This window comes from Stenotrophomonas sp. YJH_SMC_123 (assembly GCF_059368215.1).
Genome location: NZ_JCAFRM010000002.1, coordinates 56,816 through 114,486, shown reverse-complemented (window position 1 = coordinate 114,486; position 57,671 = coordinate 56,816). Strand labels below are relative to the sequence as shown.

General features: G+C 66.6%; 46 protein-coding genes and 1 riboswitch (2 of these 47 running past the window's edge). Of the genes, 20 read left to right on the top strand and 26 right to left on the bottom strand.

Features of this window, described 5'->3' with window-relative positions:
- Together AC5P5W_RS05380 and AC5P5W_RS05375 are read left to right on the top strand one after the other, a co-directional pair.
- Positions 1 to 136: the end of a carbon starvation CstA family protein gene (locus tag AC5P5W_RS05380; protein WP_014648006.1), read on the top strand. 1,946 nt of this gene lie to the left of the window's left edge; the window shows 136 of its 2,082 coding nt (coding positions 1,947-2,082); the start codon falls outside the window, past its left edge; the stop codon is at positions 134 to 136.
- Positions 136 to 360, top strand: a complete 225-nt coding sequence (locus AC5P5W_RS05375) for a YbdD/YjiX family protein (protein WP_032958992.1) — start codon at positions 136 to 138, stop codon at positions 358 to 360. The genes AC5P5W_RS05380 and AC5P5W_RS05375 overlap by 1 nt, the downstream gene beginning before the upstream one ends.
- A gap of 117 nt (positions 361 to 477) precedes the next feature.
- Here the strand turns inward: AC5P5W_RS05375 and AC5P5W_RS05370 are convergent, their stop codons facing one another.
- A complete protein-coding gene (locus AC5P5W_RS05370; protein WP_053496043.1) occupies positions 478 to 1,728 on the bottom strand; it encodes a DUF819 family protein in 1,251 nt (416 codons plus the stop codon).
- A gap of 158 nt (positions 1,729 to 1,886) precedes the next feature.
- On the opposite strand from AC5P5W_RS05370, the gene AC5P5W_RS05365 reads away from it, so the two are divergent.
- Positions 1,887 to 2,276, top strand: a complete 390-nt coding sequence (locus tag AC5P5W_RS05365) for a VOC family protein (protein WP_197575492.1) — start codon at positions 1,887 to 1,889, stop codon at positions 2,274 to 2,276.
- Between the two features lie 86 nt (positions 2,277 to 2,362).
- On the opposite strand, the gene AC5P5W_RS05360 is transcribed toward AC5P5W_RS05365, so the two are convergent.
- Both AC5P5W_RS05360 and AC5P5W_RS05355 read right to left on the bottom strand, forming a co-directional pair.
- Positions 2,363 to 3,649, bottom strand: coding sequence for a sensor histidine kinase (locus AC5P5W_RS05360; RefSeq protein WP_032958989.1), 1,287 nt, complete (start codon positions 3,647 to 3,649; stop codon positions 2,363 to 2,365).
- Positions 3,636 to 4,349: a response regulator transcription factor gene (locus AC5P5W_RS05355; protein ID WP_014648011.1), complete on the bottom strand. Its 714-nt coding sequence runs from the start codon at positions 4,347 to 4,349 to the stop codon at positions 3,636 to 3,638. The genes AC5P5W_RS05360 and AC5P5W_RS05355 overlap by 14 nt, the downstream gene beginning before the upstream one ends.
- Positions 4,350 to 4,480: 131 nt before the next feature.
- On the opposite strand from AC5P5W_RS05355, the gene AC5P5W_RS05350 reads away from it, so the two are divergent.
- From AC5P5W_RS05350 to AC5P5W_RS05335, 4 genes are all read left to right on the top strand, one after another.
- Positions 4,481 to 6,184 carry an ArnT family glycosyltransferase gene (locus AC5P5W_RS05350; protein ID WP_197575494.1) on the top strand — a complete coding sequence of 568 codons (1,704 nt, stop codon included), beginning with the start codon at positions 4,481 to 4,483 and terminating at the stop codon, positions 6,182 to 6,184.
- A gap of 111 nt (positions 6,185 to 6,295) precedes the next feature.
- Positions 6,296 to 7,063 (top strand): phosphatase PAP2 family protein, encoded by a 768-nt coding sequence (locus AC5P5W_RS05345; RefSeq protein WP_197575496.1) that lies wholly within the window; start codon positions 6,296 to 6,298, stop codon positions 7,061 to 7,063.
- Positions 7,060 to 8,709 (top strand): phosphoethanolamine transferase, encoded by a 1,650-nt coding sequence (locus tag AC5P5W_RS05340; protein ID WP_075075619.1) that lies wholly within the window; start codon positions 7,060 to 7,062, stop codon positions 8,707 to 8,709. The genes AC5P5W_RS05345 and AC5P5W_RS05340 overlap by 4 nt, the downstream gene beginning before the upstream one ends.
- A 591-nt stretch (positions 8,710 to 9,300) precedes the next feature.
- Complete coding sequence (locus AC5P5W_RS05335) at positions 9,301 to 11,265, top strand: M2 family metallopeptidase (protein WP_075077156.1); 1,965 nt, start codon at positions 9,301 to 9,303, stop codon at positions 11,263 to 11,265.
- Between the two features lie 120 nt (positions 11,266 to 11,385).
- Here AC5P5W_RS05335 and AC5P5W_RS05330 read toward each other — a convergent pair whose 3' ends face one another.
- From AC5P5W_RS05330 to AC5P5W_RS05320, 3 genes are all read right to left on the bottom strand, one after another.
- Complete coding sequence (locus AC5P5W_RS05330; protein ID WP_197574708.1) at positions 11,386 to 11,778, bottom strand: hypothetical protein; 393 nt, start codon at positions 11,776 to 11,778, stop codon at positions 11,386 to 11,388.
- Positions 11,779 to 11,846: 68 nt separating this feature from the next.
- On the bottom strand, positions 11,847 to 12,740 hold the full coding sequence (locus AC5P5W_RS05325; RefSeq protein WP_032960029.1) for a siderophore-interacting protein: 894 nt from the start codon (positions 12,738 to 12,740) through the stop codon (positions 11,847 to 11,849).
- A 140-nt stretch (positions 12,741 to 12,880) separates the two neighbouring features.
- Complete coding sequence (locus tag AC5P5W_RS05320) at positions 12,881 to 14,107, bottom strand: multidrug effflux MFS transporter (RefSeq protein WP_032960036.1); 1,227 nt, start codon at positions 14,105 to 14,107, stop codon at positions 12,881 to 12,883.
- A gap of 298 nt (positions 14,108 to 14,405) precedes the next feature.
- Positions 14,406 to 14,508: riboswitch (glycine riboswitch) on the top strand.
- A 62-nt stretch (positions 14,509 to 14,570) separates the two neighbouring features.
- Here AC5P5W_RS05320 and gcvP point away from each other — a divergent pair.
- Positions 14,571 to 17,438: an aminomethyl-transferring glycine dehydrogenase gene (gene gcvP / locus AC5P5W_RS05315; protein ID WP_032960028.1), complete on the top strand. Its 2,868-nt coding sequence runs from the start codon at positions 14,571 to 14,573 to the stop codon at positions 17,436 to 17,438.
- Between the two features lie 91 nt (positions 17,439 to 17,529).
- Here the strand turns inward: gcvP and AC5P5W_RS05310 are convergent, their stop codons facing one another.
- The 3 genes from AC5P5W_RS05310 to AC5P5W_RS05300 all read right to left on the bottom strand — a co-directional run bounded on the left by AC5P5W_RS05310 (position 17,530) and on the right by AC5P5W_RS05300 (position 20,251).
- Entirely contained in the window at positions 17,530 to 17,940 is a 411-nt protein-coding gene (locus AC5P5W_RS05310) for a VOC family protein (protein ID WP_197574709.1), read from the bottom strand.
- 138 nt (positions 17,941 to 18,078) lie between these two features.
- Positions 18,079 to 19,446 carry an amino acid permease gene (locus AC5P5W_RS05305; protein WP_423179848.1) on the bottom strand — a complete coding sequence of 456 codons (1,368 nt, stop codon included), beginning with the start codon at positions 19,444 to 19,446 and terminating at the stop codon, positions 18,079 to 18,081.
- Between the two features lie 82 nt (positions 19,447 to 19,528).
- Positions 19,529 to 20,251 carry an AraC family transcriptional regulator gene (locus AC5P5W_RS05300; protein ID WP_014038112.1) on the bottom strand — a complete coding sequence of 241 codons (723 nt, stop codon included), beginning with the start codon at positions 20,249 to 20,251 and terminating at the stop codon, positions 19,529 to 19,531.
- A 114-nt stretch (positions 20,252 to 20,365) separates the two neighbouring features.
- Between AC5P5W_RS05300 and AC5P5W_RS05295 the strand changes: the two genes are divergently transcribed.
- Together AC5P5W_RS05295 and AC5P5W_RS05290 are read left to right on the top strand one after the other, a co-directional pair.
- Positions 20,366 to 22,456 carry a catalase gene (locus AC5P5W_RS05295; RefSeq protein WP_049441934.1) on the top strand — a complete coding sequence of 697 codons (2,091 nt, stop codon included), beginning with the start codon at positions 20,366 to 20,368 and terminating at the stop codon, positions 22,454 to 22,456.
- A gap of 22 nt (positions 22,457 to 22,478) precedes the next feature.
- A complete protein-coding gene (locus AC5P5W_RS05290) occupies positions 22,479 to 22,967 on the top strand; it encodes a hypothetical protein (protein ID WP_014648023.1) in 489 nt (162 codons plus the stop codon).
- A gap of 8 nt (positions 22,968 to 22,975) precedes the next feature.
- Here AC5P5W_RS05290 and AC5P5W_RS05285 read toward each other — a convergent pair whose 3' ends face one another.
- Positions 22,976 to 23,677: an alpha/beta fold hydrolase gene (locus AC5P5W_RS05285; protein WP_032960035.1), complete on the bottom strand. Its 702-nt coding sequence runs from the start codon at positions 23,675 to 23,677 to the stop codon at positions 22,976 to 22,978.
- A 133-nt stretch (positions 23,678 to 23,810) separates the two neighbouring features.
- On the opposite strand from AC5P5W_RS05285, the gene AC5P5W_RS05280 reads away from it, so the two are divergent.
- A complete protein-coding gene (locus AC5P5W_RS05280; protein ID WP_032960023.1) occupies positions 23,811 to 24,098 on the top strand; it encodes a hypothetical protein in 288 nt (95 codons plus the stop codon).
- Positions 24,099 to 24,184: 86 nt separating this feature from the next.
- Here the strand turns inward: AC5P5W_RS05280 and AC5P5W_RS05275 are convergent, their stop codons facing one another.
- Positions 24,185 to 26,308, bottom strand: coding sequence for a methyl-accepting chemotaxis protein (locus AC5P5W_RS05275; protein ID WP_014648026.1), 2,124 nt, complete (start codon positions 26,306 to 26,308; stop codon positions 24,185 to 24,187).
- A gap of 233 nt (positions 26,309 to 26,541) precedes the next feature.
- On the opposite strand from AC5P5W_RS05275, the gene AC5P5W_RS05270 reads away from it, so the two are divergent.
- From AC5P5W_RS05270 to AC5P5W_RS05260, 3 genes are all read left to right on the top strand, one after another.
- Complete coding sequence (locus AC5P5W_RS05270) at positions 26,542 to 28,545, top strand: CARDB domain-containing protein (protein ID WP_049441936.1); 2,004 nt, start codon at positions 26,542 to 26,544, stop codon at positions 28,543 to 28,545.
- A 170-nt stretch (positions 28,546 to 28,715) separates the two neighbouring features.
- Positions 28,716 to 29,678 (top strand): L,D-transpeptidase family protein, encoded by a 963-nt coding sequence (locus tag AC5P5W_RS05265; protein WP_414612112.1) that lies wholly within the window; start codon positions 28,716 to 28,718, stop codon positions 29,676 to 29,678.
- A gap of 4 nt (positions 29,679 to 29,682) precedes the next feature.
- Entirely contained in the window at positions 29,683 to 30,360 is a 678-nt protein-coding gene (locus AC5P5W_RS05260; RefSeq protein WP_049441937.1) for a M23 family metallopeptidase, read from the top strand.
- On the opposite strand, the gene AC5P5W_RS05255 is transcribed toward AC5P5W_RS05260, so the two are convergent.
- From AC5P5W_RS05255 to hflK, 5 genes are all read right to left on the bottom strand, one after another.
- A complete protein-coding gene (locus tag AC5P5W_RS05255; protein ID WP_049407584.1) occupies positions 30,290 to 30,952 on the bottom strand; it encodes a hypothetical protein in 663 nt (220 codons plus the stop codon). The two genes, AC5P5W_RS05260 and AC5P5W_RS05255, sit on opposite strands and share 71 nt — an antisense overlap.
- A gap of 116 nt (positions 30,953 to 31,068) precedes the next feature.
- Positions 31,069 to 32,361, bottom strand: a complete 1,293-nt coding sequence (locus AC5P5W_RS05250) for an adenylosuccinate synthase (protein ID WP_049441939.1) — start codon at positions 32,359 to 32,361, stop codon at positions 31,069 to 31,071.
- A gap of 695 nt (positions 32,362 to 33,056) precedes the next feature.
- Positions 33,057 to 33,242 (bottom strand): DUF2065 domain-containing protein, encoded by a 186-nt coding sequence (locus tag AC5P5W_RS05245; protein WP_005414170.1) that lies wholly within the window; start codon positions 33,240 to 33,242, stop codon positions 33,057 to 33,059.
- Positions 33,243 to 33,307: 65 nt separating this feature from the next.
- Entirely contained in the window at positions 33,308 to 34,171 is an 864-nt protein-coding gene (gene hflC / locus AC5P5W_RS05240) for a protease modulator HflC (RefSeq protein ID WP_014648031.1), read from the bottom strand.
- Positions 34,168 to 35,301 carry an FtsH protease activity modulator HflK gene (gene hflK, locus AC5P5W_RS05235; protein ID WP_005418335.1) on the bottom strand — a complete coding sequence of 378 codons (1,134 nt, stop codon included), beginning with the start codon at positions 35,299 to 35,301 and terminating at the stop codon, positions 34,168 to 34,170. Before hflK ends, hflC begins: the two co-directional genes overlap by 4 nt.
- A gap of 153 nt (positions 35,302 to 35,454) precedes the next feature.
- On the opposite strand from hflK, the gene AC5P5W_RS05230 reads away from it, so the two are divergent.
- Both AC5P5W_RS05230 and pilH read left to right on the top strand, forming a co-directional pair.
- Positions 35,455 to 36,450 (top strand): YhdH/YhfP family quinone oxidoreductase, encoded by a 996-nt coding sequence (locus AC5P5W_RS05230; RefSeq protein WP_049441256.1) that lies wholly within the window; start codon positions 35,455 to 35,457, stop codon positions 36,448 to 36,450.
- A gap of 88 nt (positions 36,451 to 36,538) precedes the next feature.
- Entirely contained in the window at positions 36,539 to 36,910 is a 372-nt protein-coding gene (pilH, locus tag AC5P5W_RS05225; protein ID WP_014648033.1) for a twitching motility response regulator PilH, read from the top strand.
- Between the two features lie 98 nt (positions 36,911 to 37,008).
- Here pilH and AC5P5W_RS05220 read toward each other — a convergent pair whose 3' ends face one another.
- Positions 37,009 to 37,896, bottom strand: a complete 888-nt coding sequence (locus tag AC5P5W_RS05220; RefSeq protein ID WP_012511838.1) for a DnaJ C-terminal domain-containing protein — start codon at positions 37,894 to 37,896, stop codon at positions 37,009 to 37,011.
- Positions 37,897 to 38,157: 261 nt separating this feature from the next.
- Here AC5P5W_RS05220 and AC5P5W_RS05215 point away from each other — a divergent pair, with 261 nt between their 5' ends.
- Together AC5P5W_RS05215 and AC5P5W_RS05210 are read left to right on the top strand one after the other, a co-directional pair.
- Positions 38,158 to 38,640, top strand: a complete 483-nt coding sequence (locus AC5P5W_RS05215; protein ID WP_053495212.1) for a peroxiredoxin — start codon at positions 38,158 to 38,160, stop codon at positions 38,638 to 38,640.
- A gap of 29 nt (positions 38,641 to 38,669) precedes the next feature.
- Positions 38,670 to 39,245: a ferritin-like domain-containing protein gene (locus AC5P5W_RS05210; RefSeq protein ID WP_014648036.1), complete on the top strand. Its 576-nt coding sequence runs from the start codon at positions 38,670 to 38,672 to the stop codon at positions 39,243 to 39,245.
- A 117-nt stretch (positions 39,246 to 39,362) separates the two neighbouring features.
- Here the strand turns inward: AC5P5W_RS05210 and pbpC are convergent, their stop codons facing one another.
- Together pbpC and AC5P5W_RS05200 are read right to left on the bottom strand one after the other, a co-directional pair.
- On the bottom strand, positions 39,363 to 41,744 hold the full coding sequence (gene pbpC / locus AC5P5W_RS05205; RefSeq protein WP_197574712.1) for a penicillin-binding protein 1C: 2,382 nt from the start codon (positions 41,742 to 41,744) through the stop codon (positions 39,363 to 39,365).
- A gap of 49 nt (positions 41,745 to 41,793) precedes the next feature.
- A complete protein-coding gene (locus tag AC5P5W_RS05200; protein ID WP_197574713.1) occupies positions 41,794 to 46,701 on the bottom strand; it encodes an alpha-2-macroglobulin family protein in 4,908 nt (1,635 codons plus the stop codon).
- 504 nt (positions 46,702 to 47,205) lie between these two features.
- Here AC5P5W_RS05200 and AC5P5W_RS05195 point away from each other — a divergent pair.
- Positions 47,206 to 48,228, top strand: coding sequence for a WD40 repeat domain-containing protein (locus AC5P5W_RS05195; RefSeq protein WP_180834798.1), 1,023 nt, complete (start codon positions 47,206 to 47,208; stop codon positions 48,226 to 48,228).
- Between the two features lie 186 nt (positions 48,229 to 48,414).
- Here the strand turns inward: AC5P5W_RS05195 and AC5P5W_RS05190 are convergent, their stop codons facing one another.
- The 7 genes from AC5P5W_RS05190 to prpB all read right to left on the bottom strand — a co-directional run bounded on the left by AC5P5W_RS05190 (position 48,415) and on the right by prpB (position 56,697).
- Positions 48,415 to 49,875, bottom strand: coding sequence for a bifunctional 2-methylcitrate dehydratase/aconitate hydratase (locus AC5P5W_RS05190; RefSeq protein ID WP_197575388.1), 1,461 nt, complete (start codon positions 49,873 to 49,875; stop codon positions 48,415 to 48,417).
- Positions 49,876 to 50,021: 146 nt separating this feature from the next.
- Complete coding sequence (gene prpF / locus AC5P5W_RS05185; RefSeq protein ID WP_032957093.1) at positions 50,022 to 51,200, bottom strand: 2-methylaconitate cis-trans isomerase PrpF; 1,179 nt, start codon at positions 51,198 to 51,200, stop codon at positions 50,022 to 50,024.
- 23 nt (positions 51,201 to 51,223) lie between these two features.
- The gene (locus AC5P5W_RS05180; RefSeq protein ID WP_197575390.1) at positions 51,224 to 51,550 is read right to left on the bottom strand and encodes a type II toxin-antitoxin system RelE/ParE family toxin; all 327 of its coding nucleotides are present in this window, start codon (positions 51,548 to 51,550) and stop codon (positions 51,224 to 51,226) included.
- A complete protein-coding gene (locus tag AC5P5W_RS05175) occupies positions 51,537 to 51,794 on the bottom strand; it encodes a type II toxin-antitoxin system ParD family antitoxin (protein WP_032957090.1) in 258 nt (85 codons plus the stop codon). The genes AC5P5W_RS05180 and AC5P5W_RS05175 overlap by 14 nt, the downstream gene beginning before the upstream one ends.
- A 100-nt stretch (positions 51,795 to 51,894) precedes the next feature.
- Positions 51,895 to 54,513: a Fe/S-dependent 2-methylisocitrate dehydratase AcnD gene (gene acnD / locus AC5P5W_RS05170; RefSeq protein ID WP_111206439.1), complete on the bottom strand. Its 2,619-nt coding sequence runs from the start codon at positions 54,511 to 54,513 to the stop codon at positions 51,895 to 51,897.
- Between the two features lie 97 nt (positions 54,514 to 54,610).
- Entirely contained in the window at positions 54,611 to 55,768 is a 1,158-nt protein-coding gene (prpC, locus tag AC5P5W_RS05165) for a bifunctional 2-methylcitrate synthase/citrate synthase (RefSeq protein ID WP_005418357.1), read from the bottom strand.
- A 35-nt stretch (positions 55,769 to 55,803) separates the two neighbouring features.
- A complete protein-coding gene (gene prpB, locus AC5P5W_RS05160) occupies positions 55,804 to 56,697 on the bottom strand; it encodes a methylisocitrate lyase (protein ID WP_005418360.1) in 894 nt (297 codons plus the stop codon).
- A gap of 153 nt (positions 56,698 to 56,850) precedes the next feature.
- On the opposite strand from prpB, the gene prpR reads away from it, so the two are divergent.
- Positions 56,851 to 57,671, top strand: partial view of a propionate catabolism operon regulatory protein PrpR gene (gene prpR, locus AC5P5W_RS05155; RefSeq protein WP_134967273.1) — the 5' portion only. The gene runs 763 nt beyond the window's last position; 821 of the gene's 1,584 nt are visible here — the first part of the coding sequence; it begins with the start codon at positions 56,851 to 56,853; its stop codon lies off the right edge, out of view.

Sequence of the window (57,671 nt, the reverse complement as noted above, 5' to 3'; positions counted from 1 at the left end):
GCTGTTCCTGCTGGTGGTCGGCGCGGTGCTGGTGTATTCGATCAAGACCATCCTGGCGGCACGCCGCAACCCGCAGCGCAGCGACCGCGAGACCCCGTACGTGGCGCTGAAGCCGCATGAAATGGTGGATCTGTGATGAGCACGCAACTGGTTCCCGCCGGCCAGTACCAGGCGCACCGCCGCATCTGGCGGCGCCTGGTGCAGACCGCACGACTGTGCTGTGGCATTCCTGATTACGACAATTACGTCCGGCACATGCTGGATAAGCACCCGGACCAGGAGCCGATGGACTACAAGACGTTCTTCCGCGAGCGCCAGGAAGCGCGTTACGGCGGGCGCAACGGCGGGCGCTGCTGCTGAGGGCCAGGCCTGCCTTTCAGCAGGCAAAAGAAAGCCGAGCGCGGGCTCGGCTCTACACGGGCAGAGCGGGTTCGCGGCGCACGCCGCGAACCCGCAACAGGATCGTCCGGCCAGGACTCAGGCGCCGGCCATCCACTTCAGAATCAGGCCGGTGACATACGCCAGCCCGGTGCCGGTGGCATAGCCCACCGTACCCAGCAGCACGCCCACCGGCGCCAGCGTCGGATGGAAGGCTGCGGCCACCACGGGGGCCGAGGCGGCCGCGCCGATGTTGCCCTGCGAACCGATCGCGAAGAAGAACAGCGGCGCGCGCAGCAGCTTGGCTACCCCCCACAGCACCAGCACGTGCGTGGCCATCCAGATCGCGCCAAGCAGGAACAGCCACGGCCGATCCAGCAGCGACAGCAGGTTCATCTGCATGCCGATGCAGGCGATCAGGAAGTACAGGAACACCGTGCCCAGCCGCGAAGCGCCTGCGGCTTCCAGCCGGCGCGCACGGGTGAAGCTCAGGCCCAGGCCCATCGCCGTGGACAGCAGGATCACCCAGACGAACTGGCTGTCGAGGCTGAACTGGCTGGCCCAGCTGACATTGGCCTTGAACCAGCCCGACAACGGCGCGGCGATGGCATGGGCCAGGCCGACGCCACCCAATGCCACGCCAACGATCACCATCAGGTCGGTCATGCTGGGAATGCGCGCGTTCTGTGCCTCGTAGGCGCTGATGCGTGCCTTCATCTCGTCGATGGCGCGGGTGTCGGCACCGTTGCGGGTATCGATCTGCTGCGCGCGGTTGGCCAAAAACAGCAGGATCGCCATCCACAGGCTGGCGCAGGCCACGTCGACCACCGCGAACTGGCCAAAGGTGGTGGCATCGGTGCCGAACACCTCGCGCATGGCCACCATGTTGGCGCCGCCACCGATCCAGCTGCCGGCCAGCGCGGCCATGCCGGCCCAGGTATCACCGGCCACCGTTTCCGGATGGATCAGCTTCATCAGCTGGAACGAGACGATGGCGCCGAGCATGATGCCGGCGGTACCGGCGCAGAACACGATCAGCAGCTTTGGGCCGAGCTTGATGACGCCTTTCAGGTCGATCGACAGTGTCAGCAGGACCAGCGCAGCGGGCAGCAGCACGTCGCGCGCGACCGGGTTGTACAGCGAGGTGTTGTGGCCATCGATGACACCGGCGGTGTTGTAGATGGCGGGGATGAAGTAGCACAGCAGCAGTGCCGGCACCCAGGCGAAGATCTTCTTCAACAACGGGGTCGGACCACTGGCGGCCCAGAAGATCAGGGCCAGGGTGGCGGCAATCAGGCCCAGTCCAACGATGTCGTTGCTGATCAGGGCGGTAGCGGGTTCGGTCGGCATGGGATCCTCTGTCGATCGAAAGAGCGGAGAAAAAAAAGCGCCGCATGGAGCGGCGCAGGTCGAGATTAACATTGTCTTCACGCCTGGTCATGCTGCGCTGCTTGTCGCCTTCCCCTGCATTGACGACGATTACGGCATCACCGTTGTGGAGCAGGCCCATGCAGCTTGGTGCGTTCTCTGTCAGCCTGTCCGTGAAGGACCTGGCCGCCTCCCGCGCGTTCCACGAAGCCTTCGGGTTCTCGGTCACCGGTGGCGATCCCACGCAGAACTGGCTGGTAATGCGCAGCAACGGCACGGTCATCGGGCTGTTCCAGGGCATGTTCGAGGGCAACCTGCTGACCTTCAACCCCGGCTGGGACCAGCACAGGCAGGAGCTGCCCCACTTCCAGGATGTGCGTGAACTGCAGGCGGAACTGGATGCCAAGGGCATCGAACTGGCAGTCCGCACTGACCCCGATGGCCAGGGGACCGGCTACCTGCAGCTGGCCGATCCCGACGGCAACGTGATCCTGATCGACCAGCACGTGGCGCGGCCGAACGGGCGGTAATGCGAACAGCCATTGCGTGGGTAGGCGTCGACCTTGGTCGACGGGCCGCATGCCAACCAAGGTTGGCATCTACCAGGACGGCCGGATCAGGCCGGGCGCGAGGCACTGAAATCGAGCGTGACACGCGTTCCGCGCGGTTCGCAGGGCTGCAGCTGCAGGGTCCAGCCCAGGTGTTCGCACAGCCGCGCGATCAGGTCCAGGCCGATGCCGCTGCCACGATCGGCGCGTCCGCCACGGGCCATGCGCGCGTGGATGGCGGCAATCTCCTCCGGGCTCATGCCATGCCCTGGGTCCTGCAGCGTCAGCACCGCCGACGCACTCAGCTGCAGCTCGATATGGCCGCGGCCGCTGTTCTCGATGGCATTGCGCAGCAGGTTGCCGATCGCCGCCTGCACCACTGCCATCGGCGCAACGATATCCACCGGCGCCGCCTGGATGCCGATGCTCAGGTCCTTGTCACCGAGCAGGTGGCGATGGTCGTCGACGATCTCCGGCAGCAGCTGGTCCAGGGCGATGCGCTCGGCACGCGCGGCCAGGCGTGCCGGATCACGCGCCAGCACCAGCAGCAGCTCGATCAGCTGCTCCACGCTCTGCGCTGTGCGCAACACCCGCTGCATCTGCTGGCGGGCGCGCTCGGGCAGGCCCGGTTGCTCCAGCGCGAGCTCGGCAGCACCGGTCATCACCGCGATCGGCGTGCGCAGTTCGTGGCTGGCGGTGCTGATGAAGACCCGCTCGCGCTCGACGAACTGCTCGTTGCGGTCCAGATAGTCGTTCAACGCACCGGCGATGGTATGCAGCTCAGCGCTGCCGCGCGGATCGACTTCGATACGCTGGCCCTGCACGCCCGGCCGCAGCCCGGCAATGTGCTGTGCCAGCAGGCTCAACGGACGCACCATCCGCTCCATGCCGAACGACGCCATCAGCACGGTGACGAAGATCATGATCACCCCGGCCAGCATCACCCAGCGCGTGGCGAACTGTTCCAGGTCATGGAAATCGGAGATGTCCAGCGCCAGCGCCACCCGTCCCATCGACTGCGTTTCACGGACCATCACCGCCGTCTCGCGGCCCTTGACCATCACTCCGTCATGCAACCCAGGATGCAGGGAGCGCAGGCTCTCTGGCAGATTGACTGCGTCAAAGCGGTACAGGCTCAGCGTGTCCGAGTCCTGCCAGCGATAGTGAGGTTCGTGCTCGACATGCTCGACGATGCTGTCCAGTTCGGAATTGAGCAGCGCGCGCCACGCGGCGTGCTCGGCGTGTTCGTGCACGTAGTTGCCGACACTGAACACTGCAATCGACAGCAGTGCCAGGTACCCGAGCAACCACCACACCACCCGCCGGTACAGCGGCCCCGGCTTACGCGCCCTCATCAGCATTCCTGCCTGCGTCGGCAGCGTCCATCAGCGCCAACCGATAGCCCACCCGCGGCAGCGTATGGATCAGCTTGTCGGCAAACGGGCCGTCGACGCTGCGGCGCAGCTCGTAGACATGCGAGCGCAGCAGATCGCCATCCGGTGGCTCGTCGCCCCACAGGGCGAACTCCAGCTGCTGGCGGGTGACCGCACCGGGGCTGGCGCGCATCAGCACTTCCAGCAGCTTGCGGCAGGCCGGGTACAGGTGCAGCACCTGGCCACCACGCTGGGCTTCCAGGGTCGCCAGGTCCAGCACCAGGTCGCCCACCTGCAGGCGCTTGCGCGGATTGCGGCCCTGCGCGCGCAGCAGCAGCGCCTCCAGCCGCACTTCCAGCTCGGGCAGGGCGAACGGCTTGGTCAGGTAGTCGTCGGCACCGGCGCGGAAGCCGGCGATCTTGTCCGGCAGCTCGTCGCGCGCGGTCAGCATGATCACCGGCACCTCCGACGCGTGCTCGGCGCGCAGGCGACGCAGCACCTCCGGCCCCTCCATGCGCGGCAGCATCCAGTCCAGGATCACCGCATCGTAGGGGTGGCTGCCTGCCAGGTGCAGGCCGGTGATGCCATCCGGGGCCACGTCGAGCACGTGCCCGCGCGACTCGAAATAGTCGAACAGGTTGGCCACCAGCTGGCGGTTGTCCTCGATCACCAACAGACGCATGCACGAAAGATCCACGGAAGTTCGTACCATGGTAGCGCCGACCATGTCGGAATGCGGTCGCCCTGCGCCCGCTCCGACGCCTTTCCTACCCCAGCCACGTCAGAGTGGCGGTTTTGCTCCCGGAGCCTGCCGTGCCCGTAGCCCTGCCCCGCCATTGGCGCCTGCCCCTGTTGTGGCTGCTGATCATCGCCGCGTTGGCCGCCGGTATCGGCCTGCGCCAGCCGCAGCCGCCGGACGAGCCGCGCTTCGTGCTGGCGGCCCGTACCATGGTCGAAAGTGGGGAATGGCTGCTGCCGCACCGGGGCGTGGAGCTGTACGCGGAGAAGCCGCCGGTCTTCATGTGGCTGCAGGCGGCCGCTTACGAGGTGGTCGGCAGCTGGCAATGGTCGTTCCTGCTGCCGTCGCTGCTGGGCGCCCTGCTCAGCCTGTGGCTGGTGTCGGACCTGGCACGGCGGCTGTGGTCGCCGCGGCATTCCCTGTACGCCCTCGCGGCGCTGTTCTGCACCCTGCAGTTCGGCCTGATGGCCAAGCGCGCGCAGATCGACATGGTGCTGGTCGGCATGACCACGGTGGCCCTGTGGGGATTGATGCGCCACCTGTGCGAGCGCCGCAACCTGCCCGCGCTGTGGCTGGCCGGTTTCGCCGCTGGCCTCGGCACGGTGACCAAGGGCGTGGGGTTCCTGCCGCTGCTGATGGTGCTGCCGTGGTTCGGCTGGTGGCTGTACCAGCGCCGCCGCGGGCGCAGCGTGGACGGTCCGCACCCGGCAACGCTGCTGTGGCTGATCCCGGCCTTCCTGCTGGGCGTGGCGGTGTGGCTTGCCCCGCTGGGCTGGGCATTGCTGCATGAGCCCAGCGCGTCCCTGCAGTCCTACGCCCACGAACTGCTGTTCAAGCAGACCGGCACCCGCTACGCCAACGCCTGGCACCACCGCCAGCCGGTCTGGTACTACCTGCAGGTGATCCTGACCTTGTGGCTGCCGGGCAGCCTGTTGCTGCCGATGCTGTTCAAACCCTGGTGGCGCCGCATCCGCCGTGGTGACTGCCGGCAATGGCTGCTGTTGGGCTGGGCGCTGCTGGTGCTGGTGTTCTTCAGTGCCAGCCCCGGCAAGCGCGAGGTCTATGTGCTGCCAATGCTGCCGGCGATGGCGCTGGCGGTGGCCCCGCTGTTGCCTGGCCTGCTGCGACGGCTTTGCGTGCGGCGCTACCTGTTCGGCTACACCGTGGTGCTGATGCTGGCCACCGGCGTGCTCGGCGTGATGCTGATGACCGAACATCCGTGGGCCCTGGCGCAGCTGGAACGGCGGGCGATGCCCGATTCGCTGCTGCCGGTGCTGGGAGATGGCCTGCTGACCTTTGCCATTGCCCTGGCCACGTTGATCGTGTGGCTGCGGGTGCGACGTGCCGCAACGCTGGTGTTGCTGACCCACGGCATGCTGTGGATGCTCTACGGCCTGGTGCTGATCTCGGCGCTGGATCCGTACGCATCAGCGTCGGCGGTGATGCGCCGGGTGGGCGCGCGGATCGGCCCGGACGCGGAGCTGGCACTGGTCGCCTGGCGCGAACAGAACCTGCTGCAGGCAGATCGGCCGGTGCGCGAGTTCGGCTTCAAGCGCCCCTGGGCCGAACAATGGCATGACGCCGGCCCGTGGCTGGCCGAGGCGCCGGGCAAGCGCTGGGTGCTGGTGCTGGACGATGCGATGAGCCCCTGCGTGGACCCGGCGAAGGTGATCGACATCGGCATTGCCAACAGGAATCGTTGGCAACTGCTTCCCGGTACGGCCTGGGACCCGAAGTGCCACGCCGAGCGCACCGGATCGACCGCCGAAGAAGACTGAACGGTGACGCGCGCCGGGGACTCATTAACCCGGCGCGAACGGGCGTCCGACCCTTCTCCGACATCGAGGTGACGAGCATGAGCGCGGATTCCCGAACCGCCCCTTCCCAGCATGCCCGTTCGTCCCATTGATGCGGCAGCGCCGCTTGCGACATCACCACTGGCGTCAAGATTCGCCGTAACTCACTTCTGGCTGCCTGTCGCAATCGGTCTGCCCGTGTTTACGCTGCTGATGGGTTTCGGCGGTGATCAATGGGTGGCCGATCACCTGTTCCGCCTCGAAGGTGGCCACTGGGCGTTGCAGGACGCCTGGGTCACCCGCACGGTGGTGCACAAGGCCGGCAAGTGGCTGAGCACGTCGGCGGCGCTGGTCGCGATCCTGTTGTGCGTGCACCACTGGCGCAAGAGGGGCGATCGCACCCTGCGATGGGCGCTGCTTTATGTCGTAATTGGCATGGCGCTGGGTACGGGCGTGATCTCCCTGCTGAAGACCCTGGTGCCGATGGAATGTCCCTGGGACCTGCTGCGCTATGGTGGCCATCAGCCCTATATCGGGCTTTTCACGCAGCGCCCGGCCGGCATGGCCGCACAGGCCTGCTTCCCTGCCGGCCACGCCAGCGCAGGCTATGCGTGGCTGTGCCTGTACTATTTCGCCCTGCTGTGGCGCCCGTCGTGGCGCTGGGCAGGCTTGTGGATCGGCCTCGGCACCGGCCTGGTGTTCGGCATCGGCCAGCAGCTGCGCGGCGCGCATTTCCTTTCGCATGACGTTGCCACCGCGTTGATATGTTGGCTGCTGTCACTCGGCCTGTACCTGATCGTCAAAGGCATCCTGATCCGCCCTCAGCTGGACCGTCCCAACCGCCAGGAGGCAAACGCATGAGTGCATCGGTCCAACGCCCCGCCCGCGCTTCTGCGCTGGCGGGTCTTCGCCACTGGCGGCCACAGCTGTCCACCGAAGCACTGATCGCGTTCACCAGCCTGTTCTTCGCGGTGGCCGGCAACGGCCTGTTCTGGCACAGCGCGATGGCCAGCCATCCGGGCAGCCTGCGCTACGCGCTGTCGCTGCTGCTGTTGCTGCTGGGTGCGCACGGCGTGCTGCTGGGCATCCTGGTCTGGCGCTGGAACGCCAAAGTGGTGATCAGCCTGCTGCTGCTGGTGACCGCATTCGCCGCACACTACATGAGCCGCTACCACATCTACCTGGATGCGGACATGCTGCGCAACGTGCTGGCGACCGACCCCAAGGAAAGCCGCGAGCTGATGACGGTATCGCTGCTGTGGCCGGTACTGCTGCTGGCAGTGCTGCCGATGGTGGTGCTGTGGCGCGTGCAGCTGCGCCGCCGCAGCTGGGGCCGCAGCCTGCTCTGGCGCGTCGGCTTCCTGGTGGTGGCGGCAGTGACGGCTGTCGGCGGCGCGTTGATCTCGTTCCAGGATGTCTCGGCACTGATGCGCAACCAGCGTGAAGTGCGCTATCTCGCGACACCGGCCAATGTCCTGTTGGGCATGCCGCGTGCATTGCGTGGCGACAATCCGGTGCAGCGCGCGCCGAAGCTGCCGATCGGCACCGATGCCAAGGCCACCCCGCGCGCGCCGGCCAGCAAGCCGCGCCTGCTGGTGATCGTCATGGGCGAGACCGTGCGTGCGCAGAACTGGGGGCTCAACGGTGGCCGCAACACCACCCCGGAACTGGCGCAGGCCAGCGTGATCAATTTCCCGGACATGCATTCGTGCGGCACCAGCACCGAGGTTTCGTTGCCGTGCCTGTTCTCGCCGTGGGGCCGCCATGACTACGACGAGAAGAAGATCCGCGCGCACCAGTCGCTGCTGCACGTATTGAACCGTGCCGGCATCGCACCGTTGTGGCGTGACAACCAGTCCGGCTGCAAGGGCGTGTGCGAAGGCCTGGACTTCCAGTCGCTGTCCGATGCCACCACGCCGGGCCTGTGCGCCGATGGCCGCTGCATGGACGAGATCCTGCTGCAGGACCTGGCCACCCAGGTACGCGCCAGGCCCGGCGACCGGGTGGTGGTGCTGCACCAGCTGGGCAACCACGGTCCGGCCTACTTCGAGCGCTATCCGCCCGCATTCCGCCGTTTCACCCCGACCTGCGATACCCGTGACATTGGCCGTTGCTCGCGCGAAGAGATCACCAACAGCTACGACAATGCCGTGCTGTACACCGATCACTTCCTGACAAAGACCATCGGCACGCTGCAGGGCATGCAGGATTACGACACGGCGATGATCTACCTGTCCGACCACGGCGAGTCGCTGGGCGAGAAGGGCCTGTTCCTGCACGGCGTGCCCTACGCCATCGCCCCGGCCGAGCAGACCCGGGTACCGATGACGATGTGGTTCTCGCCAGGCTTCGCCAGCAGCCGTGGGCTGGACCTGCAGTGCGTGCGCAAGCGTTCGGCGGCGTATACCGACCATGACAACCTGTTCCCGTCGGTGCTGGGCCTGATGCAGGTGAAGACCTCGCTGTACGAACGCGACCGCGACGTGTTCGCCAACTGCGAGAGTTGAGGAGTGTTCGGCAGGGCTTGCAGCCCTGCACCTGCAGGGGCAACGGCCGAAGCAACAGCAACAGCGTGCATTCCGTGGGATGGTGGAGTGGGTCCGGTGGCGGGAGACGCCGTAAACCCATCCTTGGGGGCTTGGCCGCGGCATCCATGCCGCGGACACTCCCGCCACCGGACCCACCCCGCCTTCGACAGTTTTCCGCGATCTGTTGGACATGCCGATGGGGTCGGATCCGTTTTCCGTAGGAAAACGGATCCGACCCCATTTTGATTGTCGATATCTGACAGATGTGTCGACCAAGGTCGACACCTACCGACAGCACACGGAATCTGTCAGAGGTGGGGCGGTGTCGGAGTGCGGGGTGTCAGCCGCATGGATGCGGCTGCCAAGCCTACACGGACGTACTTGCGGCGTCCCCGCACTCCGACACCGCCCCGCCAAACCACGGATAGTCCGCTGTTGCTGTTGCTTCGGCTTTGCCGTTTGTTGAAGGCCTCTGCGGGTGCCGGGCGCCGCCCGGCCGACTTCCGCCACTTGCGGAGGCAGCGGCTGCCCACTAGCCTTCGGCCGTCGTTCACCACCCAAGGACCGCCCGTGAAACACCGTCATCTCCTGCTGGCCTCGGCAATCGCCGCCGCCACGCTGGCCCTGGCCGCCTGCAAGAAGGAAGCTGCCCCAGGCACCGATACCGCCAGCAGCAGCGCCCCGGCCGGCGAAACCGCCGACCAGTTCGTGGCCCGCATCAATGCCGAGTTCAAGGCCGCCTACCCGGAGATGACCTCGGCGCAGTGGCTGTCCTCCACCTACATCAATAGTGATTCGGAACGCATCGCGGCCAAGGCCAACGAGCGCTCGCTGACCCAGCTCAACAGCTGGATCGAACAGGCTGCGAAGTTCGACGGCAAGCCGATGAGCGAGGACAGCAAGCGCGCGATCCACCTGCTGAAGCTGATGTCGTCGATGCCGGCACCGCGCGACCCGGCCAAGCTGGCCGAGCTGACCCAGATCGCCACCCGCATGGAAGGCAGCTATGGCGCCGGCAAGTACTGCACCGATGCCAACGATCCGAACTCCTGCCGCCAGCTGGGCGAGCTGGAGCAGGTGCTGGCACGCAGCCGCGACTATGACAAGCAGCTCGACGCCTGGCAGGGCTGGCACAGCACCACCAAGAACATGCGCGGCGACTACCAGAAGTTCGTCGGCCTGGTGAACGAAGGCGCCAAGGGCATGGGCTTCACCGATGCCGGCCAGATGTGGCGCAGCGGCTATGACATGCCGCCGGAGCAGATCGGCCCGGAAACCGACCGCCTGTGGGAACAGGTCAAGCCGATGTACGAGCAGCTGCACTGCTACGCACGCGGCAAGCTGGACAAGACCTACGGCAAGGACAAGGCCGAAGTGGGCAACGGCCTGATCGCCGCGCACCTGCTGGGCAACATGTGGCAGCAGGACTGGTCGAACCTGTGGGACCAGCTGGAACCGTACCCGGGCGCCGGCAGCCTGGACATCACCGCGGCGCTGGAGAAGCAGTACCAGACCAACCTGAGCGCGGCGCTGGCCAAGGCCGGCAAGGACGCCAACGTGGCCGCACAGTACAAGGCGCAGCGCGAGGCCGAACTGCGCACCGCCAAGCAGATGACCGAACGCGCGCAGGACTTCTACGTGTCGCTGGGCATGCCGTCGCTGCCGCAGTCGTACTGGGAACGCACCCAGTTCATCAAGCCCGACGACCGCGACGTGGTCTGCCACGCCAGCGCCTGGGACATGAACATGGAAGGCGACGTGCGCACCAAGATGTGCATCAAGCCGAACGAAGAGAACTTCACCACCATCTACCACGAGCTGGGCCACATCTATTACGACCTGGCCTACAACCCGCTGCCGCCGCTGTTCCAGGGCGGTGCCAACGATGGGTTCCATGAAGCGATCGGCGACACCATCGTGCTGGCGATGACCCCCAAGTACCTCAGCTCGATCGGCCTGGTCGATACGCCGACCGAAAGCCGCGAAGCGGTCATCAACAACCAGATGCGCATGGCGCTGTCGGGCGTGTCGTTCCTGCCGTTCGGGCTGATGATCGACCGCTGGCGCTGGGGTGTGTTCGATGGTTCGATCACCGCCGACAACTACAACAAGGCATGGTGGGACCTGAAGGCCAAGTACCAGGGCGTGGCGCCTGCCAGTACCCGTGGCGAGGAGTTCTTCGATCCGGGCGCGAAGTACCACGTGCCAGGCAACACCCCGTACACCCGCTACTTCCTGGCGCGCATCCTGCAGTTCCAGTTCTACAAGGGCCTGTGCGACGCGGCCGGCTACAAGGGCCCGCTGCATGAGTGCACCTTCTACGGCAACAAGGAAGCCGGCCAGAAATACTGGGCGATGCTGAGCAAGGGTGCCAGCCAGCCGTGGCAGGCCACGCTGAAGGAGCTGACCGGCACCGACAAGCTCGATGCCGGCCCGATGATCGAGTACTTCACGCCGGTCAACGAGTGGCTGAAGCAGCAGAACGAAGGCCAGATGTGCGGCTGGCAGGCCAACGCGGCACCGGCGGCGAAATGAGAAAAGGGGCGGGTCCGCAAGGATCCGCCCCTTCCTGGTAGTGCCAGGCCGCTGGCCGGCAACCACGCGATGAAGACCCCGCGGGCAGCCGGCCAGCGGCCGGCTCTACCGGAATGCCTGTCAGCTGTCCTTCTTCGCCGCCATCGCCGCGGCCAGGTCCGCCTTGAACTCCTCGAAGGTCTGGCCCTTTTCCTTCGCTTCGGCCTGTGCGGCGTCGCGCAGCGCATCGGAGTACATCAGGCGCACCGGCGTGCCGTTGCGCTCGAGCAGTTCACCGGCCTGCATGATCAGCGCCAGTACCTGCGCGGCGGAGTCACTGTGGCCGGCGATACGGCCGTCCATGCCCAGCACCCATTCGCCATCGCGGCGCACGACACCGGCCAGCAGGGTGCGCTGCGCGTCGCGCAGTTCCGCATGCGGCTCCACCGGCGAGGCCTGGGCAGCGGCCTTGTTGGCGGCCTGCTTTTCCTGGCGACGGCGCTGGTCGCGGCGGGTCTTGGAGCTGGTGGACATGGTGCGGTACCGCTGCGAGGGGGGCGCAAGGATAGCGCACCCCGCCCGCCACACCGCTTCACACCCCCTCAGTCCAACACTTTCCCGTGCCGCCAGTAACCCATGAAGGTGATCGTGCGGCGGTCCAGCCCGCACTCGCGGACCAGATGGCGACGGATCGCCATCACCGCTCCCGCCTCGCCTGCCACCCAGGCATACAGCGGCCCGGCCACGCTGGCATCGGCCTGTTCCCAGAGGATCTGCGCGTCGACGTCGATCTCTTCCAGTTCTTCGCCAGCGACCACGCTCGAGGCGGCCAGGCGCGCCTGCACCGCCTGCAACAGAGGCGCCCCGTACGCCGCCTGCCCGCGCGGCAACCAGACCAGCTCGGCCGTGGCCGGCGCCTTCAGGCGAACCGCATCACCGGCCTGCGCCACTTCCAGCAGGGCCAGCGTACGCGGCGGATCCACCCTGGCCGCCAGTTCCTCGAGAATCCCGGCCACTGCCGGCAGCGCGGTCTCGTCAGCCACCAGCAGCACCTGGCCAACGCCGGCCGGCGGCTTCCATTCCCAGCCCTCGCTGCTGTCGGCGCAGTCGGCATCCGGGGCCAGCAGCACCACGCGGTCGCCCGGCCGTGCATGGATGGCCCATCGCGAGGCCGGCCCGGTCTCGCCATGCAGCACGAAATCAACATCGACCTCGCCCTGCTCTGCACGCAGCTGGCGGAGGGTGTAGGTGCGCATCGGCGGGCGCTGATCGTCCGGCAGGGCCCGATAGCGTGGGTACCAGTCCTCGCCGCTGGGGACCTGCGGCGCCTCCTGGCCGGGCAAGGGGAAGAACACCTTGATGCGCTGGTCCGGCCCTCCGGTCGTCATCCGCGCCACGTCGGCACCGGTGAACACCATGCGGTCCAGGGAAGGGGAAAGAACGCGGCGCTCCTTCAGCGCCACCTCGAACAGGCGGTAGGTCTGCTGCGCAGCCATGGGGAACCTCATGCAACGACAGTGGATCGGCTGGCTGTCGTGCACCTGTGCACCGGCTGGCTGGAGTGCCCAGCCTAGTCCGGCGGTTTCCCGCCGCAAGCGTTGCGGGCGCCACGGCCCGCCCTACCCCTGCGCGCTGCTCAGTGACCCGTGCAGGCTGCCTGCGCCGCGCGTTCGCGCCGGTGTTCCCAGTACCAGAACACGAAGCCGGCGCCGAAGAACCCAGCCTGGCCCAACGCCAGGTGCAGCGGGCTGGCGCTGAGCAGCGGCGACACCACGCCGGCCACCACGGTGCTGATCATCAGCTGCACGAAGGCCTGCAGCGACGAGGCCAGGCCGCGCTGGTGCGGGTACATGTCCAGCACCGCCAGCGCCAGGATCGGGAAGATCAGCGCCATGCCCATGCCACCCAGGAAGATCGGCAGCACCGCCCACGGCAGCACGAACTGCGGCGCCAGCGCGACGTAGCCGACGTTCAGCAGCACCGACAGCGCGCACAGGCCGAAACCAATGGATACCTGGCGGGTGGGCGTGGTGTGCCCGGCCATGCGCCCGGACAGGAACGAGCCGGTGGTCATGCCGCCGATGGTGGGGATGAACAGCCAGGCGAAACCACCCTCGCCCAGGTGCAGGTGCTGCATCACGAACACCGGTGCCGAGGAGATGTACAGGAAGATGCCACCGAAACCGATGCTGCCGGCCAGCGCCAGGCGCAGGAAGCGCGGATTGAAACCGATGCGCACGTAATCACGCATCAGCACCCGCGGCGACAACGGAACGCGCGCTTCGAGCGGATGGGTCTCCGGCAGGTAGCGGGCGGTGGCCGCCAGCAGAACCAGTGCGAACACCACCAGGAACCAGAAGATCAGCGGCCAGCCAGCACCGCTGAGCAGGATCCAGCCACCGATGATCGGCGCGATCGCCGGGGCGATGCCGAACAGCATCGACACCTGGCTCATCAGCCGCTGCGCGTCGTGACCGTGGTACAGGTCGCGGATCACCGCGCGGCCGACGATCATGCCGACGCCTGCGGACAGGCCCTGCAGGGCGCGGAACCCCAGCAGCGTGGTCAGATCGGTGGACAGCGCACAGCCGACCGAGGCGCCGACGAACACCACCAGGCCGCCGAGGATCACCCGCTTGCGGCCCCAGGCATCGGACAGCGGGCCGTGTGCCAGGCTCATCAGGCCGTAGAACAGCAGGTACACGCTGATGGTCTGCTGCACCGCCACCTCGTCCACCGCCAGGCGCTGGGCCAGCTGCGGGAACGCGGGGAAGATGGTGTCGATCGAGAACGGACCGAACATGGCCAGGCCGGCGAGCAGCAGGGCCATGCGGCGGGTGGAAGGAGCAACAGCGGCGGTCATGGAGAAGGCGTCCGGCAGGGCCATGCGCGGCACGCACGGCGGCGCCAGTCCCCTGCAGCAGGGACGGCGCCAGATGAATTCGGGTATCCGCCCATCATAGGTGGGGATTGCGCCTGATGCCATGCAGCAGTGCACAAAACGCACGGGCGGGCCATCGGCCATTCAGGCGCCGCGGCCGGGCCCGCAGGCGGCTGGCGCGCCCGCAACGGGCTATAATCGGCGGGCAACACGGTGGGAGAAGCGGAACACCGCTGCCGAAGGCGCAACGCCCGTAATCGCTCAGGCCCGATACCACCCGTAACACAACTCTGGAGAGACCGGTTCGATCCGGCGCCGAAGGGGCACGAAGCCGCGGTTTTCCGCGCTTCCAAACTCTCAGGCAAAAGGACAGAGGGGCGCCCCGCAGACCGCCGACCGGCGGCTTGTGCCCGTGCGTGTGCCCTTTCCTGACGGATCCTTCGCCATGTCCCAGAACACCCCTTCCCTGCGTGAGCTCGAGCACCACAATGCGTTCGTCGAGCGCCACATCGGCCCCAACGATGCCGAGATCGCGCAGATGCTCGACGTCGTCGGCCACGCGTCGCTGGATGCGATGACCGATGCCATCGTACCGGCCAAGATCAAGTCGCCGGCGCCGCTGGCACTGCCGGAATCGATGACCGAAGTGCAGGCACTGGCGAAGATCCGTGCGATCGCCGACAAGAACACCGTGCTGCGCAGCTTCATCGGCCAGGGCTACTACGGTACCCACACGCCGAACGTGATCCTGCGCAACATCCTGGAAAACCCGGCCTGGTACACCGCCTACACCCCGTACCAGGCCGAGATCTCGCAGGGCCGCATGGAAGCGCTGATCAACTTCCAGACCCTGTGCGCCGACCTCACCGGCATGGAAATCGCCAACGCCTCGCTGCTGGACGAAGCCACCGCCGCAGCTGAAGCGATGACCCTGGCCAAGCGTTCGGCCAAGTCGAAGTCGGACACCTTCTTCGTGCACGACGCCGTGCACCCGCAGACCCTGGAACTGCTGCGTACCCGCGCCGAGCCCATGGGCATCGTGCTGCGCGTCGGCACCCCGGCCGAGGCACTGGAAGCAGAAGCCTTCGGCCTGCTGCTGCAGTACCCGGACACCTTCGGCCAGATCGGCGACTACAAGGCGCTGGTCGAGGCCGTGCACGCGCGCGGCGGCCTGGTGGCCGTGGCCACCGACCTGCTGGCGCTGACCCTGCTGGCCGCCCCGGGCGAATGGGGTGCGGACATCGTGGTCGGCAACAGCCAGCGTTTCGGCGTGCCGTTCGGCTTCGGCGGGCCGCACGCCGCATTCATGGCCTGCCGCGACGCCTACAAGCGCTCGATGCCGGGCCGCCTGATCGGCGTCTCGGTCGATGCCCAGGGCAACCCGGCCTACCGCCTGACCCTGCAGACCCGCGAGCAGCACATCCGCCGCGAGAAGGCCACCTCCAACATCTGTACCGCACAGGTGCTGCTGGCGGTGATGGCCTCGATGTATGCCGTGTACCACGGCCCGGAAGGCCTGACCCGCATCGCCCGGCGCACCCACCGCCTGGCCTCGATCCTGGCCGCCGCGCTGCGCGAGGCCGGCGTGCAGGTCGGTGGCGACTTCTTCGACACCCTGCATGTCACCGGCGTGCACGCCGATGAGATTCACGCCAAGGCCCGCGCCGCCGGTTACAACCTGCGTGCGATCGACAGCGACTCGGTCGGCATCAGCCTGGACGAGACCGCCACCCGCGCCGACGTGGTCGCACTGGCCGCCGTGTTCGGTGCGCAGGCCGACGTCGACGCGCTGGATGCCAGCACCGCCGATGCGCTGCCGGCCGGCCTGCTGCGCCAGTCCGCATTCCTGACCCATCCGGTGTTCAACACCCACCACAGCGAGCACGAACTGCTGCGCTACCTGCGCTCGCTGGCCGACAAGGACCTGGCGATGGACCGCACGATGATCCCGCTGGGCTCGTGCACCATGAAGCTCAACGCCACCGCCGAGATGATCCCGGTGACCTGGCCGGAGTTCTCGCAGATCCACCCGCTGGTGCCGGCCGACCAGGCGCTGGGCTACAAGGAACTCATCGACACGCTGGAAGCGATGCTGGTGGAATGCACCGGCTATGACGCGGTCAGCCTGCAGCCGAACTCCGGCGCGCAGGGCGAGTACGCCGGCCTGCTGGCGATCCGCGCCTACCACCGCTCGCGCGGCGAAGGCCACCGCGACATCTGCCTGATCCCGGATTCGGCGCACGGCACCAACCCGGCCTCGGCGCAGATGTGCGGCATGAAGGTGGTGGTGACCAAGACCGATGCCAACGGCAACGTCGACGTCGAGGACATCCGCCTCAACGCCGAGAAGTACAGCGACCGCCTGGCCGCGATCATGATGACCTACCCGTCCACGCACGGCGTGTTCGAGGAAGAGGTGGTGGAGATCTGCGAGATCATCCACAAGCACGGCGGCCAGGTGTACACCGACGGTGCCAACATGAATGCCCTGGTCGGCGTGGCCAAGCCGGGCAAGTGGGGGTCGGACGTTTCGCACCTGAACCTGCACAAGACCTTCTGCATCCCGCACGGCGGTGGCGGCCCGGGCGTCGGCCCGTGCGCGGTCAAGGAGCACCTGGCCCCGTTCCTGCCGGGCAAGCTGGGTGACAACGGCCCGGTCGGCATGGTCAGCGCGGCCAGCTTCGGCAGCGCCTCGATCCTGCCGATCAGCTGGATGTACATCGCGATGATGGGCCGCGACGGCCTGCGCAAGGCCACCCAGGTCGCGCAGCTCAACGCCAACTACATCGCCAAGCGCCTGGCCCCGCACTTCAAGACCCTGTACACCGGCCGCAACGGCCTGGTGGCGCACGAGTGCATCCTGGACGTGCGCCCGCTGGAGAAGACCAGCGGCATCGGTGCCGAGGACGTGGCCAAGCGCCTGATCGACTTCGGCTTCCATGCCCCGACCCTGAGCTTCCCGGTGGCCGGCACGCTGATGGTGGAGCCGACCGAAAGCGAATCGCTGCACGAACTGGATCGCTTCATCAACGCGATGATCCAGATCCGCGAGGAGATCACCGCGATCGAAGACGGCCGCCTCGACCGCGAGGACAACCCGCTGAAGAACGCGCCGCACACTGCCACCGCAGTGACCGCCAGCGAGTGGACCCACGCCTACCCGCGTGAACTGGCCGCCTTCCCGCTGGCCAGCCTGAAGCAGAGCAAATACTGGCCGCCGGTGGCGCGTGTCGACAACGTGTACGGCGACAAGAACGTGATGTGCGCCTGCATCCCGGTCGATGCCTACAAGGATGATGAAGTCGAGGCGTGATTCCTCACTGCATCGGTAAAGAAAACGGCCCGCGCAAGCGGGCCGTTTTCATGGGGCGTGTGGACCAAGGCCCACACCCACAAGCATCCGATCACGGGTCCGGCATCTGCCCCAGGCTCAACTGCCACGACACGCCAAAGCGGTCCTGCACCCAGCCGTAGCGATTGCTGAAGTCATAGTCGCCCACCGGCATCAACCAATGGCCGCCCTCACCCAGCACGCGTGCCGCGCGCTCGAACTGCTCGGCACCGGAACACTCGACGAACAGCGAGATCGACGGCGAGAAGGTGAAATCGTGCACGTCCAGGCTGTCGAAGCACAGGTAGTGGGTGCCACCGAGCAGGAAGATGGCCTGGCGGACCTGCCCCGGCACGCCGGCGCCGGCCCCCTCGGGATGGCGTTGCAGGCCCAGCAGCCGGAAATCGGCAAAGGCTTCGGCGTACAGGGCCAGCGCGGCCTCGGCCTGGCCGGTGAACATCAGGAAGGGACGGCTGCGCAGCATGCGGTACTCCTGGTCGACGGGCCGATGACGGCCTGCCTGCACAGTGCCACGCGGAGTGTGTGCCTGTTGTAGAGCCGAGCCCATGCTCGGCTGGCGATCGCGCAAACAGCAGCCGACCGCAGGGTCGGCTCTACAGAATCACGCTCGGCGCATGCGCCGCGCGATGGCACTGCTGGCGGCGATCGTGGCGGTCAACGCCACCATCGACAGGAACTGCAGGCGGGTGTGCGACTCACTCAGCAGCAGGCCGAAGATCAGCGCAAGGATCGCCAGTGCACAGCAGGTCAGCCACGGGAAACCGGCCATGCGGAACGGCAGTCGGGTACCCAGACGATCCGCGCGACGACGCAGCACCAGCTGCGAGACCAGCGACAGCGTCCACACCAGCAGGCAGGTGGAACCGACGATGTTCAGCAGCACCGGCAGCACCCGGTCCGGGAACAGCAGTTCCATCACCGTGGCGGCAAAGCCGAACAGCACGCTGGCCAGCACGGCGATCACCGGCACCTGGCGCGGGTCGGTCCAGCCAAGCACGGCCGGCGCTTCGCGACGCTGCGCCAGCGAATACATCATGCGCGAGGCGCCGTAGAGGTTGGCATTGAGCGCCGACAGCAGCGCGATCACGGCGATCAGCGTGATGGCGGTACCAGCGCCCGGGATGCGGGCGATGTCCAGCACGGCGGCGAACGGCGACTTCAGCGCCTCGCTGGTCCACGGCACCACGGCGATGATCACGCTCAGCGAGCCGATGTAGAACACCAGGATGCGCCAGGCCACGGTGCGGATGGCACGGGCAATGCTGCGCTCGGGGTCTTCGGTTTCGGCCGCCGCCACGGCCACGATCTCGGTGCCGCCGAAGGCGAACACCACCACCAGCAGCGCCGCGCCGATCCCGGCCAGGCCCTTCGGCGCAAAACCACCGTGTTCGGTGAAGTTGCTCAGGCCCGGGGAGGTCACCTGCGGCAGCCATCCCATCAGCAGCGCCACGCCAATGGCGATGAACGCCAGGATCGCCGCGACTTTGAGGATGGCGAACCAGAATTCGAACTCGCCGAAGTTCTTCACTCCGAGCAGGTTGATCGCGGTGAAGAACAGCATGAACGCCAACGCCGCCATCGGTACCGGTATCGCCGGCCAGACCGTGGCCAGCAGCCCGGCCGCGCCCACCGCTTCGGCGGCGATCACGATCACCAGCTGCACCCACCACAGCCAGCCCACGGTTGCACCGGCGGTAGCGCCCATGGCGTCGGCTGCATACACCGAGAACGCGCCGCTGGTGGGCTTGGCCGCCGCCATCTCGCCCAGCGCGTTCATCACGATGATCACCAGCGCTCCGGCGACCAGATACGACACCAGGACCGCCGGACCGGCCGCCTGCACACCCACGCCCGAGCCGAGGAACAGCCCGGCGCCGATGGCGCTGCCCAGGCCCATCATGATCAGCTGGCGGGGCTTGAGCGAATGTCCGAGGCGGGACGGCGAAGCGGTCGGAATCGAGTTGGGCATCGGCGGGGCTGGCGGCGGGCTACAGGGGCGACACCTTACCCTGTCCCGTGCCCACGGGGATAGGCACAGCGCAGCAGGCCGCTCAGGCCAGCGCCGGCTCGCCGACGTTCCCACCGATACGGGCACGATAGGCACGCGGCGAGAAACCGGTTTCAGCCTTGAACTTGCGGGTGAAGGCACTCTGGTCGCTGAAACCGCAGGCCTGGCCGATGCAGGCGATGCTGTCGTCGCCATGCAGCAGATGCATGGCCATCTGGATCCGCAGCCGGGTCAGCACCTGCTGCGGGGTCATCTGGAACACCTTGCGGAAGCTGCGCTCCAGCTTGGACAGCGAAAAGCCGGTGATGTCCAGCAGGGTCTGCATGCGCACGTTCTCGGCGTAGTGCGCGTTGAGGTGGGCCAGCGCCAGCCGCAGCTGCTCGTACTGGGTGCCGAGGCTGTCCTTCTGGCCAAGGTCGCGGGAAATGCCGATCAGGCCCTCGATGGCCCCGTCGACCACCAGCGGGCGCTTGCAGGTCAGGCACCAGCCCGGTTCGCGGTTGGCGAACAGGTGCAGCTCCATCAGGTTCTCGATCACCTCACCGGACAGCACGCGGGCGTCCTGGTCAACGTAGTCCGCACTGAGGCCGGTCGGGTAGATTTCGGCCGCCGTACGCCCGATCACGTCCTTGCGCGCGCGCAGACCCAGCCGCCGCAGCATGGTCTGGTTGACGTGGGTGTAACGCCCCTGGCGGTCCTTGATGAAGAACAGCACATCCGGGATGGCGTCGAACAGGGCTTCGATGTCGGCGGGCTCGACTCGCATGCGGCAAGCATACCCGAGCCTGCTTTTGCCCGTACGTTCACCTTTGCCGGACCGTGGTTTAACGGGGCTGGTTCCAGTGTCGTGGTTCCTTTTGATGATCCGGAGCCAACGTCCATGGCCGCCAGCAAGCCGACCGGCAAGCGCGCAACCGTCCCTGCCGAAAGCCACCGCCGGGGCGATGGCGATGAACTGCACCAGCAGGCCGGGGGCAGCCATCCGGCAATGACCACCGACCAGGGCATTCCGGTGGCGGACAACCAGAACTCCCTGCGGCAGGGACCTCGGGGGCCCACGCTGCTGGAGGACTTCATCCTGCGCGAGAAGATCACCCACTTCGATCACGAACGCATTCCCGAGCGCATCGTGCACGCACGTGGCAGCGCAGCACACGGCTACTTCGAGCTGACCCGATCACTGGCAGCCCATACCCGCGCACGCATCCTGACCGAGGTCGGCGTGAAGACGCCGGTATTCACCCGCTTCTCGACCGTGGCCGGTGGCGCAGGCTCGGTGGATACCCCGCGCGACGTGCGCGGCTTTGCGGTCAAGTTCTACACCAAGGAGGGCAACTGGGATCTGGTCGGCAACAACATCCCGGTGTTCTTCATCCAGGACGCGATGAAGTTTCCGGACCTGGTGCACGCAGTGAAGATGGAGCCGGACCGCGCCTTCCCGCAGGCCGCGTCGGCCCATGACACGTTCTGGGACTTCATTTCGCTGATGCCCGAATCGATGCACATGATCATGTGGGCGATGAGCGACCGCGCCATCCCGCGTTCGCTGCGGATGATCGAAGGCTTCGGCGTGCACAGCTTCCGCCTGCTGAACGAGGCTGGCGAGTCGACGTTCGTCAAGTTCCACTGGCGGCCCAAGCTGGGCATTCAGTCCACGGTCTGGGACGAAGCGTTGAAACTGCAATCGGCCGACAATGACTTCCATCGCCGCGACCTGTTCGAGGCCATCCAGCGCGGCGACTTTCCCGAATGGGAGCTGGCGGTGCAGCTGTTCACCGAAGAAGACGCCGACGCATTCCCGTTCGACCACCTGGATCCGACCAAGATCATTCCCGAATCGCTGGTGCCGTTGCAGGTGATCGGGCGCATGGTACTGGACCGCTGGCCCGACAACTTCTTCGCAGAGACCGAGCAGGTGGCGTTCTGCCCGGCCAACGTGCCGCCCGGCATCGACTTCAGCAACGACCCGCTGCTGCAGGGCCGCCTGTTCTCCTACCTGGACACCCAGCTGCTGCGCCTGGGCGGCCCGAACTTCCACCAGATCCCGGTGAATGCACCGAAGTGCCCGTTTGCCAATCATCAGCGCGACGGCCACATGCAGATGCAGGTGCCCAAGGGCCGCGTCGCCTACGATCCCAGCTCGCTGCAGGACGACACCCCGCGCGAGACGCCTGCCGGATTCCGCAGCCATGCCAGCGCCGACGATGGCCGCAAGGGCCGCACCCGCGCGGAGAGTTTCGCCGACCACTACAGCCAGGCCCGGATGTTCTTCCGCAGCCTGGAAAAGCCGGAGCAGGCGCACCTGGCATCGGCGCTGGTGTTCGAGTTGTCCAAGGTGGAAACGCTGAAGGTGCGGGTGCGCACCGTCAGCCACCTGCGCAACATCGATGACGCGCTGGCGCAGCGCGTGGCCGATGGCCTGGCCCTGCCTGCGCTGCCCGACCCGGCCCCAACCGCCACGCCGGTGCGGGACATGCCGCCCGCTCCCGAGGTGCGCGTGATCGGGCGTAACAAGCCGACCCTGCAGGGTCGCTGCATCGGCATCCTGTTCGACGAAGGCTCCGACGCGCGCGTGATTGCCAGCCTGAGCAAGGCCGCCCGGAAGGCAGGTGCAGACGTGAAGCTGGTCGCGCCAAAAGTGGGAGGCGCCACGCTGAGCGATGGCGCATTGCAGGCGGCAGATGGGCAGCTGGCGGGCACCCCGTCAGCCGTGTTCGATGCAGTAGCCGTGGTGCTCAGCCTTGAAGCCGCGAAGGCCTTGTCGAAAGAGAGTGCAGCCGTCGAATTCGTCAGCCAGGCGTGGGCACACCTGAAGGCCATCGCCAGCGACGCGGGCGGCCAGGTGCTGCTGAAGGCGGCGCGCGTCGGCAACGACCCCGGCATCGTCGAAGCAGAAGACGCCAAGGCATTCCTGGCGGCGGCCGCCACCCGCCAGTGGGCGCGCGAGCCCAAGCTGCGCCTGCTGGCCTGACCACAACGACAGGAGAATCGTCATGCCCCGTGGTGACAAATCCGCATACACCGAAAAGCAGAAGCGCCAGGCCGAGCACATCGAGGAAAGCGAACGTGATCGCGGCGCGAGTGAAGGCACCGCCGAGCGCATTGCCTGGGCCACCGTGAACAAGCAGGACGGCGGCGGCAAGCGCGCCGGCAGTGCCCGCAAGGGCGCGAAGAAGGCGACCAGCAAGAAGGCTGCCAAGAAGGCGCCTGCCAGGAAATCGGCCACAAAGAAGGCCGCAACCAAGAGGACGGCGGCGAAGAAGGCACCTGCGAAGAAGGCGGTGGCGAAGAAGGCACCGGCTCGCAAGACCGCGACAAAGAAGGCCGCAAAGAAGACGGCGAAGAAGGCAGCGGTAAAGAAGGCGGGTACGGCCGCCGCGCGGAGCGCCGCCGCGAAGAAGGCAGCCAAGACGCGGGCCGCGAAGAAGACCGTGCGCAAGGCGGCGGCGAAGAAAGCCGCGCGCACGCGTGCACGCGGCTGAGTCTTCGATCAGGAGGGGAGCGCCCTCATCCATGCGGCAACTTCGGCTGCGGCTGCCTCGGCACGGGCCTGCAGCAGTAGATGCGGCCCTTCCAGCGACACGTGCCGGGCATCGGGCAACAAGACCTGCAGCTCGGCCACGCTGGGCGGCCACAACAGGTGGTCCTGTCGTGCATGCAGGCATAACGTCGGCAGCGTGAGCTTCGGCAACTGCGCGCGGACATCGATCTGCAGTGTCGCCGCAGCGCGCTGCCGCAGGATCGCGGTCGGTACCGCAGCGATCGCATGCCGCAGCTCGCGAAGGTTCATGCGTGTCCGCCAATGCCCCAGCAGAAGCCGGGCCAGCAACGCCAGCGGCGGCGGTGGCCATGCAGGGGCTAGCAAGCGTGCGCTCGCCGCTGGCAGCGGCACCGGTCGCCGCGCGAAGGTCGTACTCAGTATCAATCCGCGCAATCCCGGCGGTGAAGCCACCGCCAGTTCGATAGCCAGCGGCCCGGCAAACGATTCAGCCAGCAGCACAAAGGGAGAGATGGGAAGCTGCGGGCGCAGGATCGACGCCAATGTAACGTAGTCCTGTGGCCCGTGCATGGGCAGCGGCAGCACCTGCACGGTAACCCCCTGGTCCTGCATCGCTTCCACGAAGCATGTCGACAGCAGGCCGCTGCCATCCAGCCCGGGCAGCATCACGATCGGGAGCATCACGGCGTTCATCACATTGCTCACTTCTCAGGTCCCTTCGTACGACTCGCTGCCGCGCAGCTTCGCTTATCGGCTCGACCCAGGGAAGTGCACGCCGCTGGTCGCGGCGCTACCCTGATGGCCCCGGACAGACGAGGAAGGCGGCATGCGCAAGCCACGCTGGCTCAGCTGGACCGGCATTGCCCTATGCGCGCTCTATCTCGCGCTTACCACTTGGCTGGTGCTCGATGCCCGGTCCAACAGCGACCCCAAGAGCGCCTACATCCTCATGCAACTGCCGGTGATGCTGCAGACCGCAGCACTCAACGTCATCGGCGTGGGACGCTGGCTTTCCGGAATGACCTGGATCACCGTCTACCTTCTGGTGATTCCTCCCACGCTTGGCGTGCTGTACGTGCTTGGGGCCATGCTCGGCAGCGTCCTGGAGCAATGAGGGCGATCCTCCCTGCTGCCTGAGCGGGCAATGCAAATACGGCCGCTCAAGGCGGCCGTATTCCTGTCACGGGGTCAGCAGCCTGCTCAGGCTGCACGGCGCGGCACGGCCGAAGCCACTGCGCCTTCCACCTTGAATACCGCTACCGACGTGGTCAGCGCATGCGCCTGTTCTTCCAGCGCGCGGCTCGCCGCAGTGGCTTCTTCCACCAGGGCCGCGTTCTGCTGCGTCACCTGGTCCATCTGCACCACCACCTGGTTGACCTGCTCGATGCCGGCGGCCTGTTCCTTGCTGGCCGCTGCGATGTCGCTCATCAGCTGGGTGGTGCGCGAACTGGCCTGGGCGACGCGTGCGATCGCTGCTTCCGATTCAACGGTCACCGCCAGGCCACTCTTCACCTTGGCAGCGGCGTCTTCGATCAGCTCCTTGATTTCCTTGGCCGCGACGCCGGCGCGCTGCGCGAGCGTGCGTACTTCGCTGGCGACCACGGCAAAACCACGGCCCTGCTCGCCCGCGCGCGCGGCTTCCACCGCAGCGTTCAGCGCCAGGATGTTGGTCTGGAACGCGATGCCGTCGATAACGGTGGAGATTTCCGAGATGCGTGCCGAGGACTGATCGATCTCACCCATCACCGAGGCCATCTGCGCCATCGCCTGCTCGGTCTCGCGTACGGCGGCACCGGCGGCATGCGCTTCGCTGTCGGCCTGACGCGCCAGCTCGGCGTTCTGGCGCACGGTGGAGGTCAGCTCCTCCATCGACGCGGCAGCTTCCTCCAGGTTGGCCGCCTGCTGCTCCGTGCGGCGCGACAGGTCGTTGTTGCCGGCGGCCAGTTCCTGGGCCGCGTTGTTGATGCTGTCGGCAGCCACCTGGATGCCCCGCACAATGCCCGTCAGCTGCGCGGTGGTGGTATTGGCGTCGTCGCGCATGCGCGCGAACACGCCGTCGTACTCACCGTCCATGCGTGCGGTCAGGTCACCGTGCGAGATCGCGCGCAGCACGTCGGAAACATCGGCAATGCTGGCCTGCGAACTGGCCATCATGCCGTTGAGGTGTTCGACCATCGCCTTGAACTGGTACTGGAACGCAGCAGCATCGCCACGCATGCTGAAGTCGCCGGCGCGAGCCGCACGGGCCAGTTCATCGATCTGCGCGTTGATCGCCATCAGGCTCTGCTTTACCGCGGCCAGAGTGCGGGTCAGCGTGCCCTTCTCGCCCGGGTAGTCCGGCAGGTCACGGCTGAGGTCGCCGATCGCGTAACGCTGCATCACTTCGGCCATCAGCAGCTCCACCTGCACGTGCGATTCGACCAGGCTGTTGGTGGCCTGCACCATGCGGCCGAAATCACCGGGGAAGGCACTGTCGTCCATGCGATAGCGGATCGCACCCGCTTCGTGCTGCTCAGCCATCTGCAGCTGCGCGCCGATCGCCGCCTGCACGCTCTGCCGCACACTGGCCATGGCCTCGCCCAGCTGGGTCAGTTCATCCCGGCCACCGAGGCGGAACTCCTGGTCCAGCTGGCCCTTGGACAGCCGCTCGGCCAGGTTCACCGCGCGCGCCAGCGGGCCGGTCAGGCTGCGGCCGATCATCACCGAGGCGCCGATGCCGGCAAGCAGCGCGACGCCGCCCAGCACCAGCAGCTGCAGCAGGCTGCGTTCGCCCAGGCGGATCGCTTCGGCGGCAGCTTCACGGCTTTCCTTCTCCTCGAAGTCCACGCCATCGGACAGCGCCTTGTTCCAGCCGTTGGCCGCTTCCTGCACCGGGCCCAGCGTCAGCGCCACGGCGCCAGGGTAATCACCCTGCTCCATCAGTTCGCTGGTCTGCTTGTTGAGCGGGCGCGCAACGGCACGCTTGGCCGCGATGGTTTCCGCGATGGTCTTGCCCTGGGCATCGCTGGGCAGCGCCTGGTAGGCGGTCCAGCTGGCCTCATAGCGCTTGACCAGGTCGGCGATGCGCTTCTCGTCGCTGCCGCGGTCTTCGCCCTGACGGATCAGCATTTCGCGGCGTACGACCATCATCTGGTTGTTGGCATCGAGCATCTGCGACAGCAGGCGCACCTTGGCCACGCTGACGTCGACCACCTGCTGCATCGCGCGCTTCTGCACGACACTGGCAGTGGCGCCGGTGGCCACCACGGCGGCGACCAGCAGCAGCAACAGGCCAAAGCCCAGCCCAAGACGCCAGGCAACCCTGACGTTCCTCAAGTAGTTCATGGGGGTATCCAATACGGGGGGATGTGGCCTTATCGGCGGCCTCATGCTGGGTCTTGACCCGTAAATTCTGAACGCTTCGGGCGCGGTTCACGTTTGCATCGCCATTGCCAGCAACGAATGCGCAGCATCTCCGTAGGCGGTCTGATCCACGCAGTTGTTGCCGTTATGCTGGGCCACCGCTGATCTGCAAGATGCCAGACCTCGGCCACCCTCGCCATCGTACAAGGACGACCATGAGGCATTATCTCAGTGCACTTCCGCTCCTGCTTGCCTGCATGACAAGCCCACAGTCCGCGCACGCCCAGGACGCATACACCGGAAGCAACTTCAAGTTCCTCTACGCGTACAACATCATCGGCAATGCTGACCCCGCAGTCCGCTCCCAGCTGACCGAGCTGCACAATGCCGGCGCGAATGTGATTCCCGTGACAGGATGGAATACGGGTGAACTCAGCTCCCGTTTGCAGGCGCTGCGGCAGGACCCGCTGTTATCCAGATTCAAAGTGCTGCTCCAGTTCAACGGACCCGTTCACGACGCCTGGTACGCAGATCCCGGCAGTGCCTGCTCTCCTGGCAACGAGCGTCTACCAGACTGGCTTCAACAGGAGCTTGACGCTGTTGCTGCACTTGCCCTGCAGAACTCAGACATCGTAGTTGGTTACTACACTTTTGACGAACCAGCTCTGCCACAGACACCACAGAACCTTGGTATCTGCAAGCGCTTCCAGGAACTGGTCTACGAAAGGCTTCGGCAAGCGGATCCCGATGCATCCGCGCGCCCGGTGATCATCGCCAATCTGATGGGCACGTTGAGCGATGTCCAGATCCAGTACGCAATGAGCCCACACGCACAGGATGTCGTCTTCGTTGACCAGTATCAGAACACCGTCAACGAACAGGTCGCTCAGTACCAGAAATGGAAACGGCACGGATTGCTGGGAGGTGGAATGGTTCCGGTCCTTCCTGCTTTCAACTACACCAGCTGCAATGACCCCGGACTGCGCACCAGCTTCCGGGTGAAACTCGAAGCTTCATTGCAAGCCGTGTATGGAGCGGACCGCCCTCGCAACCTAGGCAGCGCCTACTTTGCGTTCTGGCCGGGTGCACGCCCTGATTTTCAGTTCGACGGGCAGAACTGCCCTGCCATCTTCAACTCAATGATCGATGACCTCACGCATCAACCGGACCTTCAGGTCACGCGGATCGACACGATTCCAAGCCAGTTCCGGGCAGGGGAGCCAGTCCGTTTCCGGGCAACCATCCGAAATGCCGGCAATGCTCCGTCTCCCATGAATCACCACAGTGTCCTCGTCCATGAGGAGGGACAGTGTTTCGAGGGAGGATGCCAATGGGGGATCTTGACCATCAGTCTGGCCCCTGGTCAACAGGCCACCATAGATCTGAACCAGGGACCCAGCTGGACACCTTCGGCAGGGCTGCATGCGATGACCGTGTTCGCTGATGACGCGGACCGCATCAAGGAACTCGACGAACACAACAACGAGTTGACCCGGGAAATCATGGTGGGGGATCTGCCCGATCTGCAGCCATACCTGATCGAAACGATTCCAGCCAGTTTCAAGCCAGGCGATGCAGTGACATTCCGCACGGCAGTAACCAACCGCGGATCAATGCCCGCACCTGCGGGTTGGCTCGGAGCGGTCTATCTGGTAAACGGCGCGTGCCCAGCCAGTGGCTGCCCCTGGAGTGGCCTGACAACGGCCTTGGCGCCGGGCGAATCCGTATGGTTGAGCCCCGCAGGCCCCGTTTGGCCAGCCGCGGGTGGCCAGCAACAGATCACCTCCATTGTTGACGACCAAGGGCTGATCCAGGAGTCGAATGAGGGCAACAACCAGCTGGCTCGAATCATCCAGGTCTCGGACAAGCCAGACCTTCGGATCACCAGCGCCCATTCACAGCCGCTGCGTCCGAAATCCGGCGATGCAACCTCGTTCACCGCAACCATCGAGAATGTCGGCTCGGTCGCCGCCAGCGCGCCTTGGATTGGGCTGATGGCCATGAAGAACGGGCAGTGTTTCATTGAAGGTTGCGTGTGGGGCGGCCTCCAGAACTACACCCTGGCACCCGGCGCCAGCGTCAATGTCAGGACTTACAACGACGTCTGGCGCCCGACCCCAGGGGTGCACTCCATCCAGCTGCTGGTTGACGATCAGAACACCGTGAGCGAGTCACGGGAGGACAACAACAGCATCGACATCATGGTTACTGTGGATTGAACATCAGGGCAGGCGGCGACGGATCCGTGGTCGCCTGCCCTCGTTGCTTTCCATGTGCAGACGCGGCCCCACAAGGGATGGTCACGTTGGCACCACTCATCCCGGCGTCAGATTCTTTTCACATCAGTCCTGCATTGCGCACAGGCATGGTAGTTCCGTGAATGCCGGAGATGCCCATGCGTGTACCCCATCCTGTACTGTTCGTCCTGTCGCTACTGATATCACCCGCCTTCGCGCAGTCCCCTGCGCCCAACCTGCCCGCCCCCATTGCCGAGAAGGCCGGCCCGGACGCCGCAGTGCGCTCCGCCCTGCACGCCCAGGTGCTGCTGGATCGCGCGAATTTCTCGCCTGGCCAGATCGATGGCGAAGTGGGCAGCAACCAGCGACGCGCGGTGGCGGGCTTCCAGGCCGCGCATGGGCTGACCGTGACGGGTGAGCTGGACGACGCCACCTGGAAGGCTCTGCAGGCTGATACGGTGGGGCCGCTGGCCAGCTACACGCTGACTGCCGAGGATGTCGCCGGCCCGTTCCAGCCCATACCGAAAGGACCTGCCGCACAGGCCAAACTGAAATCGCTGGGTTTCAGCAGTGTGGAAGAAGCCCTGGGCGAGCGCTTCCACGCCTCGCCGGAGTTGCTGAAGGTGCTCAATCCCGGCGTGGATCTGACCAAGGCTGGCAGCCGCATCCAAGTGCCCAACATCGCACCAGCGGCATTGCCGAAGGCGGCGAAGATCGTGGTCGACAAATCCGACTCCACCCTGCAGTTGCTGGATGCGCAGGGCAAGCTGATCGCGCAGGTGCCGGTGTCGTCGGGCAGCCAGCACGACCCGTTGCCGATCGGCGAATGGAAGATCCTGGGCGTGTATCGCGACCCGCCGTTCCACTACAACCCGAAGTTGTTCTGGGATGCGCGCAAGGGCGAAAAGAAGGCGACGCTGCCGCCGGGCCCGAACAATCCGGTCGGCCGGGTCTGGATCGACCTGTCCAAGCCGCACTACGGCCTGCATGGCACGCCCGAACCCAGCCACGTGGGCAAGACCGAATCGCATGGCTGCGTACGCATGACCAACTGGGATGCGGTGCGTGTGGCCGACGCAGTGGATACTTCGGTGCCCGTGGTGATGCAGGAGTAAGCCCATGCGTCTTTCGCAGCTGATCGTATTGGGCGTACTGCTGGGACTGGGGGCAGGTTGGTGGCTGCGTCGCGATGGGAGTGAGCCGGTAGCCGCCTCGCTGCCGGCAGCGCCATCGGCGGTGTCCGCCGCGCCGGTGGTCGAACCAGCGCCACGCGCAACGGCCCCACCCGCCACCACCGCGCCGCCGGCCGCGCAGGCTGCGGATGCACCGTCCGGCCTGCTGCTGCCGGTGCAGGGCATCCTGGCCTCGCAGCTGCGCGATACCTTCACCGATGCACGCAGCGAAGGCCGCGTACACGATGCCATCGACATCCTGGCCGATGCCGGTACTCCGGTACTCGCGGTGGCTGATGGCACGGTGGAAAAACTGTTCGACAGCAAACGCGGCGGGCTGACTATCTACCAGTTCGAGCCCAGCGGACGCTGGTGCTACTACTACGCGCACCTGCAGCGCTATGCCGATGGCCTGGCCGAGAAACAGGCGATCAAGCGCGGGGATGTGATCGGCTACGTCGGCAGCACCGGCAATGCCAGCGCCGAGGCCCCGCACCTGCACTTCGAAGTGCATGTCTTGGGGCCGGAGAAGCAGTGGTGGAAGGGAGAGTCGATCAATCCCTATCCCTTGCTGAAGTCGGCGGCACCGATGCCCGGCGCTGCTGGCGCCGCAACGCCACAGTGAAGACAGTCAACGCAGCCCCCGGAATCAGCAGGAACAGCGCCGCCATCTTCCAGAAAAAGAACGGCCACAGCCAGAGGTAGTCCAGGTCGGTCAGCTTCAGCAGACCCAGCGGCGGCTGCAGCTCGATGTCTGCAGTGCGTCCCGCCAGCGCCGGATCCACCTCCAGCACGGTTACCCGCAGCCATGAGCGGCCGCGTGGCAATGCGTCGCCGCGACCGTAACCAAAGTAGGAGGCCATGAGGCCGCTGGACTCAACCGATACCAGCGCGCGGTCGATGCCCTGCCCGGCCACTCCCCAACGCTCCCCTGCGCGGAAGTCTCCATGTTCGGTGGGAGTCTCGATGCGCAGCAGCACTTCAGGGTCAGCCTCTGTACCGTCCGCGGCATAGCGCAGGCGCAGCCGAAGCTGGTCATCGATGAGGCGGTAGACGGTGATCTGGGCGGTTGCGCCAGGGCGCAGCACCAGCGGCACCGTCTGCGTGCGCGAAGCCAGGGCATTGGCGGCTGCACCCAACACAAGTACCAGGCCGGCCATGCACCACAGGCTCCACGACACCCACAGGGTGACCCGCACTACCGTCCCGCCTTTCACGCTGACATCCTGGTCATCGCGTCGCTTCCCCGCTGGCCTGGCCACACAGTAACGAAAAAGCCCCGCGTGCGCGGGGCTTTTCCTGTCACCAACGCCGGGCATGGCCCGGCGCCACCTCAGGCGAACGGATCCTGCAGGACCATGGTGTGGTCGCGGTCCGGGCCGGTGGAGACGATGCTGATCGGGCAGCCGGCCAGCTCTTCCAGCGAACGCAGGTAGGCGCGTGCGGCCGGCGGCAGATCGTCCCACTGGGTGATGCCGTGGGTGTTCTCGCTCCAGCCCGGGAACTCCAGGTACACCGGGGTGCATTCTTCCCAGCCCTGCGCGTCCAGCGGCGCGTACTCGGTGCGCTTGCCGTTGTATTCGTAGGCGATGCAGACCTTCAGCTTTTCCATGCCGTCCAGCACGTCCAGCTTGGTGATGCACAGGCCGCTGATGCCGTTGATGGCCACGGCGCGCTTCAGCGCGACGATGTCCATCCAGCCACAACGACGCGGACGGCCGGTCGACGCACCGTACTCGGCGCCGCGGTCACGAATGCCCTGGCCGACTTCGTCGTCCAGCTCGGTCGGGAACGGGCCACCGCCTACGCGGGTGGCGTAGGCCTTGGCGATGCCCAGCACGTAGTCGATCGAATCAGCGCCGACGCCGGAACCGGCCAGCGCACCACCGACGGTGGTGTTGGAGCTGGTGACGTACGGGTAGGTGCCGTGGTCGATGTCCAGCAGCGCACCCTGCGCACCTTCGAACAGCACGCGCTTACCCTGCTTGCGCAGGTCGTGCAGGATGCCGGCCACGTCGGACTTCATCGGCTGCACGTATTCGCCGAAGGCCAGCGCTTCGTCGAAGGTCTTCTGGAAGTCGACCGCATCGGTGTTCAGATACTTGGACAGCACGAAGTTGTGGTAATCCAGCGCGGTGCGCAGCAGTTCTTCCAGCTGCTTCGGGTAATGCAGGTCGGCGATGCGGATGCCGCGACGCGCCACCTTGTCTTCGTAGGCCGGGCCGATGCCGCGGCCGGTGGTGCCGATCGCCTTGCCACCGGCTGCGCGCTCGCGCGCCTGGTCCAGGGCGATGTGGTACGGCATGATCAGCGGCGCGGCCGGGGAGATCTTCAGGCGCGAACGCACTTCCACGCCGGAGGCTTCCAGCTCGGCGATTTCCTTCTGCAGCGCGGCCGGCGAGATCACCACGCCGTTGCCGATCAGGCACAGCGCATCGTCACGCAGGATGCCCGACGGGATCAGGTGCAGGACGGTCTTCTTACCGTTGATGACCAGGGTGTGGCCGGCATTGTGGCCGCCCTGGAAGCGCACGACGGCGCCGATTTCCTCAGTGAGCAGATCGACGATCTTGCCCTTGCCTTCATCGCCCCACTGGGCACCCAACACTACGACAGACTGACCCATGACGGGCTCCTCGGTTTGTTGCGGCCATCGGGGCCGCGGACGGGTAAACCGTGGCGGGGCTGGCCAGCACCTGGAGGGCGGCTCCAAACGGGGAGCGGCCGGCGATGGAGGGCCCAGACACGGAAAAAGCCGAACGGGGAGGCCCGTCCGGCTTTTGTGCATTATCCGGGTTTCCGGGGTCCGCTGCCACCTTTCCGACGGACGGCTTCACCGGCCGGTCAGCCGCCCCGCCCGGTCGTGCCGGCCGCTGGCCGGCAATGCCAACCAAGGTTGGCATCTACCAGAGCCTCGCCACGCTGGTGCAGGCCGGTCAGCCGCCCCGCCCGGTCGTGCCGGCCGCTGGCCGGCAATGCCAACCAAGGTTGGCATCTACCAGGGCCTGGCCACGCAGGTGCAGGTCGGTCAGCCGTCCCACCCGGTCGTGCCGGCCGCTGGCCGGCAATGCCAACCAAGGTTGGCAGCTACCAGAGCCTGGCCACGCAGGTGCAGGTCGGTCAGCCGCCCCGCCCGGTCGTGCCGGCCGCTGGCCGGCAATGCCAACCAAGGTTGGCATCTACCAGAGCCTGGCCACGCAGGTGCAGGTCGGTCAGCCGCCCCACCCGGTCGTGCCGGCCGCTGGCCGGCAATGCCAACCAAGGTTGGCAGCTACCAAGGCCAGGCCACGCACGTAGACGCAGGCGGCCGCGCCGGGGCTTCTAGTGCCGCACCCACCACAGCAGGCTCAGGCCGGCCAGCAGCACCAGTCCGCCGAAGCTGCGCAGGGCCGGGCTGGGCAGGTCCAGCAGGCGTTCGGCCATGCGCTTCCAGGCGAACGGCGCGACGAACAGGAACAGGCCTTCCAGCACCGCGACCAGGCAGACGGCGGCGAACAGATCTTTCATCGGAACTCCGGAAAAAGCACGGGGCCCGGCAGTTGGCCGGGCCCCGTGGGGTAATGCCTGCGACCTCAGCGGTCGTTCTTCAGGTACTGCAGGAACGGGTCGTTCTTGTCGAGCACGATCACGCCGTTGCCGTCGGTCATGGAGCCGCGGTACGCCTCCAGGCTACGGTAGAACGCGTAGAACGACGGATCAGCCGAACCGGCCTTGCCGTAGATGCGGGTGGCTTCCGCATCACCTTCACCGCGCAGGCGCTGTGCATCGCGCTCGGCCTCGGCGATCAGCACGGTGCTGTCACGGTCGGCCTGGGCGCGGATGGTCAGCGACTGTTCCTCGCCTTCCGCGCGCAGCTTGGCGGCTTCCTGCTTGCGCTGGGCGCGCATGCGCTCGTACACGTCGTTGATCACCTGGCTGTCGGTGGGCAGGTCCACCTGCTTGATGCGCAGGTCGATCATCTGCATGCCCAGGCCGGCCACGGCCTCGTTGATTCCCTTCAACTGCTCGGCGATCAGCTCACTGCGGTCGCCGGACACCAGCTGCTGCAGGGTGCGCGAGTTGATCTGGTTGCGCAGCGAATCGGTGATGATCGGCGCCAGGCGGGCGTTGGCCACGCGCGGGTCGCCGCCGGTGGCACGGAAGTAGTCACCCACGTTGGAGATGTAGCCGATGGCGAAGAAGTCGACGCTGACGTCCTTCTGCTCGGCGGTGAAGTAGCGCGCCGGCGCGGTGTCGAGCACCTGGAAGCGGCGGTCGAAGACCTTCACCGTTTCCACCACCGGCACCTTGAAGTGCAGGCCTGGCTTGATGTCCGACCGCACCACCTTGCCCAGGTTCAGCACCATGGCGGTCTGGTCCTCACGGACCACATACACCGAGCCGAGCAGGCCCAGCACCACCGCCACGATCACGGCGATCCAGATAGGACTCTTCATCGGCTGCCCTCCTCACGGCCGCTCGGTCGCCCGGTCGGGCGGCCCACCGGCCGGCCCGGATCACGGGAAGCTTCCACCGCTGCGCCCGGCAGCGACGGCATGACCACGTCCGGGTTTGCCACTGCGGCCGGGGCCGACGTGGTGGGACGGGTGTCGCCGGTCATCGGCACGTAGATCAGCTGGCGGCCATCGCCGCCGATCACCTTGCGGTTCTCGCTCAGCACCTGCTGCACGGTCTCCAGCCACAGGCGCTTGCGGGTCACTTCCGGCGCGTCCTTGTACTGGGCCTGCAACAGGCTGAAGCGCTGCGCGTCACCCTCGGCCTTGGACACCACCGCCTGCTTGTAGCCTTCGGCGGTGGTACGGGCGCGCGAGGCCTGGCCTCGGGCTTCCGGCACGACCTTGGCGGCGTAGGCCTGGGCTTCGTTGATCAGGCGTTCCTTGACCTGCTGGGCACCATTGACCTCGTCGAAGGCCGGCTTCACTTCCTCCGGCGGACGGGCGTCCTGCAGGGTCAGGCCGGTCACGGTCAGGCCGGTCTTGAACGCCTTCAGCAGCGCCTGCAGGCGCTCCTCGGCGGCCACGGCCAGCGGGCCACGGTTGTTCAGCACGGCATTGAGGTCGGCGCGGCCGACTTCCTCGCGCACCGCGCTCTGCGCCGACTGCTCCAGCACCTGGTTGGCATCGACCGTGCCGAACAGGTACTGCTGCGGATCGTCGATGCGGTACTGGACGTTCAGCGAGACGTTGACGATGTTCTCGTCACGGGTCAGGACCGGCACCTGGATCGAGAAGGTCTTGATCTCGGTGGCGTTGACCTTGGTGACCGACTCGATCGGCCACGGCAGCTTGAAGTTCGGGCCGGGCTGCAGGATGCGCGAGAACTGGCCGAAGCGCAGGACCACGCCACGCTGCTGCTCACCGATCAGCTGGAAGCTGGAGAACAGCACCAGCAGCACCACGGCCGCCACCACCCAACGCACGATGCCGCCGTCGAACAGGTCCTTCAGCGGCCCGGGCAGTCCGCCCCAGCCACCACCATTGCCACCGCCGCGCGACCCGAACGGCCCGCGTCGATTGTCCTCGGGGCCTTGTCCGCCCTTGTTGCCGCCGGGTGTATTCCAGGCCATGCACGCTCCATCAAGATGTGGGCTGCGGCGCGGGCCCTTCCCGCGGCGCCAGCCGTGAAACCATTACCGATCATACAAGATGGGGCGGATCGGCAGGATCGAAAGGGCGACGACGGGGTAAGGTGGCGTTTTCCTCGAAGTCAGGCAACGCCGATGGCCCCCACCACCCCGTTCACCGCCTTCCGCATCGAAAACGACGACGCCGGCTATCGCAGCGGCCTGACCCGGCTCGGTGTCGACGACCTCAACCCCGGGCAGGTACTGATCCGCGCCCACTGGTCCTCGGTCAACTACAAGGATGCCCTGGCCGGCACCGGCAAGGGGAAGATCCTGCGCCGCTTCCCGCTGGTCGGCGGCATCGACGTGGCCGGCACCGTGGTCGCCAGCACCGACCCGGCCTGGCGTGAAGGCGACGCGGTGCTGGCCACCGGCTGCGGCCTCAGCGAGACCCGTGACGGCGGCTACAGCCAGTATGTGCGGCTGGAGTCGCGTGCGGTGATTGCACAGCCGGCCGGGCTGAGCCCGCGCGAGGCGATGGTGCTGGGCACCGCCGGCTTCACGGCGGCGCTGGCGCTGCTGCGCATGCAGGACAACCGCCAGACCCCGGCGCTCGGCCCGCTGGCGGTCACCGGCGCCAGCGGCGGCGTCGGTGCGCTGGCGCTGTCGATCTTCAGCCGTGCCGGCTACACCGTGCACGCGGTCAGTGGCAAGCCGGACCAGACCGACTTCCTGCGCGACATCGGTGCCAGCGAGGTGCTGCCGCGCGAGGCGCTGGCCGACACCGGCCCGCTGCAGTCGGCGCGCTTCGGCGGGGGCCTGGACAATGCCGGCGGCGCCATGCTCGCCAGCCTGCTGGCGCAGACCGTGCCCTACGGCAGCGTGGTCAGCGCCGGCCTGGCGGCCAGCCCGACGCTGGACATGACGGTGATGCCCTTCATCCTGCGCGGTGTGTCGCTGCTCGGCGTGTCTTCGGCCAATGCGCCGCGCCGGCTGCGCGAAGAGGTGTGGTCGCGCCTGGGCGGTGAGTGGAAGCCGCAGCACCTGGACCGCATCTGCACCGCCGAGGTCGGCCTTGATGGCCTCCGGGCAGTGTTCGAGCGGATGCTGGCGGGTGGATCGCTGGGCCGCACGGTGGTGCGGATCGACTGAACGTCGCAGGCAGGCGACGGACGGCAGGTGCCCCCCTCCCGCCGGTAATGAGCCCGCACTACACTGCGGGCATTACATGGGGAACAACATGGCACGCATTCTGATCGTCGACGACTCACCGTCGCAGCTGTTGGGGATACAGCGCATCGTCGAGAAGCTCGGGCACCAGATCCTGACCGCCACCGATGGCGCCGCCGGGGTCGAAACCGCCAGGGCCGAGCTGCCCGACCTGGTCCTGATGGACGTGGTGATGCCCAATCTCAACGGCTTCCAGGCCACCCGTACCCTCGCCCGCGACGAGGCGACCCGGCATATCCCGGTGATCCTGGTGACCACCAAGGACCAGGACACCGATCGCATGTGGGGCATGCGCCAGGGCGCCAAGGCCTACATCACCAAGCCGTTCTCGGAAGACGAGCTGTCCGAGGTGCTGGAGCGGGTGTTCGCCGGCCAGGGCTGAGACGCGCGTGGTCGTGCCGGCCGCTGGCCGGCAACCACGCATCACCGTCCCAGGTCATGAAATTGCCGGCCAGCGGCCGGCACGACCGCAAGGCGTGCTCAGATCGACTCGCCGAAGGCCTTGGCCAGATTGCGGTAGGCCTTCTTCTGCGCCTCGTCGGTCGCGGCCGGGGCCACGATCTCGATTTCAACGATCTGGTCGCCGTCCGGGCTGCCCGGCAGGCCCCGGCCACGCAGGCGCAGTTTGCGGCCGGCATCGGAGTCGGCGGGGATCTTCAGCTCCACCGCACCGCCCAGGGTCGGCACGCTGATGCTGGTACCCAACGCGGCCTGCCAGGGCGTGACCGGCAACGTATAGAGGATGTTGCGGCCGTCGACCTCGAACTGCGGATGCGCGGCGTACTCCACTTCCAGCAGCAGGTTGCCGCCATGGTTGCCCTGCCCTGCCAGGCGGATCACCTGGCCCGGACGGATGCCCTTGGGCACGCGCACGTCCAGCTGCTTGCCGTTGACGGTGATGCGCAGGCTGTCGCCGCTGTAGGCCGCTTCCAGCGGGACCGACAGCTTGGCGCGGGTGTCGCGGTTGGGTGCGTGGCCCTGGCTGCTGAAGCCCGGGCCCGGACCGGCACCGCCACGCTGGCGCGCGAACAGGCTTTCGAAGAAGTCGCTGAAGCCGCCGTTGGGGCCACCCCCGCCGAATACTTCCTCGAAATTGAAACCGCCGGCGCCGCCGTAGTTCGGCGGCACGTTGAACTCCTCGCCCGGGCGATAGCCCTGCGCGCGCAGCTGGTCGTAGGCTGCGCGCTTTTCCGGATCGCGCAGCGCCTCGTAGGCCTCGTTGACCGCCTTGAACTTGTCTTCGGCCCCGGCCTCCTTGCTGACGTCCGGGTGGTACTTGCGTGCCAACCGGCGGTAGGCGGTCTTGATCTCCGCCTCGCCCGCGCTCGGTTCCACCCCCAGGGTGGCGTAGTAATCCTTGAATTCCATCCAGCTACCTCGATCTGCTTCGGCCGCGCCGGTGGCGCCGCCCCGGGTTCATTCTACGCGCCGGCGATGCTACGCCGCCCCTCGTGCGGCCCCGGTGAGGCCGACTGATCCTGCGCAATGCCGCTGCCATCCCGATGCCCCAGGCTGTGGCTGGAAGCCCCCGCCGCAACGCCTGAAGATGGGGCCTGCACACGGGTTTTCCAATGTCTTGACGCCCCTGTCCCATCCGGCCCACTAGCCTGCCCCAGCAAGGAGTTCCCCATGACCATCCATGTCGGCGACCACATTCCGGAAGTGACCCTCAAGCGCATCCGCGAGGGCATCGAAACACTTGATACGCATTCGCTGTTCGACGCCCGCAAGGTCGTGCTGTTTGCGGTGCCCGGCGCGTTCACCCCCACCTGCTCGGCCCGCCACCTGCCCGGCTACGTCGAAAAATTCGAGGCCTTCCGCCAGCGCGGCATCGATGTCTACTGCGTGGCGGTCAACGACCCGTTCGTGATGAAAGCCTGGGCCGCCGACCAGAAGGTGCCCGACGGCCTGCTGATGCTGTCCGACGGCAATGCCGAGCTGACCCGCGCGCTCGGCCTGGAGCTGGATGCCAGCGCCTCGGGCATGGGCATGCGCTCGCGCCGCTTCGCGCTGTACGTGGTCGATGGCGTGGTGCGTGCGGCCTGGATCGAGCAGCCGGGCCAGTTCGAGGTGTCTTCCGCCGAGTACGTGCTGGAGCACCTGCCTACCTGATTCCCCACCGCAGAAGGAAACGGCCAGCAATGTCCAGCAAGCCAGCCAAAGCCAGCAAGCCCGCCGCCGGGATTCCCGGCATCAGTGACCGTCAGACCCTGCGCGAGCGTGCCCGGCACAACATCGAAGACGGCGCGATCACCGACAGCTACAGCGCCGACCGCAAGGTGGTGATCAAGCTGCTCAACGATGCCCTCGCCACCGAGTACGTGTGCGTGCTGCGCTACTACCGGCACTATTTCATGGCCAAGGGCATGCTGGCCGACGCGGTCAAGGCCGAGTTCCTCGAGCATGCGCAGCAGGAACAGGCGCACGCCGGCAAGCTGGCCGAGCGCATCGTCCAGCTTGGCGGCGAGCCGGACCTGAACCCGGATACGCTGACCACGCGCTCGCATGCCGAATACAAGGAAGGCAGCGACCTGCGCGACATGGTGCGCGAGAACCTGGTGGCTGAACGGATCGCCATCGACAGCTACCGCGAGATGATCAACTTCATCGGCGACCGCGATACCACCACCAAGCGCATCCTTGAAGAGATCCTGGCGCAGGAGGAAGAACACGCCGACGAGTTCGCCGACCTGCTGGACGGGTGGATCGGGGAATAGCGGCCCCGCAAACGCCTTGGTAGATGCCCACCTTGGTGGGCGCATTTATCGCGTGCCAACCAAGGTTGGCACCTACCAGAGCATGGATGCGTCGGGTCGACGGGCCATTCCCAGCACCTATCGCAGGACGTTGAACCGCACCTGCGTCCACGCGCCGTCGGCTGCCAGCGCGGTCAGGGTGTGTGCGCCCGGATCGGCGAACTCGCGCTGCATCAGCTGCGCGCCGTGGGTCTGTGCAATCCAGCGTCCATCCAGCAACCAGTCCACCGCCTGCTCGCTGCCCAGCGCGCGCAGCTGCAGGCGCACGCCGTGTTCGGAATTCGGCGCGCGCGCCAGCGTGGCGCCGTCATTGAGCCCGTCCACGTGCAGCGCGACGCTGGCCTCACGCCCGTCGTCGCGGCAGTCCGGCGACAGCGCCGGCAGCTGCGAAGCCTCGCGCGTGGCCTTGGGCAGCCACGGCGACAACAACGCCGGCCAACGCGCGATCTCCCGCGCGACTTCCTCATGTGGCAAACGGCAATCAGCGGATACACGCAGACCGGTCCGCGCGTCGGCCAGGTAACGCTGCCGCCCCGGCTGCCAGCGCCGCGCCTCGCGCTCGGGGAAGGTCGGCGGTGCCGCACCGTCCAGCAGATAGGCCGACATCCGCCGCTGGCACAGCGCCGCTGGCAGGCCCTCGGCACGTTCGCCGGTGGGCCAGCAGACGTCCTCCTTGCTGACACTGGCCGGCATCGGTGCAGCAGCTGAATCACCGCGCTGGCGCGGCAGGCTGTCCACCACCTCGAACATCAGCGGCAGCGCGGTCACCGCGCCGTACTGGCCCGGCAACGGGGTACCATCCGGCCGCCCCACCCACACGCCCACGGTGTAGTGGCGGGTGCTGCCGATCGCCCACGCATCGCGGTACCCGTAACTGGTGCCGGTCTTCCACGCCACGCGCGGGCGGCCACCGACATCGAATGTCCCGACGCTATACCCCGGCCGCGGATTCGATTCCAGCATCTCGCGCACGATCCAGCTGGCGCCCGGCGAGGCCAGGCGACGCTCGATCATCGGTTCGTCATCGGTGTAGCGCACGCGCCCGGCGATGCCGTTGCGGTTGAGCGCTGCGAACGCACCGACCAGATCTTCCAGCCGCGCACCGGTGCCGCCCAGGATCAGCGACAGATTGGGTGTACTGCCCGGCGGGAAGCGCAGCTGGATGCCGGAGTGCGACAGGCGTGCGGCGAAGCGCGCCGGACCGACCCGCTGCAGCAGGTCCACCGAGGGCACGTTGAGTGACAGCCGCAGCGCGCTGGAGGCACCAATCGGCCCATTGAAAGCCATGTCGAAGTTGCCGGGGCGGTAGCTGCCGAAACTCTGCGGCGCATCGACCAGCAGGCTTTCCGAATGGATCAGGCCATCGTCCAGCGCCATGGCATACAGGAACGGTTTGAGCGTGGAGCCCGGCGACCGCCAGGCCTGCACCATGTCCACGTGGCCCAGCCGCTGCCGGTCACCGAACGCCAGCGTGCCGACATAGGCACGCGCCTGCAGGGTCTGGTTGTCGACTACCAGCAGGGCGGCCGAGGTGCGTTCGGGCAGCGTCGAGAAATAGCTGGCCACGCGTTCTTCCAGCGTGCGCTGCAGGCCGATGTCGATGCTGCTCTGGATGCGTGCCTGGCCCGGATGCGCCGAGTGCAGGCGCTGCGCCAGCAGCGCGGCGTGCAGCGGCGGGCGCAGCGAGCGCGCCACCACATTCTCGATACGCGCGTCTTCCACTTCGTCTGCCGTCCACACGCCCAGCTCGTTCATGCGGGACAGCACCTTGTCGCGCGCCTTCTGCGCCGCTTCCGGATGACGGTCCGGGCGCAGCCGGCTCGGCGCCTGCGGCAGCACCGCCAGCAACGCGGCCTCGGCATGCGACAGCTGCGCCGCCGGCTTGCCCAGGTAGGCCCAGCTGGCCGCTTCCACCCCCTCGATGGTGCCGCCGTAGGGCGCGCGCTCCAGATACAGGGCCAGGATCTGCTGCTTGCTCAGGTGCACTTCCAGCTGCACCGCGCGCAGCATCTGCTTGAGCTTGCCCCACGGCGTGCGCGTATGCGGATCGAGGATGCGGGCGACCTGCATGGTCAGGGTCGAGCCACCGGAAACGATGCGGCCGCCACGCAGCAGCTGGCCGCTGGCACGCAGGATCGCCAGCGGGTTGATGCCCGGATGCCGCCAGAACCAGCGGTCTTCGTAGGTCAGCAACGCCTGCAGGTACAGCGGCGAGACGCTGTTGATCGAAGCCGGGTAGCGCCACACACCCTCGGCGTCGGCGAATGCACGCAGCGGCGTGCCGTCGGCAGCCACCACCAGGGTGCTGGTATCACGCTGCTTCGGCAGCGGTGGCGGGAAGGCGAAATCCAGCACCAGCAGCAGCGCCAGCGTGGCGGCCGTGCCCCAGCGCAGCCAGGGCCACAGCGGCTGCAGCCGGCGGCGCAGGGCCGCCAGCCGGATCGACATCGTGTTGTTCATTGCAGGTTGCCGGCAGGACGGGCCGCGCCGTCGCAGCCCGTCCGCGCGGTCACGGCTGTACCACCGTGATCGTGGTCGGGTTGCTGCGGCCGACGCCGCGCAGCTGCGGCCGGTACATGTCCTCCACCAGCGGCGGCGGCACCGAGTAGGTTCCCGGCGTCACCGCGCGTACCAGGTAGAACACGTTGGCCTTGCTGCCACGCGAGAGCTTCAGCGCGGCCACATAGCGGTCATCGCGGAACTCCTCGTGCTTGGTGTCGGCGGCCTCACCACGGTCGCTGATGGTGATGCCATCGACCACCACGTCGGCCCACTGCTTGGCATCGCCCAGGTTGAAGTTCTCGATCTCCAGGCCCGCCGGCAGCAGGTCGGTCAGCAGTGCATCGGGCATCGTGGTGTCAGCGGTGACGGTGACGCGCACGATCAGTGCTTCGCCTTCCTTCAGCGGGCGCGGCGACCACGGCTTGCCATCGGTGCCGTAGTAGCTGCGCTCGACGCCCAGCACGCTGTTGTCCGGTGCCGGTGCGCTGCGCGGGATGCCGGCCACGTCGATGCTGGCGAACATCGGCGGCTGCCCCTGCGGGGTGAAGCGCACGCCGCTGGCCAGCTCACTGGCGCTGAAGTTGCGGCCGAACAGCTTGCGCTCGCCGATGGCTTCGGTGTTGCCACCGATCACCAGCTCACCGGCCACCAGCGCCTTCTGGTTGGCGGCCAGGGCCTTGCCGAGGCGGGCAATCGCCACCTGTTCCTGCGTGCTCAGCCACATCCAGCCGGCATTGCGGCGCGCATCCAGGCCACGGCCAAGATCCACCGCACGCGCATCCCAGGCGGGCTTGGCCAGCTTGTTCTCGTGGGTCAGCGCGATCATCAGCGCGTCATCACGGATCGCACTGCCGTAGTCGCCGAAGTACGACGGACGTTCACTGCTGGACTTGGCGAAGGCCGCCGCCAGCGCGGCCTGGCCACGCTTGGCATCACCCTGCAGCGACAGCGCCACGCCCAGGTGGACCAGCGACAGGCCACCGACCGCCTTGCTGCGCTCGTTGTCGTACAGCGTGCGCAGGGTACCCAGCGGTGCACGGTTGACCCGGGCCAGCACGTAACCCGAATACGCCTGGTTGGCGAACTTCAGCTTCTCGCGATCCTCCTGGCCATAGAACTGATTGCCGCCGGACAGCAGATCCTCGCTGAGCCGGTTGAGCGCCTTCTGCAGCACGTTGTCGGGCACGGCGAAGCCGGCGTCCTTGGCATCAAGCAGGAACTCGGTGATGTACGGGGTCAGCCACGGATTGACGTAGCCGTCGTCACCCCACATCGAGAAGTTGCCATTGGCCACCTGCATCGACGCCAGGCGACCGAACGCACCTTCCATGCGCTCTCTACGGGTCTTGGCATCCAGGCCGTCGGCACCGAGCATCGACGACGTCGCCTGGTCCAGGATCAGCGCGGCATAGCCCTTGCTGGTGGTCTGCTCGGCACAGCCATACGGGTAGTTCAGCGCGCCCTGCAGTGCACTGGCGAACGGGATCGGCGGCAGCGGGCTGACCAGCAGGCGGGCATTCACCGACTCGGCCATCAGGCCATCGGTCAGGCTGTTGTCGAGGCTGACCGCGGCCAGCGGATCGAGTGTGCGCACCTGCGAACGCAGCACCTGCGGCCACGCCGCACGCACCGGCAGGTCGTAGCGGCGATCAGCCTTGAAGCCGTTGCCGTCCACGCGCACCCGCACCTTGGCCACGCTGTGGCCCTCGCGAGCCGACAACGGGAAGCTCAGCGTGGTCTTGGCATCGGCATTCAACTGCACGCTGCGGCTGCCCTCACCCAGGTTCAGCGGACCCTCGCTTTCCACCTTGACGTTGAACTGCCCCGGCTTGCCGGTGAAGTTCTGCACGTCCAGGGTCACGGTGCTGCGGTCGCCCGGGGCCAGCACGCGCGGCATGCTGGCTTCGGCCAGGATCGGGGCGCGCACGATGGTTTCCACGTCACGCTTGCCGTACTGGTCATCGCTGTAGACCAGCGCGGACACGCGCAGGGTGCCGTTGAAGTCCGGCACCTTCAGGCGGATGCGGGCATTGCCCTTGGCATCGAGCTGCACCGGGCCGGAGAACAGGTCCACGGTCTGCACGCGCGCGGTCGGGCGCTTGGCCTGCGGCAGTGCCTGCAGCGCCATGTCGCCGCCGAACTTCAGCTTGCCGCTGCCACCATCGAAGCTCTCGATCACCCGGCTGTAGATGTCATAGGCATCGATACCGAGGCGACGCTGGGCGAAGAAGTGCGCACCGGCGTCGGGCACCGGGAAACGGGTGATGTTGAGGATGCCCACGTCCACCGCCGAGACGGTCACGTGCGCGGCCCTGCCGGCCAGCTGCGGTGCGCTGACCGTTACCGGCAGGTCCTGTTCCGGTCGCATCTGCTTGGGCGCGACCAGGCCGACGGCCACGGTTCGGCCCTTGCGGTCCATCGGCACATGCACCACGCCCACGGCGCGGGCCGGGGTGATCTTGCTCGGCGCACTGCCGCCGCGGAACACCAGCGCGGTGATGTAGACGTCGTGGCGTTCCCAGTCGGCGGTGACCGGGATCTTGAAGGTCGAGCCCGGCTTGGCCTCGATGTCCTGCACATACAGCATGCGGTCGGTCTCGACCATCAGGATGCCCTTGCCGGCGTGCGGCGGGGTCACCGTCACTTCCAGGGTGTCACCGGCCTTGTAGCCGGTCTTGTCCAGGCCCAGCTTGACCTTGTCCGGGCGTGCATCCAGGCCACGGTTGTCATCGCCCCAGCTCCAGCCCGCACGGAACGGGTAGCGGCTGGTCAGTCCGGTGGACGGATCGAACACGTCCACCCGGTACTCGCCCCACTCCACCGGGAAATCAAAGGCAACCGCACTGCTGCCGGCATCGACGGTGCGGGTTTCCTTGTTCTCGAAACGGCGGGTGAAATCGTAATCCCAGCGGTTGTCGTTGAAGGTCCAGTGGTAGTCGCGCAGTTCCCGCACCAGGGTGATCTTCAGGCCCTTGGCTGGCTGCGGTGTGCCGGCGGCATCCACGCGCATCAGTTCGAAGCGTGCGTTGCCGTTGGAATCAGCACCATCGTCGGGGTTGAACAGCGGCCGCACGCCGACCAGCGCGTTGGCCGGCCACATCACCCGTTTCAGGGTACGGGTGACCGTGCGGCCACCGGTTTCATACAGGCTGCCGGACAACACCACGGCGATCGGTGCCTTGGCCTTGGCCGCCTCTTCCGGCAACGCCACATCCTCACGCAGCTGGCCATTGGCCGGCAGCGTGGTATCGATCACGTCCTTGGCCTCGCGCGGCAGCTGCAGGGTCGGGTCACCGAAGAAATAGCCCGGCAGGCCCTCCATCGGCTTCTGCTCGGCAGCCACCGCCATGCGCGCAGTGAAGCGGTTGCCATCGGCCGGCGCGCCGTACAGATAGGCGCCGTTGGCCTGCAGGCGCAGGTCCTCGCCCGGCTTCAGCGTCTTCTGCGCGCTGTCCAGGTCCAGCTTCATGCGCTCGGGCAGGAACTCCTCGATGCGCAGGGTCATGCCCTGGATCGCTTCCTTGCTGGCCGGGTCGGTGCGGAACTCGACCTGCCAGCGCCCGGTCGGCGCCTCGGCGGGGATCACCTGCTCGAAGTTGATGTAGCCCTGGTCGCCCGGCTGCAGGCGGGTCTCGCGGAAGGTCTTGCCGTCGGGCTGCTTCAGGCGCAGGAACACCGGTTGTGCCTTGACCGGCTTGCCGTCGTTGTCGCGCAGCAGCGCGGACAGGCGCACGGTCTCGCCCGGGCGGTACAGGTCGCGGCCGGACCAGGCGTAGACGTCGAACCAGGCGTTGTCACGACCGGCCACGGCGAACTCACTCAGGTCCAGCGCCGGCTGGTTGAACGGCAGGAAGCTGGTGTCCTTGCCACTGCTGGCGACCAGCACGTGGGTGGCATCCAGGGTGTAGTTCAGCAGCGCATTGCCGTTGCCGTCGGTGCTGCCCTTCAGCACCACCTCACCCTTGGCGTCGAGCACGCGCAGGTCGATGCCCTTCAGCGGCGCACCGTCCTTGAGGCCGGCGGTGTGCACGAACAGCTTGTCCTTGTAGGCACGGGTATGCAGGCCGATGTCGCTGACCGAGAAGAACGCGGTATCGAACTCGCCCTCGTAGTCACCGGTGCGCTTGAGCAGGGCGAAGTACAGGCCCGGCTCCTGCAGTTCCTTGATGTCCTGGGTCGGCAGGTAGGTCAGCACCCGCTCGTTCTGTTTGCCACCCAGGATGAAGCGGTTGACGTAGACCGGCTCGGCCAGCTTGTTGATCGGGCTGCGCTCGTAGTCGCTGCTGAGCTCCCAGCTGCCACGGCGGCCGCCGCGCTGGTACTGGCTGAAGAAGGTCGGCAGGTCCTTCTCGCGCACGCGCAGGAACTCGACATCGACCTCCGGCACGTTCACCGAGACCACCGGCAAGCCGCGGCTGTCCTTGGCCGGCAGCACGCTGCCCTGCGAGGCGAAACCGACCACCGGCTTCAGCTCGCCGCTGAACACCTTCTGCTTCAGTTCCTTGCCCAGCCGGCTGCCGTCGGCGGCCAGCAGGTCCGGCGAGACCACCAGGCTGAACTCCTTGCCGGCCTCGACGAACGGGTAACGCAGGGTCAGGCCGTCATCGGACAGGGTCCAGCTGCTGTCCTCGGTGCCGACCTTCTCTTCGAAGCGAACGAGTTTGTCGAAATCCTGGGTGCCGACCAGCGGGCGCGAGAACTCCAGCGCCAGCGACAGGCCGTCATTCTTCTGGTCCGGGTAGGCACGCAGCAGGGTGAATTCCTTCACCTGCTCGGCCTTGGTGGTGATGGCTTCACCACTGGCCTTGGGCAGCTGCCCGCTGTCATTGCGGCAGCCGGCCAGCCCCAGCAACAGGCCTCCTGCCAGTACGGCCGCCGCCCACCCCCACCGCTTCCGCCGTGCCGGACCGCTCATGTCGTCACTCCTTGATCGAGGCGGCCATTATAGGCAGGCCACGTCAAGGTGTTGACGCAAATCCGGCAATTGCCGCGGTGCGGGTAGTGCCGGCCGCTGGCCGGCAGTCTCGGTAGCCGCCAACCTTGGTTGGCGTCGGCCGTGCCAACCAAGGTTGGCACCTACCCAAGCGCCCCTCCCCCGTCGCGCCAGGCACAGGCCGATGCCGGCAACCTGTCTGGCTTGGGATCGGGCGCTCCCCCAATCGTGGTGCGTAATGTCCCGGCGGAGAGAAGACCGAAGCCGCCCCAAAGTGACGGGTTCAACCCTCGATTGAGCGACTTCCCAATCGGCCTTCAGTCGCCGCTGTAGCATCGGCATCAGGCCTTCTGGAAAGTAGTGAACATTGCAATGACACGAGTACGCATGATTCAGGATCCAACGACCGGTAAGGTCTGGGGTACGCGATGTGACCGAGGGGCTGTCGAAGTCACCTCCGGAAGCCCAGGGAAGCTGAAGTCACAGTTGAAAGACTTCCCGAGTCCCGACGAGGCACTGAAATGGGCCATCAAACAGGAGTGGTCGCGGCTGAAAAAGGGCTTCGTACTGGTAAACCCTGTCGCCGAGGCTGGGCAACCGAGCATGCACAGGTACATCGGCGGTGGCTATACGGGGGCACTGACGATTGCCGGGTGCCATGGCAGGATGGTGACCAACCGTTATCAGGATGAGGATGCGTCTGGTGCAGCGACCGACATGCTGCTGCTCGTTGGTGACGACGCCGGGATCCTCCATGATTGGCGACCCGGCAAAACGGACCTTGCATGGTCGGCACTCCCTGCAGATGACGGCAAAGGGTTCCTGATCCGACTCGACTCCGGCATTTACCTTTGGCCATCCGATGGCCGTACTCCCCAGCGGATCAGCGATGCAACGGTGATGTCATCGCCGTTCCTGACAACCTCAAACGGATACGTCGCGTGGCATGACGGTGATCATGTAACGGTAATGAGACTCGCCGATGGACAGCGCTTCCTGCAGTTGGCACGTACCCCAGCGATGGTGGGTGGGCATTCGAGGCAGATGATGGGCGCGCTCTCTCCGGATGCCACGACGCTTGCCTGCTGCGCCACTCCCGGTGAGATCGAGTGCATCGATATTGCTCAAGCGGATACTGTCCGCCGACATCGAAGTGACTTCGAAATGATCACCAAGATGGAGTGGAGTGCCGACGGGCGTTGGCTGCTGGCATTGGAGCAATATGGAAAATGGCGTCTGTTGTGCCTGGATGCGGCAACGGGAGAATGCCGTCCCGGGTGGCCGAAGTTCGCTGACATGACACGAACTGACTTTGCGCTGGATAGCGATAGCAAGCGACTCGCCATCCTGCACCGTGGACATATTGCCCTTCATGACTTCACGGATATGAGGGAAATTCGACGCTTTCCCGTAGATCATGTGGTCCGTACCGCGCATATTGCATGGACGGGAGACAATGCCATTTCGGTGCGTACCGACTATGGATGCCTTTCCACGTATGTAGTTTGATCAGGCTCGCTATTTAGTTGCGCTGTTTTTGAGGAGCCTCCGCCAACAGCGGTGTGGACCAAAGCCGCCTCGGTAGCCGCCAACCTTGGTTGGCGTCGGCCGTGCCAACCAAGGTTGGCACCTACCCAAGCGGGTCGAGCCATGTGCCCGGCAGGCAGGCGTGGTGTCAGATCCGGTGAAGCGCCCCTACCCCGGCAGGTACAGGTCCACATAGTCGGTCACCGGCATCGCCGCCAGCGCCACCGGATCCAGCGATGCGGCCAGGATGCGCTGCTGCTGGGTGGTCGGGAAGCGATGGGCCAGGTGCCGGCGGAACTTGTCCATCAGCAGCGGAATGCCTTCCTCGCGACGGCGCGCGTGGCCCAGCGGGTATTCCACCAGTACTTCGGGCAGCTCGGTGCCATCGGTGAAGCGCACGCTCAGGCCGTTGGCGATGCTGCGCTTGTCAGGGTCCAGGTAATCGGCGCTGAGCTGCGGGTCTTCATGGCAGGTCATCTTCGCGCGCAGCGCATCGATGCGCGGATCCGCCGCCACATCGTCCTCGTAGTCCTGGGCCACCAGCCGCCCATGCAGCAATGCGATGGCGACCATGTACTGCACGCAGTGGTCGCGGTCGGCCGGGTTATGCAGTGGGCCCTGCTTGTCGATGATGCGGATGCAGGCTTCCTGGCTGCGGATGGCGATGTGCGCGATGTCCTCGACCCGCCGCCCCACCGCACGCAGCTGCTGGTGCAGCGTGATCGCCGCCTCCACCGCGGTCTGGCCATGGAACTCGGCCGGGTAGCTGATCTTGAACAGCACGTTTTCCATCACGTAGCTGCCCAGCGGTCGCTCCAGCGTCAGCGCCTTGCCCTGCATCGATACCGCTTCAAAACCCCAGGTCGGCGCGCTCAACACACTGGGATAGCCCATCTCGCCACTGGCCGCCATCAGCGCCAGGCGCACGCCACGGCTGGTCGCATCGCCGGCCGCCCAGCTCTTGCGCGAGCCGGTGTTGGGCGCGTGCCGGTAGGTGCGCAGCGCCTGGCCATCGACCCAGGCCAGCGACAGTGCATTGAGCATGCGTTCGCGATCCAGGCCGAGCAACTGCGCGACCACCGCGGTGGTGGCCACCTTGACCAGCACCACGTGGTCCAGCCCGACCCGGTTGAAGGAATTCTGCAGGGCCAGCACGCCCTGGATCTCGTGTGCCTTGATCATCGCCAGCAGCACGTCATGCAGGGTCGGCGCTGGGCGATGCAGGGCCTGCGCGTTGCGCCCCAGCCAATCGCAGACAGACAGGATGCCGCCCAGGTTGTCCGACGGGTGGCCCCACTCGGCGGCCAGCCAGGTATCGTTGAAATCCAGCCAGCGCACCATCGCGCCCAGGTTGAAGGCGGCCTGCACCGGGTCCAGCACGTAGTGCGTACCCGGCACGCGCGCCCCGTTGACCACGCTGATACCCGGCACCAGCGGACCGAGCAGCTTGCTGCAGGCCGGGAAGGACAGCGCTTCCAGCCCGCAGCCCAGCGTGTCGAGCAGGCAGTAGTGCGCGGTCTGGAAGGCCAGGGGGGAGTCGATGCGCGCGTCGCGTACGTAATCGACGATGTCCACCAGCAGCGCATCCCACGCTGCACGCTCGTTGGATGGGGTGTGGCTGTCAGACATCGTCGATCTCCTCTTCAGAGCTCAGGCCGCGCCTCCCGGTAGTCGCCAACCTTGGTTGGCGCTGGACGTTGCCCGGGCGGTGCCAATGCCATGCCAACCAAGGTTGGCATCTACCGAAGCATGTGATGCCAGCGCCGACCGGCTGGTTATTCGGCCGGCACCCGCACCTTGCCTTCCATCAATACGCGGGCGCTGCGGCTCATGATGGCCTTGGTCACTGTCCACTGGCCGTCAACGAGGCCGGCCTGCGCACCCACGCGCAGCGTGCCGGAAGGGTGGCCGAAGGTCACCGCTTCGCGTTCACCACCACCGGCCGCGCGATTGACCAGCGTGCCCGGAATCGCCGCCGCCGTGCCGATCGCCACGGCGGCGGTGCCCATCATCGCGTGGTGCAGCTTGCCCATCGACAACGCCCGCGCGTGCAGGTCGATGGCCGAGGCCGGAATGGCCTTGCCGCTGGAGGACACGTAGTCCTGTGCCGGCGCCACGAAGGCCACCTTCGGCGTGTGCTGGCGGGTGGCCGCATCTTCCAGGTTCCTGATCAGACCCATGCGCAAGGCGCCGTAGGCGCGGATCTTCTCGAAGCGCTCCAGCGCCCCCTTGTCCTCGTTGATCGCAGGCTGCAGTTCGGTGCCGGTGTAGCCCAGGTCGGCCGCATTGAGGAAGATGGTCGGAATGCCGGCGGTGATCATGGTCACCTCAAAACTGCCGACGCCCGGCACGTCCAGGGTGTCGACCAGGTTGCCGGTCGGGAACATCGCGCCCGCATCGCCGTCATCGGACGGATCGATGAACTCCAGCTGGATCTCGGCGGCCGGGAAGGTCACGCCATCCAGCTCGAAATCGCCGATCTCCTGCACTTCGCCATCGCGCATCGGCACGTGGGCGATGATGGTCTTGCCGATGTTGGCCTGCCAGATGCGCACGGTGCACAGGCCATCGCGCGGCACCCGGGCCGGATCGATCAGCCCATTGGCGATCGCGAACGGACCCACTGCCGTACTGAGGTTGCCGCAGTTGCCGCTCCAATCGACGAAGGCGGTGTCGATCGAGACCTGGCCGTACAGGTAGTCCACATCGTGGTCCGGCACCGAGGCGGTGGAGATGATCACGCACTTGCTGGTGCTGGAGGTGGCACCGCCCATGCCGTCGGTCTGCTTGCCATACGGATCGGGCGAGCCGATCACGCGCATCAGCAGCGCATCGCGCGCGGCGCCCGGCACCTGAGCGGCTTCGGGCAGGTCCTGCAGGCGGAAGAACACGCCCTTGCTGGTGCCGCCGCGCATGTAGGTGGCGGGAATACGGAGTTGCGGGAGGAAGGTCATCGTCGAATCCACGCGTTTGAATTTCAGGAAATGTCTTGCATCAGTGCGTCAAGACCACGATCAACGCACCACACACGCATGATGTCCACGCGGTCCGGTAGATCGAGGTAATAGACGAGGTAGCGTTCGAAGCCCGGAACCAGCATGAACCGCAACGGCACCGGCAGCTGTGCTGCGAGGTCGGCGTGCCGGGTGGAATCCAAGCCTGGAAACACCGCGATGCGTTGAAGCGTGGCCTCCAACTCGGCGAGAAAGCGCCGACCCAGTACCAGCCCACCTTGCCGTGCAAACCACAGCGCGGCATCGGCTGCGTCGGCTTCGGCCCTTGGCCGCCATTCAATCGCCTTCACGCTCCATCCTTTCGGTCAGTTCGCGACGCATGCGCTCGAATGTGTCGGCCGTCACCGCAACGCCTGGACCAGAAGCCAGCCCCTCGGCTATCAACTGCTTGAGCAGCTCTTCGGCCTTGCTGCGCTGGCGCTGGCGGATCAGGTCACGCACGTAGTCCGACGTACTGGAGTAGCCGCCTTCACGCACTTCCTCGTCCACGAACTGCTTGAGCGGGTCGGTCAGCGAAATGTTCATGGTGGCCATGAAACTCTCCTTTGGCAGTTTTTGCCAAGTTAGTCTGCGCCCCGCCCTGGTGTCGGACAAGCCCGCCCCCGGCCTCCGGGGGCAGGCATTCAGGCCGGTATCACGCCACCTTGGCCCCTTCCAGGAAATCCTGGGCGAAGCGCTGCAGCACGCCACCGGCTTCGTAGATCGCCACTTCCTCGTCGCTGTCCAGGCGGCAGGTCACTGGCACGATCACATCCTGGCCGTCGCGGCGGTGGATGACCAGGGTCAGGTCGGCGCGCGGGGTGCGCTCGCCGATCACGTCGAAGGTCTCGGTACCGTCGATGCCTAGGGTCAGGCGGGTGGTGCCCGGCTTGAACTCCAGCGGCAGCACGCCCATGCCGATCAGGTTGGTGCGGTGGATGCGTTCGAAGCCTTCGGCCACGATCGCTTCCACACCGGCCAGGCGCACGCCCTTGGCGGCCCAGTCACGCGAGCTGCCCTGGCCATAGTCGGCACCGGCGATGATGATCAGCGGCTGCTTGCGGTCCATGTAGGTCTCGATCGCTTCCCACATGCGCATCACCTTGCCTTCCGGCTCCACGCGCGCCAGCGAACCCTGCTTCACGCTGCCATCGTCGTTGCGCACCATTTCATTGAACAGCTTCGGGTTGGCGAAGGTGGCGCGCTGTGCGGTCAGGTGGTCACCGCGGTGGGTGGCGTAGGAATTGAAGTCCTCTTCCGGCAGGCCCATCTTCGCCAGGTATTCGCCGGCGGCACTGGACGCCAGGATCGCGTTGGACGGCGACAGGTGGTCGGTGGTGATGTTGTCCGGCAGCACCGCCAGCGCACGCATGCCCGACAGTGTGCGCTCACCGGCCAGTGCGCCCTCCCAGTACGGCGGACGGCGGATGTAGGTGCTCTGCGGGCGCCAGTCGTACAGCGGGCTGACCGCCGCGCCATGCTCCACGCGCACGTTGAACATCGGGTTGTAGACGCGGCGGAACTGCTCGGGCTTCACCGAGGCCTTCACCACCGCGTCGATCTCGGCATCGCTCGGCCAGATGTCCTTCAGGCGCACCTCGTTGCCCTCGGCATCCACGCCCAGCACGTCCTTCTCGATGTCGAAGCGCACGGTGCCGGCGATGGCATAGGCGATCACCAGCGGCGGCGACGCCAGGAAGGCCTGCTTCGCATACGGGTGGATGCGGCCATCGAAGTTGCGGTTGCCCGACAGCACGGCCGTGGCGTACAGGTCGCGATCGATGATCTCCTGCTGGATGGCCGGATCCAGCGCGCCGCTCATGCCGTTGCAGGTGGTGCAGGCGAAGGCGACGATGCCGAAGCCGAGCTTTTCCAGGTCCGGCAGCAGGCCGGATTCTTCCAGGTACAGCTGCACCGCCTTCGAGCCCGGCGCCAGCGACGACTTCACCCACGGCTTGCGCAGCAGGCCACGTTCGTTGGCCTTGCGCGCCAGCAGTGCGGCAGCGATCACGTTGCGCGGGTTGGAGGTGTTGGTGCAGCTGGTGATGGCGGCGATGATCACCGCGCCGTCGGGCATCAGGCCCTGCGCCTGCTCGGCCCTGCCCGCTGCCAGCTTGGCTTCGTCGGCGATGCCGCGCTCGGCCAGCTCGGCAGTGGCCACGCGCTTGTGCGGGTTGGACGGGCCAGCCATGTTGCGCACCACGCTGGACAAGTCGAAGCGCAGCACGCGCTCGTACTGCGCGGTGGCCAGGTCATCGGCCCACAGGCCGGTGGTGCGCGCATAGTTCTCCACCAGCGCCACCTGCGATTCCTCGCGACCGGTCAGGCGCAGGTAATCGATGGTCTGCCCGTCGATATAGAACATCGCGGCGGTGGCGCCGTATTCGGGGCACATGTTGGAGATGGTGGCGCGGTCACCGATGGTCAGTGCCGACGCCCCCTCGCCGAAGAATTCAAGATACGCACCCACCACGCGTTCCTTGCGCAGGAACTCGGTCAGTGCCAGCACCACGTCGGTGGCGGTGATGCCCGGCTGCGGCCTGCCGGTCAGCTCGACGCCGATGATATCCGGCAGGCGCATCCACGACGCGCGGCCCAGCATCACGTTCTCCGCTTCCAGGCCGCCAACACCAATCGCGATCACGCCCAGCGCGTCCACGTGCGGGGTGTGGCTGTCGGTGCCCACGCAGGTATCCGGGAAGGCTACGCCGTCCTGCACGTAGATCACCGGCGACATCTTCTCCAGGTTGATCTGGTGCATGATGCCGTTGCCCGGCGGAATCACGTCCACGTTCTGGAACGCCTGCTTGGTCCAGTCGATGAAGTGGAAACGGTCTTCGTTGCGGCGATCCTCGATGGCGCGGTTCTTCTCGAACGCCTGCGGATCGTAGCCACCGCATTCCACCGCCAGCGAGTGATCGACGATCAATTGCACCGGCACCACCGGATTGACCTTGGCCGGGTCGCCGCCCTTGTCGGCGATCGCATCACGCAGGCCGGCCAGGTCCACCAGCGCGGTCTGGCCGAGGATGTCGTGGCACACCACGCGTGCCGGGAACCACGGGAAGTCGAGGTCGCGACGGCGCTCGATCAGCTGCTTCAGCGAATCGCCGAGCGTGGCCGGATCGCAGCGGCGCACCAGGTTCTCGGCCAGCACGCGCGAGGTGTACGGCAGGGTGGCATAGGCGCCGGGCTGGATCGCATCGACAGCGGCGCGCGCGTCGAAATAGTCCAGCGCGCTGCCGGGGAGGTTCTTGCGGTAATCGGTATTCATGGGCTGGCGGAGTGCTTGGGGCGGGCCGGGTGCCGGCGGTGCGGCGGCGAAAGCACCCGGCCGGCATGCGGCCGGCCGGATGGGTACAGCAGGGGGATCAGACGCGCTTGTCGATGGCAACGAAGTCGCGGTCTTCCGGACCGATGTAATTGGCGCTCGGGCGGATGATCTTGCCGTCGATGCGCTGCTCGATGATGTGCGCGCTCCAGCCGGCGGTGCGCGCGATCACGAACAGCGGGGTGAACATCGCGGTCGGCACGCCCATCATGTGGTAGCTGACCGCACTGAACCAGTCCAGGTTCGGGAACATCTTCTTGATGTCCCACATCACCGACTCCAAGCGCTCGGCGATGTCGTACATCTTCATGCTCGACTGTTCCTCGGACAGCTCGCGGGCCACGTCCTTGATCACCTTGTTGCGCGGATCGGAGACGGTATAGACCGGGTGGCCGAAACCGATCACCACTTCCTTGCGCTCGACGCGCGCCTTGATGTCCTCCTCGGCTTCATCCGGGTTGTCATAGCGCTTCTGCACTTCGAACGCCACTTCGTTGGCGCCGCCATGCTTCGGGCCACGCAGCGCACCGATGCCACCGCAGATCGCGCTGTACATGTCGCTGCCGGTACCGGCGATGACACGGCAGGTGAAGGTCGAGGCGTTGAACTCGTGCTCGGCGTACAGGATCAGCGAGGTGTGCATCGCCTTCACCCACGAATCCTGCGGCTTTTCGCCATGCAGCAGGTGCAGGAAGTGGCCGCCGATCGAATCATCGTCGGTTTCCACATCGATGGCGCGGCCGTTGTGGCTCCAGTGGTACCAGTACAGCAGCATCGAACCGAGGCAGGCCATCAGCTTGTCGGCGATGTCGCGCGCGCCCGGGTGGTTGTGGTCGTCCTTCTCCGGTGCCACGCAGCCGAGCACGGACACGCCGGTGCGCATCACGTCCATCGGGTGCGCCGACGGCGGCAGCTCTTCCAGCGCGGCCTTCACCGCGGCGGGGATCCCACGCAGCGACTTCAGCTTGGCCTTGTACGAAACCAGCTCGGCGCGGGTCGGCAGCTTGCCGTGCACCAGCAGGTAGGCGATTTCCTCGAACTCGCTGGTGTTGGCCAGGTCCAGGATGTCATAGCCGCGGTAGTGCAGGTCGTTGCCGCTGCGGCCCACGCTGCACAGCGCGGTGTTGCCGGCCGCGGTGCCGGACAGGGCGACGGACTTCTTCGGCTTGAAGGTCGGGGTTGCGGTCGTATCGTTCATGTTTCCCTCCGAAACTTGATGGTGCAGGGTACTGCTTATTTCTTGGCGGCGAACAGCGCATCGAGCTGCTGCTCGAAGGCGTGATAGCCGATGCGGTCGTAGAGTTCCTCGCGGGTCTGCATGGTTTCCACCACGTTGCGCTGGTGGCCATCGCGGCGCACCGCCTGGTAGACGTTCTCGGCGGCCTTGTTGGCGGCACGGAACGCCGACAGCGGGAACAGCTGGATGGCGACGCCGGCCGAGGCCAGTTCATCGCGGCTGAACAGCGGGGTGGCGCCGAATTCGGTGATGTTGGCCAGCACCGGCACCTTCACGGCGTCGACGAAGCGGCGGTAGGTATCCAGATCGTAGGCGGCCTCGGCGAAGATGCCGTCGGCACCGGCCTCGACACAGGCGATGGCGCGCTCGATCGCCTTGTCCACGCCGTCCACCTGGATGGCGTCGGTGCGCGCGATCAGGAAGAAGTCCGGATCGGTCTTGGCATCGGCAGCGGCCTTCACACGGTCGACCATTTCACCCTGCGAGACGATCTCCTTGCCCGGACGATGGCCGCAGCGCTTGGCGCCGACCTGGTCCTCGATGTGGCAGGCGGCCGCGCCGGCCTTGATCAGCGACTTCACGGTGCGCGCGATGTTGAACGCGCTCGGGCCGAAGCCGGTGTCGATGTCGACCATCAAGGGCAGGTCGCAGACATCGGTGATGCGGCGCACGTCCACCAGCACGTCTTCCAGGGTGTTGATGCCCAGGTCCGGCAGGCCCAGCGAGCCTGCGGCAACGCCGCCGCCGGACAGGTAAATGGCACGGAAGCCGGCGCGCTTGGCCAGCAGGGCGTGGTTGGCGTTGATCGCACCGATCACCTGCAGCGGCGATTCGGCAGCCAGCGCCTCACGGAAGCGGGCACCGGCGGAGAAAGGGGCAGAAGCGGTCATGCGGCAATCCAGGTTGAAGTACGGGAAAGGAAGCGCAAGCACCATGCCAAGCTGCAAGCGGTTGATTTCACGGGAATGACCGGCATGCAACAGTGGAACATATGAAACATTGAAACGGATGTATCATGAAACATCCTCCCCGAAACGGCTGCCATGTATCTGCCCCGCTCCCCCCTGCGCCATGCCGATGCCGACCCGGGCCGTCCGGTGATCTGGACGGTCAGCGTCTCGCGGCTGACCGGCCTGCTCGGCGACGTGATCCCTGAGTTCGACCGCCGCGCGCGTATCGAACAGATCAACCTCGGCTTCGAGGAAGCGGTGGAGGTGATCGGCCAACGCCTGCGTCGCGAGCACTGCGACGTGGTCATCGCTGGCGGCTCCAACGCGGCCTGGCTGCGCGGCCGGCTGGAGCTGCCACTGGTGCCGATCCAGGCCAACGGCTTCGACCTGATGGAAGCGCTGGCCCGGGCACGGCGTATCGCCAGCCGCATCGGCCTGGTCACCCACGCCAGCGACGTACCGGTGTTCAGCAACTTCCAGCAGAGCTTCGGCCTGGATATCGAGCATCGCCGCTTCGTCACCCGCGAGGACGCCCGCGACTGCATCGCCGACCTGCGCGCCAACGGCATCGAGGTGATCGTCGGCACCGGCATGGCCATCGACCATGCCGAGCAGGCCGGCCTGCCCGGGGTGCTGCTGTATTCGGCCGACTCGGTGCGGCAGGCGTTCGAACATGCGCTGGAACTGACCCAGACCCTGGCACGTTCCGGCAGCAACCGCGCTGCACCGCGCCGGCGCCCGGCAGCGCGTGCCGATGCGCATGAACTGCTCGGCGACAGCGACGCGATGGCGCAGGTGCGCGCGCAGATCGCGCTGTATGCCCCACATGACAGCACCGTGCTGGTCAGCGGCGAAACCGGCACCGGCAAGGAACTGGTGGCGCGCCAGCTGCACGCCGCCAGCGGGCGCCGTGG

Bases quoted from the DNA above. Each gene is read 5' to 3' on its own strand.
- AC5P5W_RS05325 (WP_032960029.1), bottom strand. From the start codon at position 12,740: ATGGCTGCGCAGCAGACCTACCGCCTGTTCGAGGTGGCGCTGAAGGAG.
- AC5P5W_RS05250 (WP_049441939.1), bottom strand. From the start codon at position 32,361: ATGGGTCAGTCTGTCGTAGTGTTGGGTGCCCAGTGGGGCGATGAAGGC.
- AC5P5W_RS05370 (WP_053496043.1), bottom strand. From the start codon at position 1,728: ATGCCGACCGAACCCGCTACCGCCCTGATCAGCAACGACATCGTTGGA.
- AC5P5W_RS05300 (WP_014038112.1), bottom strand. From the start codon at position 20,251: ATGCGAGTCGAGCCCGCCGACATCGAAGCCCTGTTCGACGCCATCCCG.
- AC5P5W_RS05265 (WP_414612112.1), top strand. From the start codon at position 28,716: ATGCCCATGCGTGTACCCCATCCTGTACTGTTCGTCCTGTCGCTACTG.
- AC5P5W_RS05285 (WP_032960035.1), bottom strand. From the start codon at position 23,677: ATGAACGCCGTGATGCTCCCGATCGTGATGCTGCCCGGGCTGGATGGC.
- AC5P5W_RS05260 (WP_049441937.1), top strand. From the start codon at position 29,683: ATGCGTCTTTCGCAGCTGATCGTATTGGGCGTACTGCTGGGACTGGGG.
- AC5P5W_RS05345 (WP_197575496.1), top strand. From the start codon at position 6,296: ATGCCCGTTCGTCCCATTGATGCGGCAGCGCCGCTTGCGACATCACCA.
- prpC (WP_005418357.1), bottom strand. From the start codon at position 55,768: ATGAACGATACGACCGCAACCCCGACCTTCAAGCCGAAGAAGTCCGTC.
- AC5P5W_RS05360 (WP_032958989.1), bottom strand. From the start codon at position 3,649: ATGAGGGCGCGTAAGCCGGGGCCGCTGTACCGGCGGGTGGTGTGGTGG.
- AC5P5W_RS05215 (WP_053495212.1), top strand. From the start codon at position 38,158: ATGACCATCCATGTCGGCGACCACATTCCGGAAGTGACCCTCAAGCGC.
- gcvP (WP_032960028.1), top strand. From the start codon at position 14,571: ATGTCCCAGAACACCCCTTCCCTGCGTGAGCTCGAGCACCACAATGCG.
- pilH (WP_014648033.1), top strand. From the start codon at position 36,539: ATGGCACGCATTCTGATCGTCGACGACTCACCGTCGCAGCTGTTGGGG.
- AC5P5W_RS05290 (WP_014648023.1), top strand. From the start codon at position 22,479: ATGCCCCGTGGTGACAAATCCGCATACACCGAAAAGCAGAAGCGCCAG.
- prpF (WP_032957093.1), bottom strand. From the start codon at position 51,200: ATGACCTTCCTCCCGCAACTCCGTATTCCCGCCACCTACATGCGCGGC.
- AC5P5W_RS05210 (WP_014648036.1), top strand. From the start codon at position 38,670: ATGTCCAGCAAGCCAGCCAAAGCCAGCAAGCCCGCCGCCGGGATTCCC.
- AC5P5W_RS05275 (WP_014648026.1), bottom strand. From the start codon at position 26,308: ATGAACTACTTGAGGAACGTCAGGGTTGCCTGGCGTCTTGGGCTGGGC.
- AC5P5W_RS05305 (WP_423179848.1), bottom strand. From the start codon at position 19,446: ATGCCCAACTCGATTCCGACCGCTTCGCCGTCCCGCCTCGGACATTCG.
- AC5P5W_RS05310 (WP_197574709.1), bottom strand. From the start codon at position 17,940: ATGCTGCGCAGCCGTCCCTTCCTGATGTTCACCGGCCAGGCCGAGGCC.
- AC5P5W_RS05200 (WP_197574713.1), bottom strand. From the start codon at position 46,701: ATGAGCGGTCCGGCACGGCGGAAGCGGTGGGGGTGGGCGGCGGCCGTA.
- AC5P5W_RS05220 (WP_012511838.1), bottom strand. From the start codon at position 37,896: ATGGAATTCAAGGATTACTACGCCACCCTGGGGGTGGAACCGAGCGCG.
- hflC (WP_014648031.1), bottom strand. From the start codon at position 34,171: ATGAAGAGTCCTATCTGGATCGCCGTGATCGTGGCGGTGGTGCTGGGC.
- AC5P5W_RS05330 (WP_197574708.1), bottom strand. From the start codon at position 11,778: ATGTCCACCAGCTCCAAGACCCGCCGCGACCAGCGCCGTCGCCAGGAA.
- prpB (WP_005418360.1), bottom strand. From the start codon at position 56,697: ATGACCGCTTCTGCCCCTTTCTCCGCCGGTGCCCGCTTCCGTGAGGCG.
- AC5P5W_RS05190 (WP_197575388.1), bottom strand. From the start codon at position 49,875: ATGTCTGACAGCCACACCCCATCCAACGAGCGTGCAGCGTGGGATGCG.
- pbpC (WP_197574712.1), bottom strand. From the start codon at position 41,744: ATGAACAACACGATGTCGATCCGGCTGGCGGCCCTGCGCCGCCGGCTG.
- AC5P5W_RS05375 (WP_032958992.1), top strand. From the start codon at position 136: ATGAGCACGCAACTGGTTCCCGCCGGCCAGTACCAGGCGCACCGCCGC.
- acnD (WP_111206439.1), bottom strand. From the start codon at position 54,513: ATGAATACCGATTACCGCAAGAACCTCCCCGGCAGCGCGCTGGACTAT.
- AC5P5W_RS05270 (WP_049441936.1), top strand. From the start codon at position 26,542: ATGAGGCATTATCTCAGTGCACTTCCGCTCCTGCTTGCCTGCATGACA.
- AC5P5W_RS05320 (WP_032960036.1), bottom strand. From the start codon at position 14,107: ATGACCGCCGCTGTTGCTCCTTCCACCCGCCGCATGGCCCTGCTGCTC.
- AC5P5W_RS05355 (WP_014648011.1), bottom strand. From the start codon at position 4,349: ATGCGTCTGTTGGTGATCGAGGACAACCGCCAGCTGGTGGCCAACCTG.
- AC5P5W_RS05280 (WP_032960023.1), top strand. From the start codon at position 23,811: ATGCGCAAGCCACGCTGGCTCAGCTGGACCGGCATTGCCCTATGCGCG.
- AC5P5W_RS05340 (WP_075075619.1), top strand. From the start codon at position 7,060: ATGAGTGCATCGGTCCAACGCCCCGCCCGCGCTTCTGCGCTGGCGGGT.
- AC5P5W_RS05245 (WP_005414170.1), bottom strand. From the start codon at position 33,242: ATGAAAGATCTGTTCGCCGCCGTCTGCCTGGTCGCGGTGCTGGAAGGC.
- AC5P5W_RS05295 (WP_049441934.1), top strand. From the start codon at position 20,366: ATGGCCGCCAGCAAGCCGACCGGCAAGCGCGCAACCGTCCCTGCCGAA.
- hflK (WP_005418335.1), bottom strand. From the start codon at position 35,301: ATGGCCTGGAATACACCCGGCGGCAACAAGGGCGGACAAGGCCCCGAG.
- AC5P5W_RS05365 (WP_197575492.1), top strand. From the start codon at position 1,887: ATGCAGCTTGGTGCGTTCTCTGTCAGCCTGTCCGTGAAGGACCTGGCC.
- AC5P5W_RS05230 (WP_049441256.1), top strand. From the start codon at position 35,455: ATGGCCCCCACCACCCCGTTCACCGCCTTCCGCATCGAAAACGACGAC.
- AC5P5W_RS05175 (WP_032957090.1), bottom strand. From the start codon at position 51,794: ATGGCCACCATGAACATTTCGCTGACCGACCCGCTCAAGCAGTTCGTG.